55 protein-coding genes (2 of these 55 only partly in view) are annotated in these 56344 nt (G+C 69.3%); 35 read left to right on the top strand and 20 right to left on the bottom strand.

Features of this window, described 5'->3' with window-relative positions:
- From AB0L64_RS00530 to AB0L64_RS00520, 3 genes are all read right to left on the bottom strand, one after another.
- On the bottom strand, positions 1-441 hold the beginning of the coding sequence (locus AB0L64_RS00530) for a trypsin-like peptidase domain-containing protein (protein WP_363706241.1). The gene continues 963 nt to the left of window position 1, outside the view; only the first 441 of its 1404 coding nucleotides appear in the window; its start codon is at positions 439-441; its stop codon lies beyond the left edge, outside the window.
- A gap of 99 nt (positions 442-540) precedes the next feature.
- On the bottom strand, positions 541-2028 hold the full coding sequence (locus AB0L64_RS00525) for a HAMP domain-containing sensor histidine kinase (RefSeq protein ID WP_363706239.1): 1488 nt from the start codon (positions 2026-2028) through the stop codon (positions 541-543).
- 89 nt (positions 2029-2117) lie between these two features.
- Positions 2118-2810, bottom strand: coding sequence for a response regulator transcription factor (locus AB0L64_RS00520; RefSeq protein WP_355485247.1), 693 nt, complete (start codon positions 2808-2810; stop codon positions 2118-2120).
- A gap of 99 nt (positions 2811-2909) precedes the next feature.
- Between AB0L64_RS00520 and AB0L64_RS00515 the strand changes: the two genes are divergently transcribed.
- Positions 2910-3182 carry a hypothetical protein gene (locus tag AB0L64_RS00515; RefSeq protein ID WP_363706236.1) on the top strand — a complete coding sequence of 91 codons (273 nt, stop codon included), beginning with the start codon at positions 2910-2912 and terminating at the stop codon, positions 3180-3182.
- Here AB0L64_RS00515 and AB0L64_RS00510 read toward each other — a convergent pair.
- Both AB0L64_RS00510 and AB0L64_RS00505 read right to left on the bottom strand, forming a co-directional pair.
- Complete coding sequence (locus tag AB0L64_RS00510; RefSeq protein ID WP_363706234.1) at positions 3141-4115, bottom strand: TIGR03560 family F420-dependent LLM class oxidoreductase; 975 nt, start codon at positions 4113-4115, stop codon at positions 3141-3143. The genes AB0L64_RS00515 and AB0L64_RS00510 overlap by 42 nt on opposite strands.
- A complete protein-coding gene (locus AB0L64_RS00505) occupies positions 4112-5005 on the bottom strand; it encodes an EamA family transporter (protein ID WP_363706232.1) in 894 nt (297 codons plus the stop codon). The genes AB0L64_RS00510 and AB0L64_RS00505 overlap by 4 nt, the downstream gene beginning before the upstream one ends.
- Before the next feature lie 87 nt (positions 5006-5092).
- Between AB0L64_RS00505 and AB0L64_RS00500 the strand changes: the two genes are divergently transcribed.
- Together AB0L64_RS00500 and AB0L64_RS00495 are read left to right on the top strand one after the other, a co-directional pair.
- Entirely contained in the window at positions 5093-5557 is a 465-nt protein-coding gene (locus tag AB0L64_RS00500; protein ID WP_363706230.1) for an Lrp/AsnC family transcriptional regulator, read from the top strand.
- Positions 5558-5711: 154 nt separating this feature from the next.
- Positions 5712-6923 (top strand): pyrophosphate--fructose-6-phosphate 1-phosphotransferase, encoded by a 1212-nt coding sequence (locus AB0L64_RS00495; protein WP_363706228.1) that lies wholly within the window; start codon positions 5712-5714, stop codon positions 6921-6923.
- On the opposite strand, the gene AB0L64_RS00490 is transcribed toward AB0L64_RS00495, so the two are convergent.
- A complete protein-coding gene (locus tag AB0L64_RS00490) occupies positions 6914-7336 on the bottom strand; it encodes a low molecular weight protein-tyrosine-phosphatase (protein ID WP_363706227.1) in 423 nt (140 codons plus the stop codon). The genes AB0L64_RS00495 and AB0L64_RS00490 overlap by 10 nt on opposite strands.
- Positions 7336-7722, bottom strand: coding sequence for a phage holin family protein (locus AB0L64_RS00485; RefSeq protein WP_363706226.1), 387 nt, complete (start codon positions 7720-7722; stop codon positions 7336-7338). Before AB0L64_RS00485 ends, AB0L64_RS00490 begins: the two co-directional genes overlap by 1 nt.
- A gap of 103 nt (positions 7723-7825) precedes the next feature.
- Here AB0L64_RS00485 and AB0L64_RS00480 point away from each other — a divergent pair, with 103 nt between their 5' ends.
- Genes AB0L64_RS00480 through AB0L64_RS00445 form a run of 8 tightly spaced genes read left to right on the top strand, consistent with a single transcriptional unit; the run spans position 7826 to position 16655 of the window.
- Positions 7826-8938, top strand: a complete 1113-nt coding sequence (locus AB0L64_RS00480) for a DUF4185 domain-containing protein (protein ID WP_363706225.1) — start codon at positions 7826-7828, stop codon at positions 8936-8938.
- Positions 8935-9642, top strand: a complete 708-nt coding sequence (locus AB0L64_RS00475) for an FCD domain-containing protein (protein ID WP_363706224.1) — start codon at positions 8935-8937, stop codon at positions 9640-9642. The genes AB0L64_RS00480 and AB0L64_RS00475 overlap by 4 nt, the downstream gene beginning before the upstream one ends.
- An 18-nt stretch (positions 9643-9660) precedes the next feature.
- Positions 9661-10935, top strand: coding sequence for an extracellular solute-binding protein (locus tag AB0L64_RS00470; protein ID WP_363706223.1), 1275 nt, complete (start codon positions 9661-9663; stop codon positions 10933-10935).
- A complete protein-coding gene (locus tag AB0L64_RS00465) occupies positions 10932-11858 on the top strand; it encodes a sugar ABC transporter permease (RefSeq protein WP_363706221.1) in 927 nt (308 codons plus the stop codon). The genes AB0L64_RS00470 and AB0L64_RS00465 overlap by 4 nt, the downstream gene beginning before the upstream one ends.
- Complete coding sequence (locus AB0L64_RS00460) at positions 11845-12654, top strand: carbohydrate ABC transporter permease (RefSeq protein ID WP_363706219.1); 810 nt, start codon at positions 11845-11847, stop codon at positions 12652-12654. Before AB0L64_RS00465 ends, AB0L64_RS00460 begins: the two co-directional genes overlap by 14 nt.
- 16 nt (positions 12655-12670) lie before the next feature.
- Positions 12671-13417, top strand: a complete 747-nt coding sequence (locus tag AB0L64_RS00455) for an SDR family oxidoreductase (protein WP_363706217.1) — start codon at positions 12671-12673, stop codon at positions 13415-13417.
- On the top strand, positions 13414-14628 hold the full coding sequence (locus tag AB0L64_RS00450; protein ID WP_363706215.1) for an enolase C-terminal domain-like protein: 1215 nt from the start codon (positions 13414-13416) through the stop codon (positions 14626-14628). Before AB0L64_RS00455 ends, AB0L64_RS00450 begins: the two co-directional genes overlap by 4 nt.
- A complete protein-coding gene (locus tag AB0L64_RS00445) occupies positions 14625-16655 on the top strand; it encodes a hypothetical protein (RefSeq protein ID WP_363706213.1) in 2031 nt (676 codons plus the stop codon). Before AB0L64_RS00450 ends, AB0L64_RS00445 begins: the two co-directional genes overlap by 4 nt.
- Before the next feature lie 3 nt (positions 16656-16658).
- Here the strand turns inward: AB0L64_RS00445 and AB0L64_RS00440 are convergent, their stop codons facing one another.
- Entirely contained in the window at positions 16659-17327 is a 669-nt protein-coding gene (locus AB0L64_RS00440; RefSeq protein ID WP_363706211.1) for a GntR family transcriptional regulator, read from the bottom strand.
- Positions 17328-17500: 173 nt separating this feature from the next.
- On the opposite strand from AB0L64_RS00440, the gene AB0L64_RS00435 reads away from it, so the two are divergent.
- Entirely contained in the window at positions 17501-19153 is a 1653-nt protein-coding gene (locus tag AB0L64_RS00435; protein WP_363706209.1) for a phage tail tip lysozyme, read from the top strand.
- A 19-nt stretch (positions 19154-19172) separates the two neighbouring features.
- Positions 19173-19790 carry an S-layer protein gene (locus tag AB0L64_RS00430; RefSeq protein WP_363706207.1) on the top strand — a complete coding sequence of 206 codons (618 nt, stop codon included), beginning with the start codon at positions 19173-19175 and terminating at the stop codon, positions 19788-19790.
- A gap of 11 nt (positions 19791-19801) precedes the next feature.
- On the opposite strand, the gene AB0L64_RS00425 is transcribed toward AB0L64_RS00430, so the two are convergent.
- Entirely contained in the window at positions 19802-20674 is an 873-nt protein-coding gene (locus AB0L64_RS00425) for an arginine deiminase family protein (protein ID WP_363706205.1), read from the bottom strand.
- A gap of 156 nt (positions 20675-20830) precedes the next feature.
- Between AB0L64_RS00425 and hisC the strand changes: the two genes are divergently transcribed.
- Together hisC and AB0L64_RS00415 are read left to right on the top strand one after the other, a co-directional pair.
- Positions 20831-21910: a histidinol-phosphate transaminase gene (hisC, locus tag AB0L64_RS00420; protein ID WP_359935815.1), complete on the top strand. Its 1080-nt coding sequence runs from the start codon at positions 20831-20833 to the stop codon at positions 21908-21910.
- 3 nt (positions 21911-21913) lie between these two features.
- A complete protein-coding gene (locus AB0L64_RS00415; protein WP_363706202.1) occupies positions 21914-22624 on the top strand; it encodes an SDR family NAD(P)-dependent oxidoreductase in 711 nt (236 codons plus the stop codon).
- Positions 22625-22751: 127 nt separating this feature from the next.
- On the opposite strand, the gene AB0L64_RS00410 is transcribed toward AB0L64_RS00415, so the two are convergent.
- Complete coding sequence (locus tag AB0L64_RS00410) at positions 22752-23345, bottom strand: hypothetical protein (protein WP_363706200.1); 594 nt, start codon at positions 23343-23345, stop codon at positions 22752-22754.
- Positions 23346-23822: 477 nt separating this feature from the next.
- Entirely contained in the window at positions 23823-24761 is a 939-nt protein-coding gene (locus AB0L64_RS00405; RefSeq protein ID WP_363706198.1) for an EamA family transporter, read from the bottom strand.
- Between the two features lie 553 nt (positions 24762-25314).
- Here AB0L64_RS00405 and pdhA point away from each other — a divergent pair.
- The 3 genes from pdhA to AB0L64_RS00390 are packed head-to-tail and all read left to right on the top strand — an operon-like array spanning position 25315 to position 28823.
- Positions 25315-26376 carry a pyruvate dehydrogenase (acetyl-transferring) E1 component subunit alpha gene (gene pdhA, locus AB0L64_RS00400; RefSeq protein WP_363708067.1) on the top strand — a complete coding sequence of 354 codons (1062 nt, stop codon included), beginning with the start codon at positions 25315-25317 and terminating at the stop codon, positions 26374-26376.
- A 3-nt stretch (positions 26377-26379) separates the two neighbouring features.
- The gene (locus tag AB0L64_RS00395; RefSeq protein WP_363706196.1) at positions 26380-27357 is read left to right on the top strand and encodes an alpha-ketoacid dehydrogenase subunit beta; all 978 of its coding nucleotides are present in this window, start codon (positions 26380-26382) and stop codon (positions 27355-27357) included.
- Positions 27357-28823 (top strand): dihydrolipoamide acetyltransferase family protein, encoded by a 1467-nt coding sequence (locus tag AB0L64_RS00390; RefSeq protein ID WP_363706194.1) that lies wholly within the window; start codon positions 27357-27359, stop codon positions 28821-28823. The genes AB0L64_RS00395 and AB0L64_RS00390 overlap by 1 nt, the downstream gene beginning before the upstream one ends.
- Positions 28824-28889: 66 nt before the next feature.
- Here AB0L64_RS00390 and AB0L64_RS00385 read toward each other — a convergent pair whose 3' ends face one another.
- Entirely contained in the window at positions 28890-29723 is an 834-nt protein-coding gene (locus tag AB0L64_RS00385) for an SDR family NAD(P)-dependent oxidoreductase (protein WP_363706192.1), read from the bottom strand.
- A 150-nt stretch (positions 29724-29873) separates the two neighbouring features.
- Between AB0L64_RS00385 and AB0L64_RS00380 the strand changes: the two genes are divergently transcribed.
- Both AB0L64_RS00380 and AB0L64_RS00375 read left to right on the top strand, forming a co-directional pair.
- A complete protein-coding gene (locus AB0L64_RS00380; protein ID WP_363706190.1) occupies positions 29874-30302 on the top strand; it encodes a MerR family transcriptional regulator in 429 nt (142 codons plus the stop codon).
- Positions 30299-31255, top strand: a complete 957-nt coding sequence (locus tag AB0L64_RS00375) for an NAD-dependent epimerase/dehydratase family protein (protein WP_363706188.1) — start codon at positions 30299-30301, stop codon at positions 31253-31255. Before AB0L64_RS00380 ends, AB0L64_RS00375 begins: the two co-directional genes overlap by 4 nt.
- Here AB0L64_RS00375 and AB0L64_RS00370 read toward each other — a convergent pair.
- Complete coding sequence (locus AB0L64_RS00370) at positions 31197-32075, bottom strand: hypothetical protein (RefSeq protein WP_363706186.1); 879 nt, start codon at positions 32073-32075, stop codon at positions 31197-31199. The two genes, AB0L64_RS00375 and AB0L64_RS00370, sit on opposite strands and share 59 nt — an antisense overlap.
- Before the next feature lie 197 nt (positions 32076-32272).
- Between AB0L64_RS00370 and AB0L64_RS00365 the strand changes: the two genes are divergently transcribed.
- On the top strand, positions 32273-33103 hold the full coding sequence (locus tag AB0L64_RS00365) for a DMT family transporter (RefSeq protein ID WP_363706184.1): 831 nt from the start codon (positions 32273-32275) through the stop codon (positions 33101-33103).
- Positions 33104-33363: 260 nt separating this feature from the next.
- On the opposite strand, the gene AB0L64_RS00360 is transcribed toward AB0L64_RS00365, so the two are convergent.
- On the bottom strand, positions 33364-34767 hold the full coding sequence (locus AB0L64_RS00360) for a S8 family serine peptidase (RefSeq protein ID WP_363706182.1): 1404 nt from the start codon (positions 34765-34767) through the stop codon (positions 33364-33366).
- 255 nt (positions 34768-35022) lie between these two features.
- Between AB0L64_RS00360 and AB0L64_RS00355 the strand changes: the two genes are divergently transcribed.
- The 5 genes from AB0L64_RS00355 to AB0L64_RS00335 all read left to right on the top strand — a co-directional run bounded on the left by AB0L64_RS00355 (position 35023) and on the right by AB0L64_RS00335 (position 39430).
- Positions 35023-35754 (top strand): GntR family transcriptional regulator, encoded by a 732-nt coding sequence (locus AB0L64_RS00355; protein ID WP_363706180.1) that lies wholly within the window; start codon positions 35023-35025, stop codon positions 35752-35754.
- Positions 35751-37067 (top strand): MFS transporter, encoded by a 1317-nt coding sequence (locus tag AB0L64_RS00350; RefSeq protein ID WP_363706178.1) that lies wholly within the window; start codon positions 35751-35753, stop codon positions 37065-37067. Before AB0L64_RS00355 ends, AB0L64_RS00350 begins: the two co-directional genes overlap by 4 nt.
- 88 nt (positions 37068-37155) lie before the next feature.
- The gene (locus AB0L64_RS00345) at positions 37156-38136 is read left to right on the top strand and encodes an ATP-binding cassette domain-containing protein (RefSeq protein ID WP_363706176.1); all 981 of its coding nucleotides are present in this window, start codon (positions 37156-37158) and stop codon (positions 38134-38136) included.
- Positions 38133-38945 carry an ABC transporter permease gene (locus AB0L64_RS00340; protein ID WP_363706174.1) on the top strand — a complete coding sequence of 271 codons (813 nt, stop codon included), beginning with the start codon at positions 38133-38135 and terminating at the stop codon, positions 38943-38945. Before AB0L64_RS00345 ends, AB0L64_RS00340 begins: the two co-directional genes overlap by 4 nt.
- 41 nt (positions 38946-38986) lie before the next feature.
- Complete coding sequence (locus AB0L64_RS00335) at positions 38987-39430, top strand: VOC family protein (protein WP_363706172.1); 444 nt, start codon at positions 38987-38989, stop codon at positions 39428-39430.
- On the opposite strand, the gene AB0L64_RS00330 is transcribed toward AB0L64_RS00335, so the two are convergent.
- The gene (locus AB0L64_RS00330) at positions 39427-40779 is read right to left on the bottom strand and encodes a serine hydrolase domain-containing protein (RefSeq protein ID WP_363706170.1); all 1353 of its coding nucleotides are present in this window, start codon (positions 40777-40779) and stop codon (positions 39427-39429) included. The two genes, AB0L64_RS00335 and AB0L64_RS00330, sit on opposite strands and share 4 nt — an antisense overlap.
- 85 nt (positions 40780-40864) lie before the next feature.
- Here AB0L64_RS00330 and AB0L64_RS00325 point away from each other — a divergent pair, with 85 nt between their 5' ends.
- A complete protein-coding gene (locus tag AB0L64_RS00325) occupies positions 40865-44110 on the top strand; it encodes a BTAD domain-containing putative transcriptional regulator (RefSeq protein ID WP_363706168.1) in 3246 nt (1081 codons plus the stop codon).
- A gap of 26 nt (positions 44111-44136) precedes the next feature.
- On the opposite strand, the gene AB0L64_RS00320 is transcribed toward AB0L64_RS00325, so the two are convergent.
- The 5 genes from AB0L64_RS00320 to paaI form a co-directional block, all read right to left on the bottom strand.
- Entirely contained in the window at positions 44137-44763 is a 627-nt protein-coding gene (locus AB0L64_RS00320) for a TetR/AcrR family transcriptional regulator (protein WP_363706166.1), read from the bottom strand.
- Positions 44764-44839: 76 nt separating this feature from the next.
- Positions 44840-45361 carry a DinB family protein gene (locus AB0L64_RS00315; protein ID WP_363706164.1) on the bottom strand — a complete coding sequence of 174 codons (522 nt, stop codon included), beginning with the start codon at positions 45359-45361 and terminating at the stop codon, positions 44840-44842.
- A gap of 113 nt (positions 45362-45474) precedes the next feature.
- A complete protein-coding gene (paaK, locus tag AB0L64_RS00310) occupies positions 45475-46773 on the bottom strand; it encodes a phenylacetate--CoA ligase PaaK (RefSeq protein WP_363706162.1) in 1299 nt (432 codons plus the stop codon).
- 9 nt (positions 46774-46782) lie between these two features.
- Positions 46783-47985, bottom strand: coding sequence for a 3-oxoadipyl-CoA thiolase (gene pcaF / locus AB0L64_RS00305; protein WP_363706159.1), 1203 nt, complete (start codon positions 47983-47985; stop codon positions 46783-46785).
- Positions 47975-48406 carry a hydroxyphenylacetyl-CoA thioesterase PaaI gene (paaI, locus tag AB0L64_RS00300; protein WP_363706157.1) on the bottom strand — a complete coding sequence of 144 codons (432 nt, stop codon included), beginning with the start codon at positions 48404-48406 and terminating at the stop codon, positions 47975-47977. Before paaI ends, pcaF begins: the two co-directional genes overlap by 11 nt.
- A 71-nt stretch (positions 48407-48477) precedes the next feature.
- On the opposite strand from paaI, the gene paaN reads away from it, so the two are divergent.
- The 8 genes from paaN to AB0L64_RS00260 all read left to right on the top strand — a co-directional run.
- Positions 48478-50151, top strand: a complete 1674-nt coding sequence (gene paaN / locus AB0L64_RS00295; RefSeq protein WP_363706155.1) for a phenylacetic acid degradation protein PaaN — start codon at positions 48478-48480, stop codon at positions 50149-50151.
- A gap of 120 nt (positions 50152-50271) precedes the next feature.
- The gene (locus AB0L64_RS00290; protein WP_363706153.1) at positions 50272-51642 is read left to right on the top strand and encodes a serine hydrolase domain-containing protein; all 1371 of its coding nucleotides are present in this window, start codon (positions 50272-50274) and stop codon (positions 51640-51642) included.
- On the top strand, positions 51639-52157 hold the full coding sequence (locus AB0L64_RS00285; RefSeq protein WP_363706151.1) for a flavin reductase family protein: 519 nt from the start codon (positions 51639-51641) through the stop codon (positions 52155-52157). Before AB0L64_RS00290 ends, AB0L64_RS00285 begins: the two co-directional genes overlap by 4 nt.
- Positions 52158-52199: 42 nt before the next feature.
- Positions 52200-52763 (top strand): WHG domain-containing protein, encoded by a 564-nt coding sequence (locus tag AB0L64_RS00280; protein WP_363706149.1) that lies wholly within the window; start codon positions 52200-52202, stop codon positions 52761-52763.
- On the top strand, positions 52760-53314 hold the full coding sequence (locus tag AB0L64_RS00275) for a hypothetical protein (RefSeq protein ID WP_363706147.1): 555 nt from the start codon (positions 52760-52762) through the stop codon (positions 53312-53314). Before AB0L64_RS00280 ends, AB0L64_RS00275 begins: the two co-directional genes overlap by 4 nt.
- Before the next feature lie 15 nt (positions 53315-53329).
- Positions 53330-54361, top strand: a complete 1032-nt coding sequence (locus tag AB0L64_RS00270) for a zinc-dependent alcohol dehydrogenase family protein (protein ID WP_359935755.1) — start codon at positions 53330-53332, stop codon at positions 54359-54361.
- Between the two features lie 202 nt (positions 54362-54563).
- On the top strand, positions 54564-55844 hold the full coding sequence (locus AB0L64_RS00265; protein ID WP_363706144.1) for an ABC transporter substrate-binding protein: 1281 nt from the start codon (positions 54564-54566) through the stop codon (positions 55842-55844).
- A 43-nt stretch (positions 55845-55887) separates the two neighbouring features.
- Positions 55888-56344 carry the 5' portion of a sugar ABC transporter permease gene (locus tag AB0L64_RS00260; RefSeq protein ID WP_363706142.1) on the top strand. Its footprint extends 446 nt past the window's final position, so 457 of the gene's 903 nt are visible here — the first part of the coding sequence; its start codon is at positions 55888-55890; its stop codon lies off the right edge, out of view.

The raw sequence follows: 56344 nt of genomic DNA, 5'->3' as shown, positions 1-56344 counted from the left end.
GCCGTTCAGCGGGGCGGTCACGGACGGGGTGTTCGCGGTGTGGTCGGTGGTGGCCGAGTAGACGGCCGCGCCGCCGACACCGCCTGCGGTGCCGACCAGCAGCGCGGTCAGCGCCACCACGGCCAGACCGGCCCGGCGCTTCGGCTTCGGCGCGGTGGCCGTGGCCTGCTGCGGGCCGAGGGGCCAGTTCGGGCCCGGAGACGCCCCCTGATGCGTCCCCGGTGCGCCGAACTGCGGATACGCACTCCCACCTGTGGAGTACTGTCCCGGCCGCTGCCCCTGCGGCCCCGAGTCCAGCCGCGGCTGCCCGCCCTGCGGCGCGAACTGCTGCTGCTGATGCTGCCCGTACATCGGCAGCTGCTGCGTCCGCTCCGGCCCCTGCGGTCCCTGTACGTCGTGGCCGGGCTGGTTCTGCGGCTGCTGCGGCTGGTTCTCGGTCATGGCAATACTGTCCCGGCCGGACCTGAGAGGGCCCTGAAGATCAGCTCGGAGTGACCGAAGAACTCCATGAAGATCCTCTGAAGGATCTGTCAGGAACTCTCAGCGGGTCTGGGTCGCCGCGTGCGGCAGCCACAGCGTGAACTGGGCGCCGGCCCCCGGCACGTTCCGCGCGTAGATCATCCCGCCGTGCTGCTCGGCCGCGTGTTTCACGATCGCCAGGCCCAGCCCGGACCCGGGGCGGCCGCGCGCCTCGCTGGACCGGTAGAACCGGTCGAACACGTGCGGCAGGTCCGCCTCGGCGATCCCCGGCCCGGAGTCGGTGACTGTCAGTACGCCGTCCACGAGCCGGACCGTGACGTGCCCGACGGGCTGCCCGTCGCTGTGCTGCGCCGCGCCTTCGGGAACGCTGTACTTCGCGGCGTTGTCGAGCAGGTTCGTGACCGCGCGCCCGAGCAGCCGCTCGTCACCCCACACCGGGAACGGCGTGAGCTGGACGTCCCACTCCAGTCCGGGCGCACGCCGTCGGACCTTGATGACCGCGTCCTCGACCACGTTGGACAGCTCGATCAGCTCCGCGTTCCGCACCTGCGGGGTGTCCCGGGCCAGCTCGGTCAGGTCGCCGATCAGCGTGGTCAGCTCGTCCATCTGGGCGCGGACGTCGTCCAGCAGCTGCTGCCGGTCCTCGGGCCGGAGGCCGCCGCGCTTGTCGGCCTGCGCGAGCAGGTCCAGGTTCGTCCGGACGCTGGTCAGCGGCGTACGCAGCTCGTGGCCCGCGTCGCCGACCAGCCGGCGCTGCCGGTCGCGGGACTGTGCGAGCGCGCCGAGCATCGCGTTGAACGCCATCGCCAGCCGGGAGATCTCGTCGGTCCCGGCGACCGGGATCGGTTTCAGGTCCTCGGTGCGCGCGACGTGCTCCGCCGCGCCCGTCAGCCGCGCCAGCGGCCGCAGACCGGATCGCGCCACCGCGTTGCCCGCGAGCGCGGCGCCGATGACGCCGATCAGCCCGAACGCCCACAGCACGATGCCCAGGTTGTGCAGTGTCTGATCGATCGCGCCCAGCGACTGCGCGACGACCAGGGCGCCCGGCTGGTACAGGCCGGGCTCCTCGTCGCAGGGTGCGTTGGCGGGACAGTAGCGGGCCGGCACGGCAACCACCCGGAAGTGGGAGCCGCCGTTGCGTAGACCGACAGTGCGCAGACTGGCCTCGTTGCCCTGGTTCTGGGCGATCTGCAGCTCGTCCGGCCCCATCGGCGGGAGCGGACTGTTCCGTGGCGCCCACTTCTGGCCGTCGGCGCTCAGGACGCCGACCCGGATGTCGCTCAGGCCCAAGGCGTCGGCCGAGGCGTTCTGCAGGTTGTAGAGGTTGGTCAGGACGCCCTTCTGGGAGGCCTGGCTGGCGCGCTGGATCAGGCTGTCGTCCAGGTTCTGGTACATCTGCTGACGCACGGTGACGTACGCAGCGACGCTGACGATCGCCACCGCCAGGCCGACCGCGACCGCCGCGAGCAGCGTCACGCGGGCGTGCAGGGTCAGCTTGTGGAGCGTCTCGTTCCACCAGCTCTGGGTGCGGGCGGCTGTCGCCGCCACACGGTTTCCATTGCTCTTGGCAACAGGTGGTGCGGGTTGCGGTTGCGGCCGGTCGGTGTACGACGGAAAGCCCTCGGGGTGTTGCTGGCTCACGGCGGGGTGTCCCTCAGCACATACCCGATACCGCGGACGGTGTGGATCAGGCGGGGCAGGCCCTCGACCTCGGTCTTGCGCCGCAGATAGCCGATGTAGACCTCGAGGGAGTTCGCCGTGGTGGGGAAGTCGTAGCCCCAGACCGCGTCCAGGATGACCGCGCGCTCCAGCACCCGGCGCGGGTTGCGGATCAGCAGCTCGAGCAGCGAGAACTCGGTGCGGGTGAGCTGGATCGGCACGTCGCCGCGGTGCACCTCGTGCGCGTCGACGTCGACCACGAGATCGGCGTACTGCAGCACCTCGCCGCGCTGGCCGCCCTCGCCCGGCGTGGTGCTGCGGCGCAGCAGCGCGCGCAGCCGGGCCAGCAACTCCTCCAACGCGAACGGCTTGGTCAGGTAGTCGTCGCCGCCGGCGTCCAGGCCGTCCACCCGGTCCGCGACCGCGTCCCGCGCGGTGAGCACCAGGATCGGCACGTTGTTGCCCGCGGCCCGCAGGGCCTTGGTGGTCTCCAGCCCGTCCAGCCGCGGCATCATCACGTCCATCACGACGACGTCCGGCTCGACGTTGCCGATCACCGCGAGCGCCTCGGCGCCGTCGGACGCGGTCACCACCTCGAAGTCGTTGAACTCCAGCGAACGGCGCAGCGAGTCCCGGACCGCCCGGTCGTCGTCCACCACCAGTACCCGCATCGTCTGCCCCGCTCCACTCGAAGTTCCGTGACCGAGAGTAGGTCGCTTCTGTGAGAATCGCCTGAGAACCCGCTGATCCTCACCAATAGGTTGCCAGACGTGGGCATTGTCGAATTCACGCCTGAGCCCGCCGACTTCGCCTGGACCTTCGGCGGGGTGCCTCCGGTACGCCGGGCGCGGCCCGGTACCGCCCTGCGCGTGTGGACCGAGGACACGTTCGCGGGCAGCCTCCGCAGTACGACGGACCTCCGGCGGGAACATGGACACGCCGGAGTTGCGCTCCGGGACGACCGGCCGCAGGCCACGGCGTACGACGGGATCCACCGGCGGCTAGCTGAACTGCGGAACGACCTCCTCGGCGAAGCGCTGTAGCGGCTCGTGGTCGTAGGCGACGCCGGGGATGTACGAGATCACGTAGTCGATACCGGCCTCCGCCAGCCGCTCGACGTGCACGCTGAGCTGCTTCGTCGTGACCACCTCCGCCAGCACATGTGACGTCCCGCCGGAGCCGATCTCCAGGAACTCGTCCAGGCTGTACCGCCCACGGGCCCTGGCCGTCGCGGCCACCGGGTCGGCGCCCGCCTCGACCGGGAACACGTTCAGGCTGGTCGACTTGATGATCTCGTCGTAGTCGCGGCCGACCTCGTCGCAGTGCTTGCGGAGGATCGCCAGCTTCTGCTCGATGACGTCGACGCGTCCGGTTCCGAAGTTGCAGGCATCGCCGTACTTCGCCACCAGCCGCAGCGTGACCCGCTCGCCGCCGCCGCCGATCCAGAGCCTGGGGCGGCGCCGCGGGACGACGTACGGCTTGTCGACGGAGTGGTACTGCCCCTGGAACACCACGTCGTCCTCGGTCCACAGCCGGTGCAGCAGCTCGACCGACTCGGTGAACGAGCCCATCCGCTCCTTCTGGCTCGTCCAGGGGTAGCCGTACGCCCGCCACTCGTGCTCCGACCAGCCGGCGCCGATCCCGGCGTACATCCGCCCATGACTGGCCACGTCCACCGTGGCCGCCATCTTGGCGAGCAGAGCGGGATTGCGGTACCCGTTGCAGCCGACCAGCTGACCCAGGTTCACCCGTGTCGTGTCACGCGCCAGGGCGGCTGTGGTTGTCCACATCTCGAAGACGGTCTCGCGGGCGGGCTCCGGGACGGTGTGGAAGTGGTCGAAGAGCCAAATCGAGTCCCAGGGACCCCCGTCGGCCGCCTTGGCCACAGCGGTCATGGCCTCCCACTGCTCGACCGGGTCCGCCAGCTCGGCCAGATCCATCCGCCAGCCCTGCGGAACGAACACACCGAACTTCATGCTGGCCTCCTGGAGATGGCCACGCCGGCCAGGCACAGTGCGCCGCCGCTGAGAGCCAGTGCGGTGGGAGCCTCGCCCAGCGACAGCCAGGCCAGGACGATCGCGACAACCGGTACGGCGTAGACAGTGACGCCCATGCGTCCAGCACTCGTACGGCGGAGCGCGAAGGCCCACGTGGTGAAGCCGAGTGCGGTCGGGAACGCTGCCAGGTACACGACCCACCAGAGGGTCGCCGCGTCGGCGACGCGCAGCTCGTCGACCAGGGTCGGTGCGAACGGCAGGCAGACGAGCGCACCGATCGTGCAGGCGAGCCAGGTGACCTCAGCGGCGGGCAGACGGCTGAGCAGCGGCTTCTGCGTCACCACGCCGACGGCGTACGAGATGGCGGCGACCACGCAGAGCACCACGCCCCACGTCTCGGCGCGGCCGCTGGACGTCGACGTACCGATCACGACGATGCCGGCGAAGGCGACCAGGCCGCCGATCACCAACTGCCGCGGGAACCCCTCACCCAGACCCAGCCCGGCGAGTACTGCGATCAGCAGCGGCGCGATGTGGACGAGCATGGCCGCCGTACCGGCGTCGAGCCGGCGCTCGGCCGCGTTGAGAGCCAGGTTGTAGACGCCGAACCACAGCACACCGCACGCGATCAGCGGCAACCAGTCGCGCCGGACCGGCCAGCGCCGTACGGCGGGCTGCTGCCGCTTGACCAGCAAGGCCCCGAGGAAGACGCTGCCCAGGCCGAGCCGGGCCAGCGAGAGCGGGCCGGCGGAGATCTGGGCGCCGACGTGCCGGATGGCGACGAACGACGAGGCCCACAGCACGACCGTGGCAGCAGCAGCACCGGCTGCGAGGCCGATCCGCGGCCGGGCTTCGGTAAGTGTTGTCACGCTCATTACAGTAGAAACGAAGTCTGCGGTGATCCATGGCGATTCGGAGCCCAGGAGGCGGTCTTGCTTACCGAAACGAGAAGTCAGATGCTGGATGAGCTCAATACCCGAATCCTGGACGAGCTGACCGCCGATCCCCGGCTGCGGACCACCGAGCTCGCCCGCCGGCTGGGGGTGTCGACGCCGACGGTGCGTGAGCGGGTGGCCCGGCTGGAGGAGTCCGGCGTGATCCGCGGGTACCGCCTCGACATCGACCCGGCCGCGCTCGGCCGGCCGGTCGCCGCTTGGGTGCGGCTGCGCCCCGGCCCGAACCAGATCCCGAAGATCATCGAGCTCGCCGGCCGCGTCCCGGAGGTCGTCGAGTGCCACCGGATCTCCGGCGAGGACTGCTTCCTGATGCGCGTCCAGGTCGCCGAGATCGCCGCGCTGGAGGAGGTGCTGGACAAGTTCCTGCCGCACGGGCAGACGACCAGTTCGTTCATCGTCTCCACCCCGGTGCCGCCGAGGTCGGTCCCGCTCCGCGGACCTGAGACACTCACCAACCCCGCCTAGCGCCGCAGCTCACGGCGCAGCTCAGCGTGGGACGAGCCTGTCGGAGCGACTTGGTGAGTGATGGAGGTCCGCATCACGGCCCGACCACTTCCCACAGTGGTCCACATCACTAGTCTGGTGGCGACTTCAGCGACTTCCGGAAGGACCCTGACCCATGGCTGCCGACAAGTCTGTCCGCAGAGTTGCCCTGCTCACCGCCGGCGGGCTCGCGCCCTGCCTGTCGTCCGCCGTCGGCGGGCTGATCGAGCGCTACACCGAGGTGGCGCCCGACGTGGAGATCATCGCCTATCTGAACGGGTATCACGGCCTGCTCAGCGGCCAGTTCCTCGAGGTCACGCCGGAGGTCCGGGAGAAGGCGGCGCTGCTGCACAAGTTCGGCGGCAGCCCGATCGGCAACAGCCGGGTGAAGCTGACCAACACCGCGGACCTGGTGAAGCGCGGCCTGATCCAGGACGGGCAGAACGCGCTGCAAGTCGCGGCCGAGCGGCTCGTCGCGGACGGCGTCGACGTCCTGCACACCATCGGCGGTGACGACACCAACACCACCGCCGCCGACCTCGCGGCGTACCTGCAGGAGCACGACTACAACCTGACCGTGGTCGGGCTGCCGAAGACCATCGACAACGACGTGGTCCCGATCCGGCAGAGCCTGGGCGCGTGGACCGCCGCCGAGCAGGGCGCGCTGTTCGCCCGCAACATCATCGCCGAGCACAGCTCGAACCCGCGGATGCTGATCGTCCACGAGGTGATGGGGCGCAACTGCGGGTGGCTGACCGCGGCCACGGCGCAGGCCTACCAGGCGTGGGTCGACGAGCAGGAGTGGAACCCGGGCATCGGCCTGCGCAAGGGTGGCTGGGACGTCGACGCCGTGTACGTGCCGGAGGCAACGATCGACCTGGACGCCGAGGCCGACCGGCTGCGCAAGGTGATGGACGAAGAGGACTGCGTCAACATCTTCCTGTCCGAGGGCGCCGGCGTGGAGTCGATCGTGGCCGAGATGGAGGCGCGCGGCGAGAAGGTCGGCCGGGACCCGTTCGGGCACGTGAAGCTGGACACCATCAACCCGGGCGCCTGGTTCGCGAAGCAGTTCGCGGAGCGGATCGGCGCGGAGAAGACGATGGTGCAGAAGAGCGGGTACTTCAGCCGCTCGGCCGCGGCCAACGACCGCGACCTGGCGCTGATCAAGGAGTGCACCGACTACGCCGTCGACGCCGCGCTGCGTGGTGAGTCCGGCGTCGTCGGCCACGACGAGGAGCGCGGCGACGAGCTGCGCGCGATCGAGTTCCCGCGGATCGCCGGCGGCAAGGCGTTCGACCCGGCCGCTGACTGGTTCGTGACTCTGAAGGCGGGCATCGGTCAGAGCTGACCGCGGAGGCGGTCGACCCACTGGTCGGCCGCCTTCTCGATCTGGGCGAGGACCTCGTCGAAACCGTCGTCCTCGCCGTAGTACGGATCCGGTACGTCGTCGTGCGCGAACAGCTGCGCCGCGGCGCCGTACCGGGTGAGGGTGTCGAGGTGGCCCGCGTCCATCGCGAGGATCAGGTCGGGTGTCCACGACCGGTCGAACTGGCGGGCCCGGTGCGCGCTGCCGTCGTACCCGCGACGCCGGAGCGCGGCCGCCGCCCGCGGGTCCATCCGGTCGCCGACGTGCCAGCCGCCGGTGCCTGAGCTGGTCACCTCGACGCCGTCGAGACCGGCCTCGGCGAGCTTGGCGCGCAGCACCACCTCGCCCATCGGCGACCGGCAGATGTTCCCGGTGCAGACGATCTCGACGCGCACTAGCGGACTTCGGCCTTGTCCGGCAGCACGACGTTGATGAGCATGCCGACGATGCTGATGATCAGAGCGCCCCACAGCGCGGCCCAGAACCCGTCGACGTGGAACTGGACGTCGAGCTTCCCGGTGATCCAGGACGTCAGCCACAGCATCACGGCGTTGATCACGAAGGTCAGCAGGCCGAGAGTGAGGATCAGCAGCGGTAGCGACAGCAGCTTCACCACTGGCTTCACGATCGCGTTCACGACGCCGAAGATCGCGGCCACGATCAGCAGTGTGAGCACCCGCCGGCCGGTGGTCGCGCCCTCGAGCGTGATCCCGGACACGAGCCAGGTCGCCACACCCAGCGCGATCGCGTTGGCGAGCAGCCTGATGATCAAGTTCTTCATGCCGTCGATCCTCCCACCCGCGCGGTAGCACCACTCCCGGTACACGCCCTGATCCGTCCCTGACTCTTGACAGCGAAAATGACCAAGTGATCTGATCATTTTCATGTCCCGTCCCCTGACCGCGGTAGTCGCGTTGTCACTCACGACAGCGGGCCTCGCTGTCCCCGCTGTCCCCGCCGCCGCCGACCCGTCGAGTTGCAGCGCCGTCAGCACCACCTGGACCGCTCAGTCATCGGCGCATGCGGCGCCCGAAGGCCTCCTCAACGCCTACAGCGACACCGGGAAGGGCTGGACGGGTGCCGACAGCACCTACTCCGTGCCGCTGCCCGGCGGACGGACGGCGTGGGTCTTCTCCGACACCTTCCTCGGCCCGGTGAACCCGGACGGCAGCCGTCCGACGACCGCGCCGTTCATCAACAACTCGTTCGTGATTCAGCAGGGCACGAAACTGAAGACGGTCACCGGCGGTACGGCGAGCAGCCCCACCGCGCTCGTCCCGCCGCCGGCCAACGGCTGGTACTGGTTCGGCGCCGCGCAGACCAGCCACGCCGGCCGTGACCTCGACGTGGTCGCGCTGCGCTTCGAGAAGACCGGGACCGGGCAGTGGGACTGGCGCTGGGCCAGCAACTACCTGGCCCGGTTCGACAGCACGACGTCCAAGCTGAAGAGCCTCACGCCGATCCCGTCCGGTGCGAACGTGCAGTGGTCCGGCTGGCTGCTCCGCGACAGCGGCTACACCTACGTGTACGGCGTCGAGGACCTGGGCGCCTCGAAGTACCAACACGTCGCCCGGGTCCGCGGCGACGACCTGACCGCGAAGCCGTGGGAGTACTGGACCGGGTCGGGCTGGTCGGCCGACGAGACCGCCTCGGCCCGAGTGCTGCAGGGCGTCGCGAACGAGCACAGTGTGACCCGTTGGAGCGATGGCTATCTGCTGGTCACGCACGACACCAACGAGCTCTTCAGCAAGCGCGTCCTCGGGTACTTCTCCTGCTCGCCGACCGGCCCGTGGGTGAAGCCGGTCGAGCTGTACCAGACCCCCGAGACGGGCGGGAACATCATCACGTACAACTCCCACGACCACCCCGACCTGCGTCGCGGTACGTCGCTGCTGGTGAGCTACAACGTCAACAGCCTGGTGAGCGACGAGCTGTACGGCGACGTGAGCATTTACCGCCCGCGCTTCGTCTCGGTCACGCTGGCGGCGGCCGGATGAGCGCCACCGGAGGCGTCGTACGGCGCAGTCTGCTGGACGACCTGGCCACGTCGATGCTCGCCCTGATCGCGGAGCGGAAGCTGGCGCCGGGTGACCAGTTCGAGGCGGTGCGGTCGCTGGCAGAGCGGTTCAAGGTCGCCGTACCGACGGTCCGCGAGGCGCTACGCCGGCTGGAGGCGACCGGAGCTGTAGAGCTCCGGCACGGCTCCGGCGTGTACGTCGGCCCGAACGTTGGCCGCCTGGTTCTGGCGAACCCGCTGGCGCTGGCGCCGAGTCCGGACCGGCTGGTGGAGCTGCTACAGGCCCGTGCCCTCATCGAGCCACCTGTTGCCGCGCTGGCTGCACAGACCCGTGGTGAGGCCGCGCTGGAGCAGATGGCCAAGGACCTGGAGAGTGCGGCCGAGCTGATCGCTTCCGGCGACCACGCGCAGTTGGCCGAGGTGAACATGGACTTCCACCGCTCACTGGCACAGGCCTCCGGGAACTCGACCCTGGCCGAAGTGGTCGAGTCGGTCACGGTCGTGAACGCCCGGGAGCAGCTGGAGATCCTGCACATCCACGGTGACCGCCAGGCCGACCTCGACGAGCACCGCGCGATCTACGACGCGGTCCGCTCCGGTGACGCCGACCTGGCCGAACTCCTCACCCGAGAGCACCTCGACGGCGTACTGGCCGTCATCAACGAACGACTTCAGCATCCCTGAGCTGGAAGGACGCATCACATGCAACGCAACAACCGCAAGGCGCTGGCGGCTCTGGTGATCGCCGGCGCGCTCGCGCTGTCCGCCTGTGGAGGCGGCGGCGCCGCTGCCCCGAAGAAGGGCGAGGACAAGCCGGTCGACTCGCTCAAGTTCTACAACGACAAGGGCGGGTGGAAGGACGCGTTCATCCAGGTCGGCGCGGCGAGCAAGAAGGACGTCGGCGTCGGGATGGAGCCGGTCGGGTACTCCGACTCGAACACCTACACCGCGTTCATCCGGTCCTCGTTCCGGACCAAGGAGAAGGCGGACCTGTTCACCTGGCACACCGGCAAGGAGCTCCAGGACCTGGTGGACCAGAAGCTCGTCGCCGAGACCACCGACCAGTGGACCAAGGCGATTGCCGACGGCAACATCCCAGAGCAGCTCAAGCAGTACTTCACGTTCGGCGACAAGCAGTACTGCGTCCCGCTGAACGCCGGCTACTGGGTGATGTACTACAACAAGGCCGTCTTCAAGAAGGCCGGGATCACCCAGACTCCGAAGACCTGGGCCGAGCTGACGCAGGTGGCCGACAAGGTCAAGGCCGCCGGGGTGAAGCCGTTCTACCAGACCAACATCCTGTTCTCGTTCGTGTGGTTCGAGACGCTGCTGGCCGGCAAGGACCCGGACCTGTACGACGCGCTCGCCGCCGGCAAGGCGAAGTACACCGACCCGGGTGTGGTCGAGGTGATGAACGAGTGGAAGAAGATGATCGACGCCGGGTACTTCAGTGACCCGGGCGCGAAGACCGAGCCGCAGGCGCAGCTGAAGAACGGCGACGTCGCGATGATCAACTTCGGCACCTGGTTCAGCGGCAACCTGAACACGCTGAAGATGAAGGCCGGGACCGACTACGACTTCTTCGTGATCCCGAACGTGAACCCCGACCTGCCGAAGACCTCGATGATCTTCGAGACCGGCCCGGTCTGCTCGGCCGCGGCGTCGGACCACGCGTCGACCGTCAAGAAGTGGACCGACTGGTGGGTCACGCCGCAGGCGCAGACCGCCTGGGCGAACTCCCGCGGCGACCTGTCGTTCAACCCGAAGGCCGAGGTCAAGGACCCGGGTCTGGCACAGCTGAACAAGGACGTCAACGGCTACCGCCTGATCAACCGGTGGTTCGAGGCGACACCGGTCCCGGTCGCGAACAAGGCGCTCGAGGTGTTCGGCGCCTTCGTGACCAAGCCGGGTGACCCGATGCCGGGCCTGCAGAAGATCCAGGCCGAGGCGGACGCGTACTGGGCCAAGCAGAAGTGACTGCTGTCACCGAGCGGCCGGTGGAGACCCGCCGGCTGAGCGCCACCCGCGCCGCGCGGACCGGAGCCCGGATGGCACCGCTGTTCGGGCTCCCGGCCGCGGGCGTGGTCGCGCTGCTGCTCTACCTGCCGTTCCTCTGGACGACGTACGTCAGCTTCACCGACTACGACGGTCTGGCCTCGCCGGTGTGGTCCGGGCTGGCCAACTACAAGGCGATGTTCAGTGACCCCGATCTGATCGGGGCACTGGTCAACACGCTGCTGTGGGTCGCGGGCATGATCACCCTGCCGGTCGTACTCGGGCTGCTTGTGGCTGTACTCACCTACGGCCACAGGTGGGGCACCTGGCTGCGGCTGCCGTTCCTGCTGCCGTACGCGATCTCCGGTGTGGCCGTCGGCGTCATCTGGGGCTTCGTACTGCAGCCCGACGGCGCACTCGGCCAGGCACTCGGGTTCTTCGGGCTCCCGGGTGCCCACACCGGTTGGCTGCAGTCCGGCCCCGGCAACACCCTGATGATGATCGTGGCAACGACTTGGCAGGCCGCAGGCGTCAACGCCCTCCTGTTCGTGGTGGGCCTCCAGTCCATCCCGACCGAGCCGCTGGAGGCTGCCCGCCTGGACGGAGCCGACGGCTTCAAGCTCTTCCGGTATCACCTGTGGCCACAGCTCAGAGCCATCACCACCGTCGTCATCGGACTGTCGATCGTCGGCAGCCTGAAGACCTTCGACGTGGTGTGGGTCATGACCCAGGGCGGCCCGGGTACGTCCTCGGAGACCTTGGCGCTGTCGATGTACAAGGAGACGTTCGTGCTGAACGACTACGGCCAGGGCGCGGCGATCGCGCTGTTCCTGAGCCTGGTCACCTTCGCGGCCTCGGTCCTCTATCTGCGCTACCAGTTGGGGGACGCCCGTGAGCAAGGTTAAGACGGGGTTCCTGGTCCTGCTCGGGCTGATCTGGCTGGCGCCGGTCTACCTGCTGATCGTCAACGCGTCCAAGTCCGTCGACGGGTACGACGCCAAGACCGTGTGGAAACCGGCCGGCTTCTCGCTGTTCGCGAACTTCGGGGACGCGTGGAGCAAGGCGGCGCTCGGCGACACGCTGGTGGCGACCACGATGTACAGCGTGGTCGCGCCCGTCCTCGCGGTGCTGATCGGCGCCGCGGCCGGCTACGCGATCGTCGTCCTGCGGCTGAAGCGCGGCTTCGGTTGGTTCGTGTTCATCTTCGGCGGGACGATCTTCCCGCTGCAGATGATCCTGATGCCGTTGTTCTCCGGGTACGCGAACTCCGGGCTGTACGACACCCGGACCGGGATGATCATCGTGTACACCGCGATCAGCGTGCCGTTCTCGGCGTTCGTGATGCGGAACTTCTTCACCGGCATCGCGCGCAGCGTGTTCGAGGCCGCGGTGGTCGACGGCGGCGGGCTGTTCCGGATCTTCCGCAGCATCTACCTGCCAATGGCCGGGTCGGCGCTGGCCGCGATCTTCATCCTGCAGGCGACCTTCGTCTGGAACGACCTGCTGCTCGGCCTGACCCTGAGCCAGTCGGAGTCGGTGCGGCCGATCATGCCGGCGTTGACCGGCCTGCAGAGCACGTACGGCGGCGCGGCGCTGCCGACCGTGCTGGCCGGCGGCCTGCTCGTCTCGCTGCCCACCGTCATCCTCTTCCTCGCCGCCCAACGCTTCTTCTCCCGGGGCCTCGCCCTCGGTCAGTTCTGATTCTCGGAGGACATATATGAGTAGCCGCACAGTCGTCGTGACCGGCGGCGCCGCCGGCATCGGACGAGGTGCCGTGGAACGGTTCCTGGAGGCCGGTGACCGGGTCGTTGTGCTCGACCGCGACATCTCTTCTGTCGGTGACCAGGTAACCGGCGTGCAGGTGGATGTCTCGGACCGGGCCGCGCTGGCATCCGTCGCGGAGGAGATCGGCGCGATCGACGTGCTGGTGTGTGCAGCGGGCGTCCAACGCTACGGAACCGTCGTCGACACGCCTTTCGAGGTGTACGACGAGGTGATGGCCGTGAACGTCGGCGGCGTGTTCTTCGCCTGCCAGGCGTTCGTGCCGCACCTGCCGCGGGGCGGGAGTGTTGTGGTGGTCGCATCCGTGCAGGCCTACGCGGCGCAGACGAGCGTCGCGGCGTACAGCATGGGAAAGGGCGCCCTGCTCAGCCTGGTCCGGGCGATGGCGGTCGACCACGCCCCCGACGGGATCCGCGTGAACGCGGTCTGCCCGGGCTCGGTCGACACCCCGATGCTGCGGACGTCGGCCGCTCAGTTCGGCGGTGGGCGCAGTACCGACGAGGTGGTGGCGGAGTGGGGGCGGTCGCATCCGCTCGGACGGGTCGCGACTCCGGGAGAAGTTGCCGAGGTCATCTACTTCCTGTCCTCGCCCGCAGCGTCGTTCGTGACGGGTGCCGACGTGAAGGTCGACGGCGGGTTGACCGCCGGCCTGGCCGTCGTATTGCCGGAGGACGCGAAGTGAAGATCGTCGACATCCGCGCGACCACGGTGACGATGCCGCTGGAGGCGCCGCTACGGCACAGCAACGGGGCGCACTGGGGACGCTTCGTCCGGACCGTGGTGGAGGTCGAGGCCGACAACGGCCTGATCGGTCTCGGCGAGATGGGCGGCGGCGGGCAGAGCGCCGAGGCTGCGGTCACCGGGCTGAAGGAGTATCTGGTCGGCCACGACCCGGCCCGCACCGAGGCGTTGCGCTGGATGCTCGCCAACCCGACCGCGAGCCTTTACAACAACCGAACCCAGTTGCTCGCGGCGATCGAGTTCGCCTGTCTGGACCTGCAGGGTCGCGAGCTCGGCGTCCCGGTGCACGCCCTGCTCGGCGGAAAGGTCCGCGAGCGCGTGCCGTTCGCGAGCTACCTGTTCTTCCGGCACGCCGCGGACGACGGCACCGGTGAGATCCGCACGCCGGACCAACTCGTCGCCCATGCCCGCTCGCTGGTCGACGCGCACGGGTTCAGCGTGCACAAGCTGAAGGGCGGGGTGTTCCCGCCGGACTACGAGCGCGAGTGCTTCCGGGCGCTGGCCGAGGCCTTCCCGGGGCACCGGGTGCGGTTCGACCCGAACGGCGCGTTCGGCGTCGAGGAGGCGATCCGGTTCGCCCGCGGCATCGAGGACCTCGACAACGACTACCTCGAGGACCCGACCTGGGGCCTGAACGGGATGCGCCGGGTCCGCGAGAACACACCGATCCCGCTCGCCACCAACACCGTGGTGGTGAACTTCGAGCAGCTGGCCGCCAACGTCCGCGACCCCGCGGTCGACGTGATCCTGCTGGACACCACGTTCTGGGGCGGTATCCGGCCGTGCGTCAAGGCGGCCGGCGTCTGCGAGACGTTCCAGCTCGGGGTCGCGGTGCACTCCTCCGGCGAGCTCGGCATCCAGCTCGCGACGATGCTGCACCTCGGCGCCGTCGTCCCGAACCTGTCGTTCGCCGCGGACGCGCACTACCACCACCTGCGCGACGACATCATTGCCGGCGGCAAGCTCCCGTACGCCGACGGCGCGATCGCGGTCCCGGACGCGCCCGGCCTGGGCGTGGAGCTGGACCGCGACAAGCTGGCCGAGTACGCCGAGCTGTTCCGCGAGCTCGGCCCGTACCCGTACGACCGCGATCCGGCCCGCCCGGACTGGTACCCCCTGCTACCGAACACCGATTGGGCAGACCCGTCATGATCCCTCGCTCAGCCGACCTGGCCAGCGACGTCCTCACCCACACCTACGACGACATGTTCAACCCGCCCGGGCTGACGAACTTCCTCGGCACCGCACAGGTCGACCACGACGTGATGGCGATCCGGAGCGTGAACTTCCCGCCGTACTCGCATGGCGACACCATCACCGGCCAGCTGTACGTCGACGGCCGGCTGGCCCGCTCGTACGGCGGCACAGTCGAGGTGGTGTGGCGCCCGGACTGCGTTGTGCGCTCCACCTCGGTCGACGGCCTCGACCTGCGCACCACGACCGCCTGCGCCCCCGGCCGGCCAGCTGTCGTCGTACAGCTGGACGTGTCCGGGCAACCAGGGCGGTCCGTGCGGCTGGGGCTTGCCCTGGCCAGCAGCGCGACTCGCTCGTCCGCCGGCTGGCTGCGCCCGGAGCCGCCGTCCGAGCCGAACGTCCTGCGGGTTGTCGACAATCAGGTTGTCGGCACCGGTGAGTCCGCCTCAGCCGTCAGTGTGCAAGGTCTTGATGTGCCCGGCACCGTGGACAGGTCCGTGCTCGAGGCAACTGTCGTGCTGGACGAGCGTGGGCGCGGCCGGCTGTCGTACGTGCATGTGCTGGCCGGGTCGCTGGAGGAGGCGACGGAGCACTTCGACGTGTGCGTGGCCGACGTACCTGCCGTGATCTCGGTGGCGGAGAGCATGTGGGACGTGGCGATCGCGGACGCCTTCGACCCGGCCAGCGACGGGTTCAGCGGCTCGCTGCCGGTGCTGGAGACGTCGAACGAGGCGCTGCGGAAGCTGTACTGGTGGGGTGTGCTCGGAGTCATCTGGTTCCGGCGGGACAACCCGGCCAGTGTGCTCGGCCGGACGTACGACACCTTGATGCCGCGGTACTGGCAGACGACGACGTTCATCTGGGACTACAGCCTGTCCTCGCTCACGCATGCCCTGCTCGACCCGGAGCCGATGCGGAAGCACATCGAGCACTGGATCGACCTGGACACGCACAAGCACTTCGGTACCGAGTGGCTGACCGGAGGACCGGTCGGCTACTGGTACTCGGTCAACGACTTCGCCATGACCCGGCTGGTGCGCGACTACGTGCGCTTCACCGGGGACGATGCGTTCCTCGACGCGACCGTCGGGCCGAAGGCGGTCGGCGATCATGTGCACGACTGGGCGACCGCTTGGCGCGGGCTGCGCGGCGACCATGCATTGGCCGACTACGGCGGCATTGACAACCTGCTGGAGTGTGTCAGCAGCTACGTGCACGAGGTGGCGAGCTTCAACGCGGCCAACGTCTGGTGCATGCGGGTGGCGGCCGAGATCGCGGACCGCTCCGGTGACGCGGACCGTGCCGCGCTCCTCCGCAAGGAGGCCTCGGCACAGGCCGGCCATGTCAACGACTTGTACGTCGAGGGCAAGGGCTTCTGGCACGCGCGGCAGCCCGACGGGTCGCTCGTCCCGGTCCGGCACTGCTACGACTTCAACATCGTCGGTACGACGATCCCCGACGACTTGTCCGAGTCGCAGTGCGCCGAGATGGTCTCGTTCTTCCAGCGGGAGCTCCAGACGCCAACCTGGATGCGCGCGCTGTCGCCGTACGACGCGGATGCCGCGTTCAGCGTCCGACCGGACCACCAGTGGAACGGCGCGTACCCGGCCTGGCCGGCAGACGCGGGGCGCGCGTTGTTCGCGCTCGGGCGGGGCGACGTACTGCTGGACTGGCTGCCAGGCCTTGCCCGGACGGCGAACCAGGGGCCGTGCGGGCAGGCGCACTTCGTCGAGGAGGCGCAGCTGGCGATGGCCGGCGGGGCGCGGAAGTCGCCGCCGCAGTTCCCGTACCTGATCGACTGGTCCTGCTCGTCGTCCGGCGCCTGGGTCAGCCTGGTGCTGGAGGGTATCTTCGGCATCGAGGTAGCCCTGGACGGCACCGTGACCGCCAGCCCGCAGGTCGCGGCACTCGACCCGGACGCCCGCCTGACCGGCCTCCGAGTCGGCTCGACGACGTACGACGTGACGGCCGACGGACTGGTCTGAGGGTCAGCCCGGGGGCATCGCGATGGCCTCGAGGAGGGACTCCTCGGCGCCGGCGAGGTGATGGCGGAGCTCCTCGACGCACTCGTCGAGCTCCCCGCGCTCGAGCAGCCGGATCAGCTTGCGGTGGGACGCGACCTGCTGGCGCGCGTCCTGCCGCAGCGCGTCCACCCGGGCCAGCGCGAGCCTGGCCTCACCGGTGATCGAGTCGGCGGTCGCGATCAGCCGCTCGCTGCCGGTCAGCGCGACCAGGCTGCGGTGGATGGCCAGGTGGGTCTCGGTCATCGCCTCCGGGTCCGCGCCGTCCTTGGCGGTCGCGGCGAACACCCGCATCGCCTCCCGGACCCGCTCCCGGGCCGCCTCGTCGGCGTCGTACCAGGCCCGGATCCCGGCGGACTCGAGCACGAACCGGGCACGGCAGATGTCGGCCACCGCCGCGGGGTGCAGGATCGCGACGCTGACCCCCTTGTTCGGCTCCCGGACCGCGAGTCCCTCGGTGACCAGCATGGTCATCGCCTCGCGAATGGTGCTCCGGGCAACCCCGAGCGCCTCGGCGAGCGGCTGTTCGCGCAGCGGCGTCCCCGGCTGCAGGTCACCGGCGAACAGGGCGCCCCGCAGCGCGTCGACCACCCGGTCCACCGTGGTCGAGCGGTCCACCCGCAGCCGTTCGTACATACCGCGATTCTCGTCCAGACCCGGTCCGTTGTCGCGCCCGACCCGGCCCCGGACACCTGCCTGTGGATAACTTCCGACCTCATGACCCGGTTTTCGGGCAGCATTTCCCTCTAGTGGCCGCCCCTTCCCGCGGACCGGCGCGGGGAGTCACTCGGAGCAGCGAGGAGCAGAGCGTGGGAAAGATCAGTCCGGCTCAGCTCCTCGGCGCGATCGGGCTGGTGCTGCTGCTGCCGTTGGTCATCGTGCTGCTGATGCTGCTCAGCGTTCTGGGCGGGCTGGACTCGGCCGAGGCGCAGTGCGCGCAGCACGCTCAGGACGAACCCATGATGGGCTGGCCGACCGATCGGCACCAGATCGACGGCGAGTGGAGCTTCTTCCACCAGGGCTACGACTTCAAGGTCGACGAGGACGCCAAGGTCTACGCGTCGCACGACGGCAACGTCGTCGCCGCCTCGGCGCACGAGGTCCGGATCCGGATGGCCTCGAAGAACGGGGACACGGTCACCCTCGAGAGCGTCGAGACGCGGTACAAGTACCTGAAGACCGTGAGCGTCGCCAACGGCGCGCAGGTCAAGCGCGGCGACGTGATCGGCACGGCCGGCGTCGGCAACGAGGGCACCGACGGCCAGGGGGCTCCGGTCGGGCTCGCCGGCGTGCACCTGCATTGGGAGATGTGGGCCGACCAGGAGAACAACAACAAGTGGTCGATCGTCCCGAAGCCGGAAGAGAACCTGTTCGAGGTCGACACCTCGAAGGGCGGCGGCTGCAGCTGCGTCGACGGCAACCTCTCCGGGGCCAACAACCAGCAGAAGGCGTTCAACTTCTTCGTCCAGAACGGCTACTCCAAGGAGCAGGCCGCGGGCATCGTCGGCAACATGATCAGCGAGTCGAGCGTCGAGCCGGGCCGCCTGCAGGGCACGAGCCCGGGCACCGTCAGCATGCCGAACGCGGTGGTCAACTCCTCGCTCGGCTGGGGCATCGTGCAGTGGACACCGGCCGGCAAGATGATCAACCCGTCCCGGGACGCGGGTGTCCCGGACGAGAAGATCGCCTCGCTGGGCTACCAGCTGGAGTTCTTGGTCAAACAGCTCAACGGCGACCCGCCGCTCGCGGAAGCGGCCGCCGGGCGGGCGATCAAGGGAGCGACGTCTGTCGAGGACGCCGCGTACCAGTTCGGGCACATGTTCGAGCGGTTCGCCGGCAGTGAGAACCCGAACCACGAGCGGTACGCCGAGCGCAAGGCGAACGCACGGCACGTGTTCGACCAGTTCGCCGGCTCGGCGCCCGCCGGCGGCGGAGACGCGGCAGCCAGCACCGGGGGCGGTTGCGGCGCCGGCAGCGGCAACATCGCCGAGGTCGCCAAGAACCTCGCCTGGCCGGAGGACGGCCACAACGGAGTCGCCGCGAGCATCGCGAAGAAGGAGTACGTCGACGCGATGGAGAAGTACAACGACGGCTCCAGCGGCGAGGACCCGTACAGTGACTGCGGCCGCTTCGTCGCGACCGTGATGCACATGAGCGGCGCCGACAAGGACTACCCGAATGTCGGAACCGACGTCCAGCGGACGTATCTGCAAGGCTCCGGGAAGTACGACTGGTGGCACGGGGATCCCCCGGGCGGCATGAAGCCCGGCGACATCCTGAACGGGCCCGGCCACACCTACCTGTTCGTCGGTCCGTGGGGCAAGGAGGGCGGCGGCTACAACGCCGCATCGGCCTCGCTGCACGGTCACGTGCCGCAGGCGGGTTACCTGTACGACGTCGGCGGAGGCGAGGGCAACTTCACGGTCTACCGGCTGAAGAACGCGCCACAACCGGCGAGCTGAGCAAGGACAGGAGTATCGGATGCTGGAGGAGAACCGGCGGCCCTTCATGATCGGCGTCGTGGCGCTGGCCGTCGTGCTGATCGTGATCGGCGGTGTCGTGCTGTTCCGCGGCGGCGGATCGAAGACGACGCTGAGCGTGACGTCGATCCCGAACGACCTGACCCTGACGCTCGACGGTCACCAGATCCCGGCGAACGGCGAGGTCAAGATCAAGGAAGGCCAGCACACCCTGGTGGGCTCGCGGCGCGGCTTCCAGAGCTACACCGAGACGTTCACGTCCGGCAGCGACCCGCTCACCTACAAGATGTACCTGTACGCCAACAGCGCCGAGGGCCGGGAGTGGACGAAGAACAACCCCGAGCAGGAGCGCGAACTCGAGGCCGAAGCCGGCCGCAAGTACGACCAGATCCAGCAGCGGCTCAAGGAGAAGTACCCGATCCTCGGCCAGCTGCCGTACATCGGCCCCGGCTTCCAGGCGACGTACACCCAGTCCAAGTCCGACCCGAAGAACCCCGAAGCCATCTCGATCGTCATCGAGACCTGGACCCCCGAGGCCAAGACCAAGGCCCTCCAATGGATCAAGGGCTACGGCTGGGACCCGAACACCCTCGACATCATCTGGAAGGCCGACAAGTAACCCAGCCCGACTCAGGCGGGGAGGATGAGTTCGCCGCCTGGGGTGGTGATGGGGGTGAGCGGGAAGTCGAGCGGGTTGGTGAGGCAGCGGGCCGAGCCGCCGCCCTTGTGGAACTCGGACAGGTCCAGGACGACGACGCGCAACCCGAGCCCGGTGAAGATCTCGTGCAGCCGCGGTGAGCAGGCCGGCATGATGATCGTCTCGCCGACCACGATCGAGTTCCCGCTGAACGCGAACGCCTCCTCGTCGGTGAGCACGATCGGGTCCGGGACGATCCCGGACAGCTCGGCCTGACTCGCGGCGTCGAACGCCGGCGGGTAGACCATCGCGTGGGTGCTGTCGACCGGGCAGAACGGCAGGTCGAGGTGGTACATCCCCTCGTGTGCGATCCGCAGCCCGCGCACCCGGATGTTCCACTCGGTCGCCAGTTGCTTGAGCGCCTCGACCTCGGTCCGCGGCCCGTACCCGACGACCAAGCTGTCGCCGAACACGAACGCGTCGCCGGACTCGAAGTGCGCCCCGACGCCCTCACCGCCGGTCCGCTCGAGCCGGAAGCCTTTCCCGGTGAACCAGTCGGCCGCGCTCAGCGACTCCTTCCGGCGCGGCTCGAACCGCATGTGCGAGAGCATCGCGCGCCCGTCCGCAGTGGCCAGCCCGAGGTTCATCGCGTACACCATGTCCGGCGAGTCCTCGCGCTGGTCGAGCACCTCGACCGTGCCGCCGGCGTCCACGATCGCCTGGCGCAGCGACTCCCACTGCTTGAGCGCCAGCGCCGGGTCCGGCTGGTCGTGGGTGGACATGTACGGGTTGATCACGTAGTCGATCCGGAAGTGGTCCGGCCGAACCATCAGATACCGACGACCCCACTCCAGCGGCTGCGCCATGAACACCCTCCCACGACCGTTGAGACCTGATCGCCAGATCCCCTGATTGTCCGACAATCAGTCAGTTTGAGGCTCGACGTACCCGGAGTCAAACCCTCGCGGCAGGTCACTCGGGACAGGGTGGTTCTGGGAATCGGTAAGGACTAACCTGCGGGCATGACCCCTGACAACGAGGTTCGCTTTCGCGCCTGTCTGGACGATGTCGCGGCTTACAAGCCCGGCCGTCCGCCGGAGCGCTCCGACGGCCGCCCGACGTACAAGCTGTCCAGCAACGAGAACCCGTACCCGCCGCTGCCCGGGGTGCTCGCCGCCGCGACCGAGGCCGCGGCGCACATGAACCGGTACCCGGACATGGGCGCGGTCGAGCTGCTCGAGGCGCTGTCCGCCCGGTTCGGCGTACCGGTGAGCGATCTCGCGGTCGGGACCGGCTCGGTCGCGCTGCTGTACCACCTGCTGCAGGCGACGGTCGCCGACGGTGACGAGGTGATCTACGCCTGGCGCTCGTTCGAGGCGTACCCGATCGCGGTGCAGCTGACCGGCGCGACGTCGGTCAAGGTCCCGCTGACCGCCGAGGCCCGCCACGACTTCAAGGCGATGGAGGCCGCGATCACCGACCGTACCAAGGTCGTGCTGGTCTGTACGCCGAACAACCCGACCGGCCCGGTGGTACGCCGCGACGAGCTGGTCGCGTTCCTCGACGCCGTGCCGTCGAACGTACTGGTCGTGATCGACGAGGCGTACCGCGAATTCGTCCGGGAGACCGACGTCGTGGACGGCGTCGAGCTGTACCGCGACCGGCCGAACGTGCTCGTCCTGCGGACGTTCTCGAAGGCGTACGGGCTGGCCGGGTTCCGGGTCGGGTACGCGATCGGTCACCCGGACGTCGTCGCCGCGATCCGGAAGTGCGCGCTGCCGTTCGGCGTCAGCTACGTGGCCCAGGCCGCCGCGATCGCGTCCCTGGGTGTCGAGGACGAGTTGCTGGAGCGCGTCGACGCCCTGGTCGAGGAGCGGCAGCGGGTCATGGCCGCGCTCCGGGCCGCCGGCTGGGACGTGCCGGAGTCGGAGACGAACTTCGTCTGGCTCGACCTGGGTGAGGACACGGTCCGGTTCGCCGAGGCGGTCCAGGCGGAGGGAGTCTCGGTCCGCCCGTTCCCCGGCGAAGGCGTCCGCGTCACGATCGGCGAACGCGAGGCCAACGATCTGTTCCTGCAGGTCGCCCGCGCCTGGCGCCAGTGACCGTTGAGTAGTCTCGTCTGGATTTCCGGGGCCTCTGCCGGGATCGGTGCCGCGCTGGTCGCTGCGGTGCCTTTCCCGGACGCCCGGATCATCGACGTCTCCCGTGGCGGGGGCGCGGCCGAACACTTCAAGGCCGACCTCGCGGATCCCGCGGACTGGTCGCGGGTCGCGGCGCAGTTCGCCGACGAGCTGGCGGCGTACGACGGTGAGCGCGTGGTCTTCATCCACAACGCCGGCACGATCACGCCCATCGGCCCGGCGGCCGAGGCGGATCCGGACGCCTACAACCGGGCCGTCCTGCTGAACTCGGCCGCGCCGCAGGTCCTCGGCGCCGCGTTCCTCCGCGCGTCGGCGCACCTCACCTGCGAGCGGCACCTGATCATGCTCTCCTCCGGCGCCGCGACAACGGCGTACGCCGGTTGGTCGTCGTACAACGCAGGTAAAGCAGCAGTGGAGCACTGGGTCCGGACCGTCGGTCAGGAACAACCCGCCGACGGCTGCCGAGTCATCGCGGTGGCGCCAGGCGTGGTCGACACCGCCATGCAGTCCGAGATCCGCGCGACCGACGAGACCGCCTTCCCGGCCGTGAGCCGCTTCCTCGAGCTCGAACGCACCGGTGCCCTGACCACGCCCGAGGCGGCGGCCGCCGGCATCTGGTCCCTGCTCACCCGGGATCTCCCCAACGGCTCCTGCGTCGACGTCCGCAAACTCTGAGCGCGGCCAGACACGAAGAAGCGGCGCCGGGAGGAGTGAGGCTTGCTCCCGGCGCCGCGGTGTTGCTCCGAATCAGTCACCCCACCGAGGTGGCTCTTTCGGGTCCTGCATCACTGACCAGGGAGGGTCAGTTGTTCTGCTCGTTGCTCTGCTCGCAGGTCTTGAGCGAGTCGACGGAGTTGCCGTCGTTGTCCAGGCCCAGGATGCCGGTCGGGTTCGACAGCGGGACAGTGCCGCCGATGCCCGTGATGTCGACCTGGTTGTGGCAGACCTGCCACGGGCCGACCTTGTTGTCGGACACGGAGACGACACCGTTGCCGTCAGCCTTGTACCACTTGCGGTTCTGCTCGTTCTCCTGCTCGCAGGTCTTGACGGCGGTCACGCTGTTGCCGTCGTTGCCCCAGCCCACGATGCCGGTGATGTCGTTGGCCGGCACGGTGCCGCCGATGCCGGTGCCGGCACCGAGGTTGTGGCAGGCCTGGAACGCGCCGAGGTCGTTGCGGTCGATGGCGACCAGCGAGCCGTCCTTGTGCATGCCCCACCAGCGAGCGTGGCCCTCGTCGTAGCCCTTGCTGGCCGAGGAGACCGCGTCGGCCAGGCCCGTGACCTGAGCCTTCTGCTGCGCGTCGTCGAGAACGTTGGCGCTCACGACGGTGGCCAGGCCGAGGGTGGCAACGGTCGCCACTGCCGCGGCGGCGACGATCTTACGAGTTACCTGCATTATGCCAGGTTTCCTTTCGGGTTTTGACGGATTCGTCTTAGTGGTAACGACACCCGGCACCCCCGGTTACAAACTTTTTTGTCAACTATTCCAGCGGCGCCGGAGTGCATAGCAGCGCGGTGATGACTTCCCTGACAGGACAACGAAACCCGCCGCTGACCAGGCAACTTGCTGGTAATGGAGCGGCCGGGAGAGTGAGTGGAAGTTGAGATGAAAAGAACCGTAACCGCGATCCGGGTACGTCGTTGAGTCAGCGCGGGTGACGGACGCCCGATGAATCGGAAAGATTGTTTCGGTGGGCTCGGTGGCTGCCGAATTGGCAATAGCACGATTCGTCGGAATATGTTGGAAGCATTGCCGGAGTATCGTGCCGTGTTTTTTCGGGGCAGGGCGCGACCGGCGGCCAGACCCGCTGCCGCGCGCATCGGCAGCGGTGGGAGACCCGGGTCCCTTGGGCCCGGGTCTTTCCTTTGCCGGTTACCGGCGCCGGCGCTCCGCGGTGACGACGAGTGCGACGCCGACGATGATCACCGCGCCGCCGAGCAGGATCTGCCAGGTCAGGCTCTCGCTCAGGATCAGCCAGCCGAGGAACACCGCGACCGCCGGGTTCACGTACGCATAGGTGCCGACCAGCGAGATCGGCGCGTTCGCCAGCAGGTACGAGTACGCCGTGTAGGCGAGCAGCGACCCGAACACCACCAGGTACGCGAGCGCGATCCATCCGCTCCCGTGGATCCGGTCGAGGTGCAGCCGCCCCGGCTCGCCCCGCAGTGCGGCGAGCAGCACCATCGCCGTACCGCCGAAGATCATCTCGTAGAGCGCCGTCACCAGCGGGTCTCGCGGCAGCCCGAGTCGCGGCGCGTACCGCGAGCCGATCGCCCAGCAGATCGTGCCGCCGACCAGGATCGCCACCGACAGCGGCTTCGCGCTCGTGTTGCCACCTGATAACGCGAGCAGGGCCGCCCCGCCGAACCCGATCAGTACGCCGACCCACGTCATCGCCCGTGGGCGCTCACCGCCGCCGACCCGCAGCAGCATCAGCCACAACGGGATCGCCGCGACCAGCAACGCCGCGAGCCCGGACGGCACCGTCTGCTCCGCGACCGCCACCGCGCCGTTGCCCAGGGCAAGCAGGAGGACACCGACCGTGGCCGCTCCGACGGCCTCCCGGCGGGTGATCCGCAGCCGCTGCCAACCGGATTTCAGGGCCAGCCCTGTCGCCAGCAGCAGCGCCGCGGTCAGGAATCGGGCGGCCATCCCCAGCATCGGCGGGATCTCGGCCTCGACCACCACGCGGATCGCCAGGTAGGTCGAGCCCCAGACGACGTAGACGACCGCGAGCGCGGTCCAGATCATCGCGCCCGAGGTCGTCCGGGAACCGGTCTCGGCCACTCTGGCCGGAGCGGAGGTGGCCATCGTGCGACTCCTCGAAGTGTCAGGGGCGTTCTGCAATAACGATGCTTACGCTACGACCGGGGTGCGACCCCCGCAAGGTGATATCCGGTCAGTAGTCAGCGGTATCCCGCCACGCGGGGGAGGCCCGCAATCAAGTTGTGACACTTCTCGTCGAGATGCTCGATCACTGTCATATGAGCGTGCCGATCGGACCAGTGGATGGACTGGTGTCTCACCGCGAGACCGATTTCGGTACCGCCGTACCCGCCGGAGTCCAGACAGTTAGCGGATCAGGCAACTGGTCGGTACGGTGTCCGCAAGATGGGAGTGAGACCAGTGAGGAGGTCCACTGCCAGCAGTGCATCAACCCTGGATCCACGCGGACCTGCCGTAGCCTCACCCGGCTGAAGAGGCCGGTCCCCGTGCAACGTTGCGGTCGCGGCGATCCCGCGCTCGAACCCGAGGAGTGCATGTGAGTGAGTCTGTCCCGGGCCCTGCCCCGGAAGTGTTCGCGCCCCACGAGGCGCCGGTCAGTCCGCCCCAGGCCTCCGAAGAGGTCGAGTTCGTCCAGCTCCTGACGCCCGAAGGCGAGCGCGTCGAGCACCCGGACTACTCGTTCGACCTGGACGACCAGGTGATCGAGGGCTTCTACCGGGACATGGTCCTGGTCCGCCGGATCGACGCCGAGGCGACCGCCCTGCAACGCCAGGGTGAGCTCGGGCTGTGGGCGTCGCTGCTCGGCCAGGAGGCCGCCCAGATCGGCTCCGGCCGGGCGTTGAACAAGAAGGACATGGTCTTCCCGACGTACCGCGAGCACGGCGTCGCGTTCTGTCAGGGCGTCAACCCGCTGAACCTGCTCGGCCTGTTCCGCGGCGTCGACCAAGGCGCGTGGGACCCCAAGGACAACAACTTCCACCTGTACACGATCGTGATCGGCGCGCAGACGCTGCACGCGACCGGCTACGCGATGGGCCAGCAGCGCGACCACGCGGTCGGCGACCCGGACTCCGGCGAGGCCACGATCGCGTACTTCGGTGACGGCGCCAGCAGCCAGGGCGACGTGAACGAGGCCTTCATCTGGTCCTCGGTGTTCAACGCGCCGGTGGTGTTCTTCTGCCAGAACAACCAGTGGGCGATCTCGGAGCCGATCGACCGGCAGACCCGGATCCCGCTGTACCAGCGCGCCGCCGGCTTCGGCTTCCCCGGGGTCCGCGTCGACGGCAACGACGTGCTCGCGACGTACGCCGTCACGCAGCAGGCCCTGAAGCGCGCCCGCGAGGGCAGCGGGCCGTCGCTGATCGAGGCGTACACGTACCGGATGGGCGCGCACACCACCTCCGACGACCCGACGAAGTACCGGCTGAACGAGGACCTCGAGCACTGGAAGCTCAAGGACCCGATCGAGCGCGTGCACGCCTACCTGACCCGGCACGCCGGGATCGGCAACGACTTCTTCGACGACGTCGACGCCGAGGCGGACAAGGTCGCCGCCGAACTGCGGGCCGGCTGCCTCGCGCTGCCCGACCCGGTGCTCACCGACTTCTTCCAGAACGTCTACGTCGACGAGACGCCGCAACTGGCCGAGCAGCGCGAGCAGTTCGCCGCGTACGCCGCTTCGTTCGAAGGCGAGGGCTGAGCGATGACCAAAATCACTCTCGGCAAGGCCATCAACGCCGGGCTCCGGGCCTCGATGGAAAAAGACGCCAAGGTCGTCGTGATGGGCGAGGACATCGGCAAGCTCGGCGGCGTGTTCCGGGTCACCGAAGGGCTGCAGAAGGACTTCGGCGAGGACCGGGTGATCGACACCCCGCTGGCCGAGTCCGGCATCATCGGCACCGCGGTCGGTCTGGCGCTGCGCGGCTACCGCCCGGTCTGCGAGATCCAGTTCGACGGGTTCGTGTTCCCGGCGTACGACCAGATCATCAACCAGGTCGCCAAGATGCACTACCGGTCGATGGGCAAGATCAGGATGCCGGTCGTCATCCGGATCCCGTACGGCGGCGGCATCGGAGCGGTCGAGCACCACTCGGAGTCGCCGGAGACGCTGTTCGCGCACGTGCCGGGGCTCAAGGTGATCTCCTGCGGCGACCCGGTCGACGCGTACTGGATGATCCAGCAGGCGATCGAGTCCGACGACCCGGTGGTGTTCTTCGAGCCGAAGCGCCGGTACCACGAGAAGGCCGAGCTGGACGAGTCCGTGCCGCCGGCGCTGCCGCTGCACAAGGCCAAGGTGGTCCGCGAGGGCACCGACGCGACGCTGCTCTGCTACGGGCCGATGGTGAAGACCTGCCTGCAGGCGGCCGAGGCCGCGGTCGAGGACGGCCGCAACCTGGAGGTCATCGACCTGCGGACGATCGCGCCGTTCGACCTGGCGACGATCTTCGCGTCGGTTCGCAAGACTCGTCGTGCGGTCGTGGTGCACGAGGCACCGTACTCGTTCGGGCCGGGGTCGGAGATCGCGGCGCGGGTGACCGAGGAGTGCTTCTACCACCTCGAGGCGCCGGTGCTCCGGGTGACCGGGTACGACACGCCGTACCCGCCGTCGCGGATGGAGGACGACTACCTGCCGGACCTCGACCGGGTGCTGGACGGCGTCGACCGGGTGATGGGGTACTGATGGGCGTCCAGCAGTTCCGTCTCCCCGACGTCGGCGAAGGACTCGTCGAGGCCGAGATCGTCAGCTGGAAGGTCAAGCCCGGCGACACGGTCAAGCTCAACGACACCATCGTCGAGATCGAGACCGCGAAGTCGCTGGTCGAGCTGCCGGTCCCCTTCGCGGGCGTCGTCACCGAGCTCCTCGTACCGGAAGGCGAAACGGTCCCGGTCGGTACGCCGATCATCTCCGTGCAGACCGACTCCGCCGAAGCCGCCGAAGCCCTCGCCGACGACCTGGTCCCGTCGGTCCCGGAACCGGAGGAATCCGGCGGCCGTACGGCGGTCCTGGTCGGCTACGGCCCCAAGACCACCGAAGCCAAACGCCGAGCCCGCAAACCCGCGGCCTCCGCCGGCTCGGCGCCGGCTCCGGCTGCGGGCGGGACGACCGCAGCTGCAACAGCACCCGCCGCGGACGCCGGTACCGCCGTCCCCGCACCGCAGGCCCCGGCCGCCCAGCCGGCACCTGCCGCCGCCGCGGCGGCGCCGTCCACGGGCGCGGCCTCCCTCCCCACCCCGGCGCCGCGGGCGCCGGTTGCTGAGGGCAACGGGTCTGTGCATGTGCTGGCGAAGCCGCCGGTGCGGAAGCTCGCCAAGGATCTGGGGATCGACCTGGCCGCGGTTGCCCCGACCGGGCCGGGTGGTGTGATCACCCGCGCGGACGTGGAGGCCTACGCCGCGGCTCCGGTCGAGGCGCCGGCTGCTGCGACGTACGAACCTGTGGTCAGCGGGCGCGAGGACACGCGCGTACCGGTCAAGGGCGTGCAGAAGGTGATGGCGCAGGCGATGGTCGCCAGCGCGTTCACCGCGCCGCACGTGACCGAGTGGATCACCGTCGACGTCAGCGCCACCATGGAGCTGGTCGAGCGGCTGAAGTCGGACCGGGCGTTCAAGGATCTGCGCGTCTCGCCGTTGCTGATCGTCGCGAAGGCTGTCACGCTGGCGGCCCGCCGTACGCCGATCGTCAACGCGGCCTGGGACGAGCAGGCCCAGGAGATCGTCTACAAGGGCGCGGTCAACCTCGGCATCGCCGCGGCCACCCCGCGCGGCCTGATCGTCCCGAACATCAAGGGTGCCGACGCGCTCACCCTGCCGGACCTGTGCCGGGCGCTGAACGATCTGGTCGCGACCGCCCGCGAGGGCAAGACCCAACCGGCCGACCAGGCCGGCGGCTCGTTCACGATCACCAACGTCGGCGTGTTCGGCGTCGACGCCGGGACGCCGATCATCAACCCGGGCGAGGCCGCGATCCTCGCCTTCGGCGCGGTCCGCAAGCAGCCGTGGGTGGTGGACGACGAGATCGTCCCGCGCTGGATCACCACGCTCGCGCTGTCGTTCGACCATCGCCTGATCGACGGCGAGAAGGGCTCCACCTTCCTCGCCGACGTCGCCGGCATCCTCGAGGATCCGGCCCGCGCACTGATGTTCTGAGCCCGGCGTCAGCTGGGGAGGATTTCTGCCGGGAATCCTCCCCAGGCCAGGCCGGCACCGCCGAATTCAGCGGGCGTGGGCGCGGGCAGAGAAGTCCTGCCAGTCCGACCACGTCCTCAGCCGGTCGGCGTACGCCTGCTCGATCATCGGGTAGAAGCCCTGCCCGAACAGCACCCGCAGCGGCGGGTTGTCGCTGTCGACGAGCTCGAGCAGTGCCTGAGCCGCCGCAGCCGGGTCCCCGGCCGGCTGCTTCCCCACGAGCTGACCGAGGCGCCGGCGGAGCCCGTCGTACGCCGGGTTGGGCTCGGCCACGTGCCCGTTGTCGAGCGGGTTCGGGTTCTTGCCGTCGCGGGTCGCGTACCCGGCCGGCTCGATGACGGTGACCTTCACACCGAAGTCCGCGACCTCGCCCGCCAGGGCTTCGTTGAGTCCCTCCAGCGCCCACTTGGACGCGTGGTACGCGCCGCCGAGCGGCATCGCGACGATCCCGGCCGCCGAGGACAACTGGACGATGTGGCCCGCACCCTGAGCGCGGAGGTGCGGCAGCACGGCCTGAACGACCCAGACCGCACCGAACAGATTGGTCTCCAATTGGTCGCGGAGATCCTGCTCGGTCAGCTCCTCGATCGCGCCGATCTGTGCGTACCCGGCGTTGTTCACGACGACATCGATCCGCCCGAAGTGTTCGACAGCCCGCCGAACGCCGTCGACCACCGCCTCCTTGTCGGTCACGTCCAGCGCCAGCGGGAGCACCGCGTCGCCGAAAGCGACGACCAGGTTCTCGAGGCCTTCGATGTTCCGGGCTGTCGCGGCCACCTTGTCGCCTCGGGACAGCGCAGCCTCGACGAAGTTGCGCCCCAAGCCACGCGACGAACCGGTGACGAACCAGACCTTGCTCATGATGTCCTTCCGTTCTCTTGATCCTTCCTTCGACCACGAGGTGCCGGCCACCCGATTCCTGTGACAGCCCAGGGACGTGACGCCGGGCACAGGGGACGCGGGACCAGGACTGTTGACCTCAAGCGCTTTAAGTGTGTGAACGTGGTGGGCATGACGAGCTTCACCATTCAAGAGGTCGCGCGCCGGAGCGGGCTGAGCGAGCCGACGCTGCGGTACTACGAGGACGTCGGGCTGGTCGGCCCGATCGGCCGGGACGAGAGCAGTGGGCATCGGCGCTACCGCAGTACGGACGTCGACACGCTCGAAGCACTGGCCTGTCTGCGCGCGGCCGGCGTCAGCATCGAGGACATGCGGACATACCTCGCCAACCGCTCGCGGGGACGGGAGGCCGCGGCCGAGCAGCGCGATCTGCTGCTGCGGCACGCTGAGCGGATCGAGGCCGAGATCGCGGCCCAGCGCGTCCGGCTCGCGTACCTGCGCGGGAAGGCCGAGCTCTGGGACGCCCGCGATCGCGGCGACGAAACAGCTGAGGCCGAGGCGATCCGCCGGCTCGTGCCCGTGGTGGGTGAGCTGCGATGATCCTGGTCACCGGCGGTTCCGGCTATTTGGCGACCCATCTGATCGCGCGGCTCCTGCGTGACGGGCACTCCGTCCGTACGACGGTGCGCTCGGCCGCACGTGGCGCCGCGGTGCGCGCCGCCGTACGCCGTGGTGGTGCCGACGACGCGCGCCTCGAGTTCGTCGAGGCGGACCTGATGTCGGACGACGGGTGGAAGGCCGCGGTCGACGGCTGTGCGGAGATCCACCACGTCGCCTCGCCGATCCCGATCGCACAGCCCGAGGATCCGGACGAGCTGATCGTCCCGGCGCGTGAGGGGACGCTGCGAGTCCTGCGGGCGGCACGAGACGCCGGCGCGCGCCGCGTCGTACTGACGTCGTCGTTCGCCGCGGTCGGCTACACGCCGAAGCCCGGGGCCGAGTTCACCGAGGCGGACTGGACGGATCCCGAGACGCCGGGGCTCGCGCCGTACCCGCGCTCGAAGGCGATCGCCGAGCGCGCCGCGTGGCACCTGATGCGTGACGGTTCCACCGAACTGGTCGTCGTCAACCCGACCGGCATCTTCGGACCGACGCTCACCGCCGACCTGCGCTCGTCGACCCAGCTGATCAAGATGATGCTCGACGGGTCACTGGACGTCGTCCCGCGCGCCCGCTTCGGCGTGGTCGACGTCCGCGACGTCGCCGACCTGCACGTCCGCGCGATGGCCGCCCCCGACGCCGCAGGTAACCGCTACCTCGCCGTCGCCAACGGTCCGACGGTCAGCTTCCTCGAGCTCGCCCGGATCCTGCACCGCCGCCTCGGCGTCGCGACTCCTGTGGAAGAAGCGCCAGGCCCGGATCTGCCGCGCCCGATCATCCACAACGACCGCGCCCGCGCCCTCGGCTGGCAGCCCCGCGACGTCGAAACCACCATCACCGAAACCGCCGAGAGCCTTCGCGACCTGGGGCTGTGGTCACCAGGCGTCCTCTGAACGCCAACGCCGGCCGGCCATCGACGGGCGGCCGCGGCGACCGGCCACCATCGAATGGAACGTTGCCCGCCAGCGTCCGGGCGGCTGCCGAAGAGTACGCAATATCTCGTCGGCAAGCCGCTCCGGCTCCTTGATCGGGAAGCGGAGGAAGACCTGGAACTTCGAGCACCAGCCGCGAGGCGGTGTCCACCGGGCGCTGCCAGCTCCGGTCGGAGCCGATCCGAGCGATCTCGGCGTCGTACGCCGGCGCCTCGAAGGTGACGCCATGGCCTAGCGGTACGTCGACGGACCAGTCCCAATGGATGATGCCGTCGTCGCGCGTGATCGTCGCTTCGGTCGACCCGCAGCCCGATTCGCCGCAGGTGCAGCGTGCGACGATCACGCGGCGCGGCTCGCTGGTCGCGACGAGCTGGTTGGCGGGTACGAACAGGTCGAACGGGTGCATGCCCATACCGGCGCCGGCTTCGGTGATCTCAAGCCCGTTGACGTGGATCAGGACCTCTTCACCGGTCCTGATCTCGAGCCGGAGCCTGTCGGTGGGGAGGCGTGCGTACGACGTACCGCTGACCCGGTGGCCAGGCGACGTGCCGTCGGGATTCGGGATGCCGAGCTCTTCCAGGGCGTCGAGGAGGAGGCGACGGAGCGGCCCGGGTCGGGCGGACCATGGTTCGCCGGCGAGCTCCCGCAGGGCGGGTGAGTCGAGTCCGTCCACAAGCGCCTGGGCGGCGGCTTCGATCGGACGTGCGGGGTCGGCCCAGCGCGGATCCGCGGGGCAACGCGCCGCCGCGTCATACAGACGATGCTCGGCCGAGGTCTCCACCCAGCCATGATGAAGGGTTGCCCTTGGGCTGCTGTCATCGGTACCGACGGACAGGTAGTGCTCGGTCGGCCTCTAGCGCACCTGAGCGTGAGGGCTGGTTGTGTGTACGGCGTCTTCGAGTGCACTACCTGTCGTTCGGTACCGCGCAGGGCCTAATCCACCTGACCTCGTCCGCCGGCCGGTGAGAAGGTGGGGCGGTGCTGGTGATCCTGGTGGTGCTCGGGGCGGCGGTTCTGCATGCGACGTGGAACGCGATGGCTCACGGGGCGCCGGATCGGGTCGCCGGGCTGGCGTTGTTCGAGCTCGCGGCCGGGGTGATCGGGCTCGTCGCGGTCCTGGTGATGGGATTGCCGCCGGCCGGGACTTGGGGATACATCATCGCGTCGGCGTTGTTGCACGTCGCGTACCTGGGTGGGCTGCTGGCGTCGTACCAGCTGGGGCAGTTCAGCCAGATGTACCCGTTGGCCCGTGGTACGTCGCCGTGGGTCGTGGCTGTCGTGTCGATCATCGTACTGCACCAGACACTGGCTGCGCTGGAGCTGGCCGGAGTACTGCTCGTCTCGGCCGGCCTCATCGCGCTCGTCTTCATCGGCAGGCCCGGCCGCAGTCAGGTCCCGGCGCTGTTCGCGGCGATCGGGACTGGGCTGATGATCGCGTCGTACACAGTTGTCGACGGGGTCGCCGTCCACAAGATGCCGGTGGCGACCTACATGGGCTGGGTCTTCATGCTGCAAGGCTTCGCGATCCCGCTCGCGGTCCTGGCCTGGCGCGGCCCGCGCACCTTCGACCTACCCCGCCCCGCGGTCCTCTCCGGCCTCGCCGGCGGCGTTGTCTCGATGGCGGCCTACGGCCTCGTCCTCTGGGCCCAAACCCGAGGCACCCTCGCCGCCATCGCCGCCCTCCGCGAAACCAGCATCATCTTCGGCGCCATCATCGGCGCCCTCTTCTTCCACGAACGCTTCGGCCCCAAACGAGCCGCCGCCGCAGCAGTAGTCGTCGCCGGCATCATCCTGATCACCACCGGCTAGGGAAGTACTGAAGCCACGCGCTACCGCGCGAGCGACCGCCCCGCATCCCGCGCCGCGCCCGCCGTCGAAGCGGAGCCAGATCCCCCGGTCGCGCGGCGCACCGCCCGTGTTGCGCGTTCCGTCACGCGGGAGCATTCTCGACACCGAGCAGAAGGCGGACGTAGACGACGCGTGGGGCTGACCAGCAGTCTGCTGGGCAGCCCCACTTATCAAGTGGTCCTGGTGGAGCGGGGGTCCCGGGCGGGGGACCCCCGCTCGGATCAGGGGGTTACGGCGTCCAGGGCGTCGGCGATGCCTTCGCCGTAGAAGGCGTTGTTGGTGGTGGTGCCGGTGCAGCGGGGGTCGGGGGTGGTGGGGCAGGCGGTGTCGTCTGCTTCCTGGTGGAGGGCGCGTTCGATGTCACGTGGGCCCCACCACGGGTGGGTGGACTTCATCAGGGCGGCTACGCCGGTGACGTGCGGCGAGGCCATCGACGTACCGCTGGCGAGGCCGTAGCGGTTGCCGGGGAGGGTGGAGAGGATCGAGCTGCCGGGGGCGGCGACGTCGATCTTGTTGAGACCGAAGTTGGAGAAGCTGCTCTTCGCGCGGGCCTGGGTGGTGCTGGCGACGGTGATGACACCGGGCAGCTCGGTCGGCATGTCGAGGCAGTCGTTGTTGATCGTTCGGGTGACGGGGTTCGTGTCGTTCGGGCTGTTGCTGTCCGTGGTCTTGTTGGACAGGTCGTAGTTCGAGTTGCCGGCGGCCGCGACCGAGAGCGTGCCTTCGTCGGTCGCCCACGCGTACGCGCGTCGGACGGCTTCCTGCACCGCGCCCTGGTCGCCGTTGTCCTTGCACCAGAACTCGAACGGGTCGATGAAGTAGCTGTGGTTCGTCACGGCCATGTTGTGCTGCGCGGCCCACACGATCCCGCAGATCGAGTACTCCGGGTAGATGAAGCCGTCGTCGTTCACGACCTTGACGGATGCGATCCGTACGCCGGGCGCGACGCCGACGATGCCGACCCCGTTGCGGGCCGCCGCGACCGTGCCGGCGACGTGGGTGCCGTGCGAGCTGGTCGTCGGCCGCCAGGCGCCTGTGGTGGTGTCCGGTACGCCGTTGTTCACGCAGCTGACCGAGTCGGCGGCGTCGAGGTTCGGCGCGAGGTCGGGGTGGGTGTCGTCGACGCCGCTGTCGTTGATGCCGACCAGGACGCTCCGGGAGCCGTCGGTGATGGCGTGCGCCTGGTCCGCCTTGATCTGGACCATGTCCCACTGCTCGCCCTCGCGCGGGTCGAGGACCGGTGTCGCCTCGGCGTCGTCGATGCCGTTCAGCCCGCCGGGGCCTTCGCTGACCGCGGCCGTCCGGGTGGCGCCGACGGACTGCACCTCGCGCCCGTTGTGCGTCGCGCGGATGTCGGTCCGGAAGTTGGGGTTGGTCGATTGCGCGACGACCACACCGAATTGCCGGTACGACGTGAGCACGGTGCCGCCGGCGTCCTTGACCGCGTCTTCGGCCTTGCGGACGTGACCCGGCGTGGCCTTCGTGTTGACCACGTAATTCATCAGCGGACCGGAGGCGTCGGGCGTGGCGGCGCTGGCTTCGGTCGCGGCGGCGAGGGACACGCACGCCAGCGCGGCGGCGGACAGGCCGGCCGCCAGCCGGCGGGGACGGGACGTTCGGGACAAGGTGCCTCCTCAGGGCAGCGCCCAGGCGGACGGGCCCAGGCCGGTAACCCGAGACTCTAGGGCGAATCGCCGACCGGCGGAGTCGTTCATCCACAACGCTAGGGAAACCCTGCATGACGCTCCGTTGCCCACATCCTGTGGATCTGCCTGTGGATAACTCGTGGACAAGCTGGGGAATATCGGCCGCCCGCAGTGGATTACCTGTGTGTGTAAGATAGATACAACACAGATACGAGTCGTATGGGTGGGAGTTCAGTGGCAAGCGGGGAGCCGGTGCAGGCGCCGGACGCGTTGATGTTGGGTGACGAGACCGCGGAGATCGCCCGCGTGGTCGTCGAGGCGGCGCCGGGGGTGGAGAAGATCCCCGCGGCCGAGCGCGTGTATGCGTACGTGAAAGCCGCGATCCTGGACCGGGCGTATCCCGGGGGCGAGCTGCTCACCGAGGGTGAGCTCGCGACGGCGGTCGGCGTCTCCCGTACGCCGGTGCGCGAGGCGCTGCTGCGCTTGGAGGAGTCCGGCCTGGTCAAGCTGTACCCGAAGAAGGGCGCGCTGGTCCTCCCGGTGCTGCCGCAGGAGATCGAGGACGTCCTCGAGGCCCGCGAGCTGATCGAGACGCACGCCGCCGCCAAGGTGTGGCCGCGCCGCAAGCAGCTGATCGAGACCCTGACGCAGCGCGTCGACGAGATGCGCGCTTGTCGCAAGACGGGGGACGCGAAGAGCTTCCTGGAGGCGGACCGCGCGTTCCACGAGGCCATCGTCGGTGCTGCCGGCAACCAGATCCTCGCCAAGCTCTACAACAGCCTGCGGGACCGGCAGGTCCGGATGGGCGTGCCCGGTATCGAGGTGCAGCCGGCCCGGATGGACAAGTCGATCACCGCGCACCAGGAGATGATCGACGCGCTCGGCGGCAACAGCGTCAAACGCTTCCGCGAGCTCGTCGTCGCTCATATCGCCGAGGCCGCGACAGATCTGCGGGGCACTCGGTGACCGAACTTCTCTTCCCCCTGGGCGGACGGCGAGCCTGGGCGGTGTGGGCCACTGCTGTCCTGACGTACCTCGTGACGGTGCTGCACCGCGGCTCGATGAGCGTCGCCGGGCTGCAGGCCGCCGAGCGCTTCGACATCTCCGCATCCGCCCTGGCCAGCTTCACGGTCGTCCAGCTCACGGTGTACGCCGCGATGCAGGTGCCGGTCGGCGTCCTGCTCGATCGGTACGGCTCCAAGCGCCTTCTGATCGCTGCCTCCGGTCTGCTCTTCGTAGCGCAGTCAGCCTTCAGCCTGGTCGATTCGTACCCCGCCGCGCTCGCAGCACGCGCCGTACTGGGTGTCGGTGACGCACTGGTCTTCATCAGCGTGCTGCGTGTGGTCATGTCGTGGTTCCCCGCGCTACGCCAGCCGGTGATGTCACAGGCGACCGGAATGCTCGGTGGTCTCGGAGCGATCATGTCGACCGTGCCGATGGCTGCTGCCTTCCATGCCTTCGGCTGGACGCCGACATTCGCTGCTGCGAGCCTGCTGAGCGTGGTGACCGGACTGCTCGTCCTGTTCCTCGTCAAGAACACCCCGTATGACGAGCCGCTCCGCCGCGCCAAGCAGCCGCTGCACGAGGTGAAGCGCAACCTGCGCCGCGCCTGGAAGGAGCCGGGCACGCGGCTCGGCCTGTGGACGCACTTCACCACCAGCTTCTCCGGCAGCACGTTCGGCCTGCTGTGGGGCTTCCCGTTCCTGGTGCAGGGTCAAGGACTCGCTCCGACGACCGCTGCGGCCATGCTGATCATTCCAGTGCTGGCCGGCCTCTGCTACGGACCCCTGGTCGGGCGGTACGCCGCCAAGTTCCCGTTCTACCGGTCGTGGATCGTGCTGGCCGTGATCGCCGGCTCCGTGGTCATGTGGACCGTCGTACTGCTCTGGCCGGGGCGTGCTCCGCTGCCCGTGCTCCTGCTGCTGATCGTCGTACAGGCTGCCGGCGGACCGGGCTCGATGCTCGGGCTGGACTACGCCCGGACCTTCAACCCGACGACACGGTTCGGCGCGGCCAACGGGATGGTCAACACCGGCGGCTTCATCGCCACACTGATCTGCGTCGGCATGGTCGGCGTCCTGCTCGACGCGTCGTCCGGCGGCGCCCCGCAGTCGATCGACGACTTCAAGTTCGCGCTCGCGTTCCAGTATGTGCTGTGGGCGATCGGCACCCGGCAGATCCTCAAGTACCGGCGGAAGGCCCGCGGTCACCTGGCGCGCTACAACCCGGAGGCGTACCAGGCGCTCCTCGCCAACCAGATCGTCCCGCTGAAAGGCTGAGACAGCGGCCTGACAGCGGAGTGCCAGGCCGGTGCCAGAGCACCGCGGCACGGTGATCCCAGTGAAGTGAGTCAACTGGGAGGAACCGATGACCACAACGAACCAGGTCGCCATCGAGGCGGTCGGCTTGGTCAAGAAATATGGCACTACGACCGCGCTTGCCGGCGTCGACCTGAGCGTGCCGACCGGCACCGTTCTCGGGGTCCTCGGCCCGAACGGCGCCGGCAAGACGACCGCGGTCCGCATTCTCGGCACGCTGCTCCGGCCGGACGGCGGTCATGCCACGGTCGGCGGGTACGACGTCGTCCGGGACGCCGGCAAGGTCCGCAGCATCATCGGCCTGACCGGGCAGTACGCCTCGGTCGACGAGGACATGTCCGGCCGCCGGAACCTGATCATGATCGGCCGGCTGCTCGGGTACTCGCGGCCGCAGGCCCGCGCCAAGGCGGACGAGCTGCTGGAGCGGTTCGAGCTGACCGACGCCGGTGACCGGATCGCGAAGACGTACTCCGGCGGTATGCGCCGCCGGCTCGACCTGGCCGCGAGCCTGGTCGGCAACCCGAGCATCCTGTACCTCGACGAGCCCACGACCGGTCTGGACCCGCACGCCCGCAACGGCGTCTGGGAGACGGTGCGCAACCTGGTCCTCGACGGGACCACGGTCCTGCTCACCACGCAGTACCTGGAAGAGGCCGACGCGCTGGCCGACTCGATCGTGGTGTTCGACAAGGGCGCCGTGGTCGCGAACGGGCGGCCGGCCGAGCTGAAGGCGCAGGCGGGCAAACAGTCGCTGGACGTCCGTCCGGCGGAGCCCGCGCACCTCGAGCGGGTCGCGGCCATCGTCGCCGAGTCGGTCGGTACCCGGCCCTCAGTCGACGTCGTCAACGCGCTGGTGAGCGTGCCGGTGACGGACGGCTCGTCGATGCCCGTCGTCGTACGGCGGCTGGACGAGGCGGGGATCGCGGTGACCGAGCTGTCGCTGCGGCTGCCCAGCCTGGACGAGGTGTTCCTGGCGCTGACCGGTCACACCGCCGAAGAGCAGAAGATCCTGGAAGGAGTGGGCCGATGACCACCGCAACACTCGAGCCGGCGCACGTCGCCAGGCGCGCCAATCCGCTGGCGTGGGTGCAGCAGAGCCTGACGCTGGCCTGGCGGAACGTCGTACGGATCCGGCAGAACCCGGAAGCGCTGGCGGACGTGACGTTCCAGCCGATCATCTTCCTGGTGCTGTTCCTGTTCGTGTTCGGCGGGGCGATCGCGCAGGGCGCCGGCTGGCGTGACTACCTGCCGTTCCTGCTACCCGGTCTGCTGGTGCAGACGGTCGTGTTCTCCACGATGGGCACCGGGGTCGCGCTGAACGACGACTTCGCGAAGGGCGTGTTCGACCGGTTCCGGTCGCTGCCGATCGCCCGCGTGGCGCCGCTGGTCGGCGCGGTGCTCGGCGACGCGGTCCGGTACACGTTGTCGATCGTGATCCTGATGGGGACCGGGTTCGCGCTCGGCTTCCGGTTCCAGAACGGCGTCGGGTACGGCGTCCTCGCGCTGGTGGTCGTCCTGGCGTTCGCGCTGTCGATGTGCTGGATCTGGGTCTGGCTCGGGCTGTCGCTGAAGACCGCCCAGGGCGTGCAGGGCGTCGCGTTCCTGGTGATGTTCCCGCTCACCTTCGGCAGCAACGTGTTCGTCCAGACCGACACGCTGCCCGGCTTCCTGCAGGCGTTCGTGAAGGTCAACCCGGTCAAGTACCTGGTCGACACGATGCGCGGCCTGATGCTCGGCGGCCCGATCGAGAAGCCGCTGCTGATCACGCTGGCCTGGATGGTCGGCCTGGTCGCGGTCTTCGCCCCGCTGGCGATCCGCGCCTACCGCCGCCGTACCTGACAGCAGCGAATCTGTCGGTGGTGAGCGCCAGAGTGGTCGGTATGACGACCAACTGGACGCTCACCATCGACTGTGCCGATCCGGCGCTGGTCGCGCGCTTCTGGTGTACGGCGCTCGGCTACACGGAGTCCGATCCGCCGCCGGGCTGGGACACCTGGGAAGCCTGGCTGACCGACCTGGAGGTCCCCGAGGAGGAGTGGGGCGACGGCGCCTCGATCTCCGATCCCGAGGGTGTGCTGCCGTCCATCTCCTTCCTCAAGGTCCCCGAGCCGCGCACGGTCAAGAACCGCCTGCACCTCGACCTCCAGGTGGCCGGCGGCCGCGCGGAACCGCAACACCTCCGCGAGCAACGCATCCGCGCCACCGCCGAAACCCTCACCAAAGCCGGCGCCACCGTGGTCCGGGAAGTCCTGATGGACAACTCCACCGAGCTCGACCACCTGTGGATGGCAGACCCTGAAGGCAACGACTTCTGCGTGGTCTAGACGCCGCTGAGTTCGCCGAAGGACAACGGCTCCCGGGTGCAGAGATAGGTTGCCCAGTGCAACTTTGTGGGATGGCCGGCCGGGTCGCGGGTGATCCGTAGCAGCTCGCCGGTCTCGCGCCCGGAGACGGTGCGGTAGACGTCCTCGGACAGACGCTCGAAGACGGCGGGGGACTGGTACTCGGCGGCGGCCGGGGATTTCGCCTCCAGGACGCCCTGCTTCACCGAGAACACGAACGGCGAGCCCTCGGAGAACCAGGTGCCGAGGACGCCGGACAGTTCGTCGGGGACCGAGGTGCCGGGGATCCAGGCCTCCGGCGGCAGCGGGTCGTCCTCCAGGACCTTGATGACCAGGTCGGTGGCCAGCGCGCTCGGCGCCGGCGACGACGTGGACCCGAAGAGCGCGATTCCCGCCGTACCGGACGAGCGGTCGACGAAGGTCGACGTGATGTGGCCGGGCATCCCGCCGTCGTGGCCGACGAACAGCCGGTCGCCGCGGCGCAGCAGCATGAACCCGAGCCCGAAGGCGAGCTGCCAGCGGTCGACGTCGGCCATGATCTGCACGTGGCACATCTCGTCCAGGGTGTCCTTCGACAGCACCTCGTCGACCGGGTTCGCGACGAACATGGCCCATTTCGCCAGGTCCTCGGCGGTCGACGCGAGCCCGCCGCAGGCGTCCATCGCGCCGATGTCCAGCAACGGCTCGCGGACCGGTACGTCGGACCACGGCGGCACGTAGTACCCGGTCTGCGCCGGCCCGCCGTCCATCCCGACAGTGGTCCGGCGCATCTCCAGCGGGTCCAGGATCCGCGCCTTGACCGCGTCGTACCAGGACCGGCCGTCGAGCCGCGCGACGATCTCGCCGAGCAGCGAGAACACCAGGTTGGAGTAGTGGAAGCGGTGGTGCGGCTTGCCGATCCGCTCCGCCGCGTTCCAGCCCGGCACGAGTTCCTCGCGGGACGGGAACTTCATCAGGTCCCACACGTCGCCGACCGGCTCGCGCTGCATGCCGCTGGCGTGGCTGAGCATCTGCCGCACGGTGATGCCCTCGTGCGTGCTGTCGGGGATCAGCTTCTCGATCGTGTCGTCGAGGCTGAGCTTGCCCTCGTCGCGCAGCGCCATGATCGCCACCGCGGTCAGCGTCTTGCTCTGCGACGCGATCAGGAACTGCGTGTCCGCGGTCGGCGGGACGCCCGGATTGTCCAGGTCGGCCGACCCGGCTCCGGTCGACCAGGCCAGCGTCCCGGCGCGGGCGACGGCGCCCACCACACCGGGCACCCGGCCCTTGGCTTGACGTTCGGCGACGATACGAGAGAGCGCGACCTGGGTCTGCGCGGCGATTTCAGTCACGAACCCCGACCTTAGGCTCCGGGATGACAAAAGGCACGGGTGTTTGGTCGGGAGGATGTGCGAGGCTGGTGGGGTGCGCATAGCGGTGCTTGGGCCTCTCGCGATGTGGGCGGCCGACGGGACTCCGCTCGACATCCGCGGCGTCCGCCTGCGCGGGCTGCTCGCGCGGCTGGCGTTGAGCGCCGGACGGCCGGTGAGCGTCGAGACCCTGGTCGACGGGCTGTGGGGCAGTGAGGCCCCGAGCGCGAACGCGCTGCAGTCCCTCGTGTCGCGCCTGCGGGCGAGTCTGCCGGCCACCGAGTCGAGCGTCTCCGTCCAGTCCGGCCCGGCCGGCTACACCCTGACGCTGGGGCCGGACTGCGTCGACGCCCTCCAGTTCGAAGAGCTGGTACGGCGAGGGCGCGCGCTGCTCACGTCCGACCCGGAGCAGGCGCACGCGCTCCTCACCCAGGCCGGGAAGCTGTGGCGCGGCGAGGCCTTGACCGACCTGCGCGACCTGCCGTTCGCCGCGGTCGAGGCGGACCGGCTCGCGGAGCTGCGCCTGGCCGCGTCGGAGGACCTGGCCGAGGCTGCGGTGAGCTCCGGCCATGCCCGCGACCTGACCAGCGACCTGGAGCATCTGGCTGTCACCCATCCACTCCGCGAGCGCATCCACGAGCTTCTGATCCGCGCCTTGTACGCCGACGGTCGCCAGGCGGAGGCCCTCGCGGCGTACGAACGTATTCGCACCACGCTGGCCGACGAGCTGGGCGCTGACCCCGGCACCCGTCTGCGCGACCTCCACGTCTCTGTGCTGCGTGGCGACGCAGTAGACCCGGCTGCGAAGACCGCCGCCGTGCCAGCGCCAGTAGCGCCCCGCAGCAACCTGCGTGCTCCGTTGACCAGCTTTGTCGGCCGCCGGGAGGACGTGGCCGAGCTGACGCGCCTGCTGAGCAACGGGACCCGCTTGGTGACCATGGTCGGACCGGGTGGCGCCGGAAAGACCCGACTGGCCACCGAGACCGGGCGCTCGCTGGTGGGCCAGTCCGGCGACGGCATCTGGTTCGTAGAGCTCGCGCCGCTCGGCGACGCGGCCGATGTAGCGCCCACCGTCCTGTCCACGCTGGGTGCCAGCGAGTACGTCGACATTGCACCGGCGCGCCTTGCGCCCAAGCACATCCCGACCAGCCGCGCAGCGACCCTGCGACTCGTCGAGGTCATCGGTGACCGGCGCATCCTGCTTGTCTTCGACAACTGCGAGCACCTGGTCCAAGAGGTCGCCGGACTTGTCGACTCGCTCCTCGCGTCCTGCCCGCGGCTGCGGGTGCTGACCACGAGCCGTGAGCCGCTGAGCATCCCCGGCGAGCACCTGCATCCGGTCGGTCCCCTCGGGATGCCCCCGGAGCACGCGGCCACCGACGCGTACCCGGCCGTGCAGCTCTTCGTCGACCGCGCCCGCGCCGTACGTCCTGACTTCCAGCTGACCGACGCCAACCGGGAGGCGGTCGCGGAGATCTGCCGACGGCTGGACGGTATGCCGCTGGCGATCGAGCTCGCGGCGGCCCGGCTGCGGGCGCTGACCCCGCCGCAGATCGTGGACCGGCTCGCGGACCGGTTCCGGCTGTTGACCAGTGGCTCTCGGACCGCGCTGCCGCGCCACCAGACCCTGCGCGCGGTGGTGGAGTGGAGCTGGGACCTGCTGGACCCGGACGAGCAGGCGGTCGCCCGGCGACTCTCACTGTTCTCGGGTGGGGCGACGCTCGAGGCCGCGGAGCAGATCTGCAGCGACGAGAGCATCCCCTCCGAGTCCGTGCTCGGGGTTCTCGCGTCCCTGGTGGACAAGTCACTGGTCGAGGCGGCCGCGGACGAGCGGTCCGTGCGCTATCGGATGCTGGAGACGGTCCGTGCGTACGGCGCCGAGCAGCTGAGGGCCTCCGGCGAGTACGAGCGTTTCCGGCAAGCGCACCGGACCTACTTCAGCCGCATGCTGCGCAAGGCGCGACCGAAGCTGCGCACCGGTGAGCAGATCGAGTGGATCGCCCGCCTGACCGCCGACAACGAGAACCTGCTCGACGCCCTGCGGACGGCGATCGACGCCGGGTCGGCACGGGTCGCCGTCCAGATGGTCGCCGTGCTCGGTGAGTACTGGACGATGAGCGGTCGCCCCGCCGAAGCGGTGAGCTGGATGCAGGCCGCCCTCGCTGTCCCCGGCCCCACCGTTCCGCTGGACAAGGCCGAGGCGCTGTACCTGCTCGCGCTCGGCCGGATGTCCACCGAGGAGGACCCGGCCGCGTCCTTCCAGCAGATGATCCGCGGACTCGCGACGGTCCGCTGGATGACGCGCCGGCACCGGATGCTCGTCGACTCCGGGATCGGCCTGTTCACGAATGCGGTGTGGGCGGCGATCCGGCGCGACAAGGCGACCTGCTTCGCCGAGCTCGAGGCCGCCGGCCGGCACCCGGATCCCTGGATCCGGAACATGGGCGTGATGTGCGGCGCGATGTTCCGTGAGAACGAAGGCGAGATCGAGGAGATGGCGGTCAACCTGACCGTCGCGCTCGACGGCTTCCGCGAGCTCGGCGACCGGTTCGGTATGTCGATGGCGCTGCGCGGCCTCGCGGGCTACCAGGCCGGCCACGGGGAGCACGCCGAGGCGCTGGAGTCGCTGACCGAGGCGCTGCGGCTCGTCGAGGAGCTCGGTACGACGGAAGGCGTTGCCCAACTGCTCGGCAGTAGCGCAATGAGCCGGATCGAGCTGAGCGACCACGACGGCGCCCGGGCCGATCTGGAGCGCGCGATGCGGCTGTCCGAGGAGACCGGCTCGCGCGGCAGCCAGGCGATGGCGCTGATGGGACTCGCGCGACTCGCGCACCGCACCGGCCGCTTCGACGAGGCGAAGGAGCTCGCGGAGCGCGGCTACTCGATGCTCGACGCCGCGGCAGAGCGGATCGCACCGCACGGTCAGGCCGCTCTGCTCTCGCAGCTGAGCCGGATCTACGCGTCGACCGGCGACGTCGAGCAGGCGCAACGCTGCGCCCGTGAGGCGGTCCAGCTCGCGCTCGGCACGGAGGACATGCCGGTCGCGGCCGCCGTTGTCGAGACGTCGGTCGACTCGTTGGTGCTGGCCGCCGGGACGCGGGCCGCCGAGCTGGCGGCCGCCGCGCGCACGCTCGGTCTCGCGGCCGCGATCAAGGGCACCCGGGCGATCCCCGACGCCGACGTCCAGCGTCTCATCGACGGCCTGCGTGATGCCCTGGGCAACGAAGCGTACGAGACGGCGTACGACGAAGGCGCCGCGCTGACCCGCGTCGACGCGGTCGCCGAACTCCGCAAGCGCTACGCCACGGATTAGGCCCTGTCTGGACAACCAGACAGGACCTAGGCCGTAATCAGCTCCACAGCCAGGTCGCGAAGGGAGTTCTGGACCTTCTGCTCCGGCGGCCGGGGCTCGGTGAGCATCCAGTCGTGGACGACCGCGTTGACCGCGCCGAAGAACGCCAATGCGAGGAACCGGAAATCCTTGCGCTTGATCTCGCCGCGCTCGACCGCGGTGTCGCCGAGGTCCCGGACGTTCCTGATCAGCAGGTCGCGGAACGCGATCCGCTGCTCCTCGACCGCGGGGCTGGCGCCGACCACCTCGACGAACGAGATCCGGGCCCGCCGGAGGTCGGTCATGATGGTCCGCAGGTACGAGTCGACGGCCGCGGTGATCCGCTCCCGGACCGGCCGGTCGGCTGTCCGGCGGAGCGCGTCGCCGGTGCTCCGGACCGCCAGCTCGATCACCTGCGCGTGCACCGCGAGCAGCACGGCTTCCTTGTTCTGGAACTCGTGGTAGAAGTGCCGGGTGGACACTTTCGCCTGTGTACACAGGCGTTCCACGGATGTCGCCGGATATCCTTCGGTCCCGAAGAGTTCGAGCGCGGCGGCCAGTAGCCGTTCCCGGCGCGCGGCCTTCCACTCCTCGACTGACCGCCCGGAATAACGGCGTACGGAGGGTTCCCTCATCACACCTCTTGTCGCTACCCCGTGCCAGATGCCGGACATCCTATCCACCCCTCGGCGCGGCCGTAACCGGGTTGCGTCACTCCGGTTCGGTGTAGCCCTTCACGCCGTCGATCAGCTCCCGGATGATGTCCAGGTGGCCGACGTGCCGCGCGGTTTCCTCGATCATGTGGCACAGCGCGAACCGCAGCGAGGCGGCCTCCTCCGCGGGGCGCCCGCGCTCGACGACGTCGAGGGAGAGGTCGGCGATGGTGGCGTTCGAGCGACGGCACTCCTCGTCGTACTCGTCCAGCAACTGCGCGATCGGCACGTCGTCGACGAACATCTCCGCGTCGACGTGTCCGTCCTCGGTCCACGGCGTCTGGCCGGTGTCCGGGACGCCGGCGATCCCCATCTGGAACCAGGTGTACTCGACCCAGCGCAGGTGCGCGACGAGTCCGGCCGGTGTCATCAGCGGCGAGGACGGCAGGACCTTGCGGTGGGCATCTTCCTCGCTGAGCCCGGTGCATTTCATCCGGACGAAGGACCGTTGCAGGTCGAGCCATCCGATCAGCTGTGTGCGCTCGTCCGCGGTCAGCGGCGGCCGTTGTACTTGTGTCATATGCGCGCACCGTACCGCTGGACTTTGTGCACCGACCAACCATTTACGGCGGCCCGGAATGGTCGGTGGGGGCTCAAGGTCGGCTTGCGGGGGCATGCTCGGCCGACCAGCTGCTAGCGGCGGTCGTCCCGGATGCGTTTTGCCTTGCCCAGGGAGCGTTCGAGGGCGTGGGGGGCGACGACCTCGACGGTGGCGGAGATGCCTACTCGGTCCTTGATGCGGCGGGACAGGGTTGCGGCGGCGGTGGTGTGGTCGGTGAGGTCGGGGGCCGCTTCCACCTGGACCGTCAGTTCGTCGAGGCGGTGCGGGCGGGTCAGGACGCAGAGGTAGTGCGGGGTGAGGCCTTCGACCAGGAGGATCTGTTCCTCGATCTGGGTGGGGAAGACGTTCACGCCGCGGACGATCATCATGTCGTCGGTACGGCCGGTGATCTTCTCCATCCGGCGCAGCCCGGGGCGCGCGGTGCCGGGGAGCAGCCGGGTGAGGTCGCGGGTGCGGTATCGCAGGACCGGGAAGGCCTCCTTGGTGAGCGTGGTGAAGACCAGTTCGCCCTCGGAGCCGTCCGGGAGCACCTCGCCGGTGACCGGGTCGATGATCTCCGGGTAGAAGTGGTCCTCCCAGATGTGCAGGCCGTCCTTGGTCTCGACGCATTCCTGCGCGACCCCCGGCCCCATCACCTCGGACAGGCCGTAGATGTCGACCGCGTGAATCCCGGTGCGCTCCTCGACCTCCTGCCGCATCTGCTCGGTCCACGGCTCCGCGCCGAAGATCCCGATCCGCAGCGACGTGTCGCGCGGATCGAGGCCGCGCTCGGTCATCTCGTCGACGATCGAGAGGAAGTACGACGGCGTGACCATGATGATCCGCGCCCCGAAGTCCCGGATCAGGTCGACCTGCCGCTCGGTCATCCCGCCGGAGACCGGTACGACAGTGCAGCCGAGTCGCTCGGCCCCGTAGTGCGCGCCCAGCCCACCGGTGAACAGCCCGTACCCGTAGGCGACGTGACAGACATCCCCCGCGCGCCCGCCGGCGGCGCGAATCGAGCGCGCCATCAGATCGGCCCAGTTGTCCAGGTCCCGCCGCGTGTACCCGACCACCGTCGGCCGCCCGGTCGTGCCCGACGACGCATGGACCCGGACCACCTCGGTCCGGGGCACCGCGAACATTCCGAACGGGTAGTTGTCCCGCAGGTCGTTCTTCGCGGTGAACGGCAGGCGCGACAGATCCTCCAAGGACTGCAGGTCACCGGGTTTGAAGCCGACCGAGTCCAACGCCGCGCGATAGTGCGGGACGTTCTCGTACGCCCGCCGTACGGTTGCCTGCAGCAACGACAACTGGCGGGACCGCAGTTCGTCGACCGACAACCGTTCGCCGGCGTCGCGCAACTCCATCGGGCAGGCATCACCCAGCATGACGACTCCTCAGGGACGGGCGAGCAGGGTCGCGATGCCCTGACCGACGCCGATGCACATGGTGGCCAGGGCGTACCGGGCGTCGCGGTGGCGAAGCTCCAGGGCCGCGGTGAGGGCGAGGCGGGCCCCGGACATCCCGAGCGGGTGGCCCAGGGCGATGGCGCCGCCGTTCGGGTTGACGTGGTCGGCGTCGTCGGGAAGGCCGAGCTCCCGCAGTACGGCGAGCGACTGCGACGCGAAGGCCTCGTTCAGCTCGATCACCTCGACATCGGACAGCGCGACGCCGGTGCGGTCGAGCACCTTCCGCGTCGCGGGCGCCGGCCCGATCCCCATGATCCGAGGCGGTACGCCGGCCGCCGCCGTTCCCACCACGCGGGCAATCGGCGTGACGCCGTGCTCCTCCACGGCCTCCTCGCTCATCACCAGCAAAGCCGCCGCCCCGTCGTTCACCCCGGAGGCGTTCCCGGCCGTCACAGTCCCAGGCGATCGGAAAGGAGTCTTCAGACCAGCCAGGGCTTCGAGCGACGTCTCCCGCGGATGCTCATCGACATCGACAACAGTCACCGCACCCCGCTTCCCCGGCACGTCAACCGCGACGATCTCCTCGGCGAGCCGCCCGTTGGCCTGCGCCTTGGCGGCCCGCTGCTGCGAGCGCAGCGCGAAGAGATCCTGATCCTCACGACTGATCCCGAACTCGGCCGCGACGTTCTCGGCCGTCTCCGGCATCGAGTCGATCCCGTACTGCGCCTTGAGTGCCGGGTTCACGAACCGCCACCCGATCGTGGTGTCGAACACCTCGGCCTGCCGCGAGAACGCGGTCGTCGCCTTCGGCATCACGAACGGCGCCCGCGACATCGACTCCACGCCGCCGGCCACCACGATGTCGTTGTCCCCGGCAATGATCGACCGGGCCGCGTACGCGACCGCGTCCAGGCCCGATCCGCAGAGCCGGTTGATCGTCGTGCCCGGGACCGAGTCCGGCAGCCCGGCGAGCAGCACCGCCATCCGCGCGACGTTGCGGTTGTCCTCGCCGGCCTGGTTCGCACAGCCGAGGATCACGTCGTCGATCAGCGCCGGGTCCAGCGCGGTCCGGTTCAGCAGCGACGAGATCACGTGCGCCGCCAGGTCGTCGGGGCGGACCGCCGACAGCGCACCGCCGTACCGTCCGATCGGCGTCCGGACGCCGTCGACGAGAAAGGCCTCATGACTCATCTGCTTCCTCCGAAAGGATCGTTCCGGACAGTTGGCGGCTGCGGCCGCGGAACTCGGCGATCACCTCGTCGCCGCGGGTAACGGTGATGTCGTAGATCCCGTTCCGGCCGAACGCGGTGCGCTCCCGGGCGTCGGCGACGAGCAGGTCGCCGCGGCGGGCCGGGGCCACGAACACGATGTCGCAGGCCTGCGCGACCGTCACCCGGTTGCGGGAGTTGCAGGCGAACGCGAACGCCGAGTCGGCCAGCGTGAACACGAATCCACCATGCGCGATCCCGTGCCCGTTGACCATGTCCTCGCGGACGGTCATCTCGAGCCGCGCGGTGCCCTCGCCGACCGCGACCAGGCGCATCCCCAACCCGGCGCTGGCCGTGTCCTCCGCCCACATCGCCGCGGCCACGCGCGCCGCCAAGTCGTCCATACGCCGCCCAATCGAGAAGAGCCTTGTGACACCGGTGTCCGAATCGCGTCAACGACTGTAACATCGCAGCCATGACCACCGACCTGCTCTCTTCCCACCGCGATCGCCTGAACGGCGCGCTGAAGGCGATCCACGACCGCGGGTACCACTCCGCGTTCCCGGAGTCGCCCAGCCCCCGCGTGTACGGCGAGACCGCGGCGGCCGACGGCAAGGCGGCCTTCGAGGCCCACCTGGGGACGACGTACGCGCTCGACATCCCTGGCGCGCGCGGCACGGTCGTGACCGAGCAGTCGCCGTACGGCATCAGCATGGACGTCTCGTACCCCCGGATGGTCGAGGACGGCCTGGACGAGCTGCTGACCGCGGCGCGGCAGGGTCTCGCGGATTGGCGCCGGGCCGGGATCGACGGGCGGACCGGGGTCACGCTGGAGATTCTCGACCGGCTGCACAAGCGGGTGTTCGAGCTGGCCAACGCGGTGCAGCACACCAGTGGTCAGGCGTTCGTGATGGCGTTCCAGGCCGGCGGCGCGCACGCGCTTGACCGCGCGCTGGAGGCGGTCGCGTATGCGTACGAGGAGATGAGCCGCTACCCGGCCACCGCGACCTGGGAGAAGCCGGCCAAGGGTAACCCGATCCGGATGGAGAAGACGTTCACGGTCACCGGCCGCGGTGTCGCGCTGGTGATCGGTTGCAACACGTTCCCGACCTGGAACTCGTGGCCGGGTCTGTTCGCGTCCCTCGTCACCGGCAACGCGGTCGTCGTGAAGCCGCACCCGCTGGCCGTGTTGCCGCTGGCGATCACCGTCGACGTGTGCCGCGAGGTGCTGGCCGAGGCCGGCTTCGACCCGAACCTGGTCACCCTGGCCGCCGAGCGAGCCGGTGACGGCCTGGCCAAGCCGCTGGCGACCCGGTCCGAGGTGAAGCTGATCGACTTCACCGGCGGCAGCGAGTTCGGCGAATGGCTGGAGCAGAACGCGACCCAGGCGACGGTGTTCACCGAGAAGGCCGGTGTGAACGCGGTCGTCATCGACTCCACCGACTCCTTCAAGGCGCTCTGCAACAACCTCGCCTTCACCCTGAGCCTGTACTCCGGCCAGATGTGCACCACCACCCAGAACCTGTTCGTCCCGGCCGGCGGGATCGAGACCGACGAGGGCCACAAGTCCTTCGAGGAGGTCGGCGCCGGCATCGCGACGGCGATCTCCAAGCTGCTCGGCGACGACGCCCGCGCGGTCGAGATCCTCGGCGGCATCGTGAACCAGGCCGTGATCAGCCGCCTCGAGCTCGCCGACGAGTACGGCGACGTCGTGCTGGCGTCCCGCACGATCGAGCACCCGGCCTTCCCGGACGCGGTCGTCCGGACGCCGCTGCTCGTCGCGATCGACGCCAAGGACGCCGAGGTGTACTCCCGCGAGTGCTTCGGCCCGGTGTCCTTCCTGGTCAAGACCGCCGACACCGCGCAGTCGATCGACGTGTTCCGCTCGACCGTCACCGAGGACGGCGCGATGACGGCCGGGATCTACTCGACCGACGAGAAGGTGCTCGAGGAGGCCCGCGAGGCCGCGCTCGACGCCGGTGTCGCCCTCTCGGAGAACCTCACCGGCCAGGTCTTCGTGAACCAGTCGGCCGCCTTCAGCGACTTCCACGGCACCGGCGCGAACCCGGCCGCGAACGCGACCTACACCGACGGCGCCTACGTCGCGGGACGGTTCCGCGTCATTCAGTCACGCCGCCACGTTGGGTGAGCGCATCTCGGGACTCGCGGTCAAGTTGCTGCTGAAGCGTCTTTGAGCTGACCCTGAGGCGGAAGGTATGACTGAACTGCCGTTCCGATCTCCATCCGCCGATCCGTCCAGGAGACCGCCGTGACCCAGAGCTTGACCGAGGTACTCGCCTACTACGACAGCTGGCTGGCGTTCAACCAGCACTACCAGCGGGTCCCCGGGGTCCAGGTCGCGGTGTACGCCGGAGACGCCGTCGCGTTCTCCGGCGCGTACGGTCTCGCCGACGTGGAGAACGACGTACCGCTGACCGAGCACCACCTGTTCCGGATCGCGTCGCACTCCAAGACGTTCACCGGGACGGCCGTGCTGCAACTGGTCGAGCAAGGCCGGCTGCGGCTGGACGACAAGGCGGAGCAGCACGTGACCGAGATCGTCGGTACGCCGCTCGGCCAGCGGACGGTCCGGGAACTGCTCGCGCACGCGGGCGGTGTCACGCGCGACGGCCTGGACGCAGACTGGTGGCAGCTGTCCCGGAGCTTCCCGGACCGCGACCAGTTGCTCGACGTACTGCGGCAGGCGTCGTCGGCCGTGATCCCGGAGAACGACCGCTTCAAGTACTCCAACATCGGCTACGGCCTGCTCGGGCTGGTGATCGAGGCCGCGAGCGGTACGTCGTACAACTCGTATGTCCAGACCGCGATCGTCGACAAGCTCGGGCTGGCGGGCCTCGGCCCGGAGCTGGACCCGTCCCGGCTGGCCGAGTACGCCGCCGGGTACAGCGCGCTGTCGTACGCCGACAAGCGCGTCCCGATCGAGCACGTCGACACCCGGGCGCTGGCCTCGGCGACCGGGTTCTTCGGCAACGCGCGGGACCTGGTGACCTATTTCTCCGCGCACCTGCCCGGCGACGACCGGCTGCTGTCGGACAAGTCGAAGCGTGAGATGCAGCACCCGTTGTGGACGACGGGATCCGACGAGAAGGCGCGGTACGGCCTCGGTCTGTCGGTGACGAAGGTCGGCGAGCGGCAGGTGTTCGGTCACGGCGGCGGGTACCCGGGCCACATCACCAGGACTCTCGTCGACCCCGAGCAGCGGATCGTGGTGTCGGTGCTGACGAACGCGATCGACGGGCCCGCGGCGCAGCTGGCGGAGGGCCTCTTCCGGCTTCTCGACCTCGCCGACTCCAAGGACCGCGGCGACGCTGCCGACCTGCAGCGCTTCACCGGCCGCTTCGCGAACCTGTGGGGCGTCACCGACTTCGTGCTGATCGGCGGCAGGCTCTACGCGACCGACCCGTCCGAGGCGAACCCGGCCGACGACCCGCAGCCGCTCGAGGCCGACGGCGACGCGCTCCGCGTCACCGGCGGCAACGGCTACGGCTCGTACGGCGAGTCCTACCGCTTCGAGTTCGACGACAACGGCACGGTCCGAACCGTCCACGGATCCAGCGGCCTCAGCCTGCACCCGATCGACCGGTTCGGCCTGGGAGAACGCGTTACCGTGGCTCCGTGACGATCCACGGTGACCACCCGTTCCTGCCGCCCGAGTCGGAGCGGAGTCCGGTACGGCGGTTGCGGGGGCGGCTGGCGTCGCCGGTCGGCCTGTGGACGACGGCGTACGACGGGAAGCGCGCCGGGCTCACCGTGTCGTCGATGCTGGTCGCGGACGGCGAGCCCGGGTACGTGATCGGGCTGCTCGACCCGGACTCCGACCTGTGGGAAACGTTGCGCGAGGCAAGGACCGCGGTGGTGTCGCTGCTCGGCGAACCGCACCGCCAGCTGGCCGACGCCTTCGGGTTCGTGGCCCCCGCGCCGGGCGGGCCGTTCCGGCTGGCCGACTGGACGGACACCGCCTGGGGGCCCGCGCCGGTCGGCGTCACCACCTGGGCCGGCTGCACGCTGGTGCACCAGGACCCGCCCGAGGTGGGCTGGGGTCTGCAGGTGCAGCTCGAGATCGCCCACGTGGAGTTCGCCGCGGACGACGTACCCGCCCTGGTCCACCGCCGCGGACGGTACGTGACGATCTGACCCTGTTGACGACGGCTGGCTAATGGCATTAGCCTATGGGCTATGGTCATAAAAGGGTCGTTGACGCCTGCTGCCGTGGTCGAGGTGGCGCTGGGCGTCGTCGACGAGCACGGGCCGGAGGGCCTCACGCTCGCCGCCGTCGCGCAGGGCTGCGGGGTCGCCACACCGTCGCTGTACAAGCACGTGGCGAGCCTCGGTGAGCTGAAGACGCTCGTCGGAGTGCGGGTGCTGGAGGACATGACCGACCAGTTCACGGCCGCTGTCCTGGGCAGGGGCGGTGACGAGGCGGTCACCGCACTGATGCACGCCTATCGCGCCTACGTCGCCGCGCATCCGAAGCGGTACGCCGCGATGCCGATGGACCCGCTGCACGATCCGGTGCAGGAGGCTGCGGGCACGAAGCTGGTCGGCGTCATGTACGCCACGCTGCGCGGCTACGGGCTCGAGGGCCCGGCCGCGGTCCATGCGACCCGGCGGCTGCGGGTGCTCGTCCACGGCTTTGCGTCCGTCGAGTCGGCAGGCGGCTTCGGCCTGCCCGAGGAACTCGACGAGACCTACGACCAAATCGTCCGGATGTATCTCGCCAGTCTGAGGAACGAATCATGAGGATCCCACTGTCCGTTGCAGGCGTTCTGTTCCTGCTCTACCCCGCCCTTCGCCCATGGGAGGACGAGACGACCACGTCCGGCGCCGCGGCCGCGATGGGCTCCACCGCCTGGGTCGTCGCGCACCTGTGCGCGATGCTCGGGTTCATCCTGGTCGCGGTCGCGTTGCTGCAGCTCGACCGCACGGCGGCGATCGTGTTCTGGATCGGCGCCGGTCTGACGCTGCCGTACTACGGGGCGGAGGACTTCGGCCTGCACGCGATGGCCAACCAGCCGAACATCCTCGACCTGGCCGAGTCCGTGCGCTACAACCCCGTCGCCATGACGATGTTCGGCGCCGGACTGCTGACCATGGCGGCGGGCGCGATCGTGGTCGCGGTGCGTCTGAAGACGGTGCCGGCGATCCTGTTCGCGGCCGGGTTCGGGCTGTTCCTGCCGCAGTTCTTCGGACCGCCCGCGCTGCGGATCGGTCACGGCGTACTGCTCGCGGCTGCCTGCGTCTGGCTGGCCTGGAGTGCCAAGCGGGTCGAGAAGGTCCCCGTTCCGGCCTGATCTACTGTGGGCTCCATGCGAGCCACGGTGATTCACGGAGCATTCGACGTACGGCTGGAAGATCGCCCGGATCCGAAGATCGACGGGCCGGGCGATGCCGTCGTCAAGGTTGTTGCCTCGTGCATCTGCGGGTCCGACCTGTGGCCGTACCGCGGGGAGAACCCGGTCAAGGAGCCGCGGCCGATCGGGCACGAGTTCGTCGGCATCGTCGAGGAGATCGGGTCCGAGGTCCGCACGGTCAAGCCGGGCGACTTCGTGGTGGCGCCGTTCGTGGTCAGCGACGGCACCTGTCCGCACTGCCTGGCCGGCTACCAGACCGCCTGCCAGAACCTGGTCGGTTACGGCAGCGCCAAGGCCGACGGCGGCCAGGGCGAGTACGTGAAGCTCCCGTACGCCGACGGCACGCTGGTCGCGACGCCCGAGGTGCCCGACGACTCGCTGGTTCCGTCGCTGCTGACGCTGTCCGACGTGATGGGCACCGGATGGCACGCGGCCCGGTCGGCGCGGGTGAAGGCTGGTGACACGGTCGTGGTCGTGGGCGACGGCGCGGTCGGGCTCTGCGGGGTCCTCGCGGCCTCGCGGATGGGCGCGGAGCGGGTCGTTGCCCTGTCGCGGCATGAGCCGCGCCAGAAGTTGGCGAAGGAATTCGGTGCCACGGACATCATTTCCGAGCGCGGCGACGCGGCCCGGGACGCCGTCCTCGAGCTGACGAAGGGCGTCGGCGCCGACGCCGTCCTGGAATGTGTCGGCACGAAGCAGTCGATGACGACCGCCTTCGACGTCGCGCGAGCCGGGGCCACGGTCGGTTTCGTCGGCGTACCGCACGGCGTCGAGGTGCCGATCGGGACGATGTTCAGTCGCAACGTCGGCCTGAACGGCGGCGCCGCGCCGTGCCGGGCGTACCTGCCGGACCTGATGGCCGACGTACTCGCCGGTGAGATCGACCCCGGGAAGGTGTTCGACTCCCAGATCCCGCTGAGCGACGTCGTCGACGGGTACGCCGCGATGCACGAGCGGCGCGCGATCAAGGTGCTGCTCCGGCCCTGACCTTTTGCGCACCGCGGCTGCGCGCAGTACCCACTCGGGCCAGCGATGTGCGCGCTCTCACACTGTCAAGGTGCACGGGGTCACGGCTGCGCAACGCGCCTGCGCGGAACGTTGACACCCGGGCTGCCGCGTGACCACAGTTGGGCCGTCAAGGGGGCATCGTTGTCACAGGCGGCTCCATCAACTGATCGGAGAGTGAATCATGCGTGGTGGTCTGAGCAAGACCCTGGCGCTGGTGGGCGCGGCGGGTCTTCTCGCGGTGAGCGCCTGCGGGAACAGCGACAACAGCAGCGGTGACAGCAACTCGTCGGCGAACAAGGACGTCACCGTCTTCACCTGGTGGGCCGACGGTGGTGAGAAGGCCGGTCTGGACGGCCTGGTCTCGGTGTTCAACACCGAGTGCAAGGACTACAAGTTCGTGAACTCGGCGGTGGCCGGTGGCGCCGGTGCGAACGCGAAGCAGGTGCTGGCGAACGATCTGCAGGCAGGCAAGCCGCCGTCGACGTTCCAGGCGCACGCCGGTGCGGAGCTGAAGGACTACATCAACGCCGGACAGGTCGACGACGTCAGCCAGTTGTACAAGGACTTCGGGCTCGACAAGGCGTTCCCGCAGAACCTGCTCGACAACCTGACCGTGGACGGCAAGATCTACTCGATCCCGGCGAACATCCACCGGGCGAACGTGGTCTGGGCCAACCCGACGGTGCTGAAGAAGGCGAACATCGACGCCACCAAGGCCCCGGCCTCCGTGGACGCGTGGATCGCCGACCTGAACAAGCTGAAGGCCGCCGGCGTGAAGGCGCCGCTGGGCCTCTCGAAGGGTTTCGCCCAGGAGATGCTGGTCGAGGCCGTGCTGCTCGCCGAGCTCGGCCCGGACAAGTTCAAGGGCCTGTGGGACGGCAAGACCGACTGGGCCGGTGGCGACGTGACCGCGGCGCTGAACAAGTACAAGACGCTGCTCACCTTCAGCAACAGCGACCGCGAGGCGATCGACTGGGCGGACGCGCTGGGCTACGTGAACAAGGGTCAGGCCGGCTACACGCTGATGGGTGACTGGGTCGCCGCGCAGCAGCTCGCCGACAAGGTCCCGGACACGGCGTACACCTACTGGCCGGCACCGGGCACCGCCGGCAACTTCCAGTTCCTCGCCGACTCCTTCACCCTGCCGACCAACGGGCAGAACCCGGACGGCGCGAAGTGCTGGCTGAAGGTCACCGGCTCGGCCGACGGCCAGAAGGCGTTCAACACCAAGAAGGGCTCGATCCCGGCCCGCTCGGACGCCAACCCGGCCGACTACCCGAAGTACCAGCAGAGCGCGATGGCCGACTGGAAGCAGGACAAGATCGTGCCGTCCTGCGCCCACGGTGCGGCCTGCACGGCGGGACAGAACAACGACATCCTGTCCGCGCTCAGCCAGTTCAGCGGCAGCCCGGACGTCGCCAAGCTGCAGACGGCGCTCGGCAACGCGATGAAGACGAGCTGATGCGGAACGAGTTGCGGACCGGTTCCCGGGCGGTGAGCTGAGCATGCACGGAAGAATTCGCACCTGGGGTCCTGGAGCCCTGGTGCTACTGCCGACGGTGCTGCTGCTCGGGTACTTCGTGTACGGGCTGATCGCGTGGACGTTCAACACCTCGCTGACCGATCGGCACACCGCGCGTAGAGGGGGCTCGGTCGACTACGTCGGGTTCGAGAACTACACGAACCTGTTTCACGAGGACCGGTTCCTCAACTCGCTGAAGAACCTCGGCGTGCTCACGGTGCTGTTCATCGTGGGCACGCTGGTCTTCGGTCTGATCTGGGCGCTGCTGCTGGAGAAGGGTGTCAGCGGCGAGGGAGTGTTCCGGTCGGTCTTCCTGTTCCCGATGGCGATCTCGATGATCGCCTCGGGTGTCGTCTGGGGCTGGTTGCTGAACCCGTCCCAGGGTGACGACGCCCGCGGCCTGAACCGGTTGTTCGAGATCCTCCAGCTGCATTTCCTGG

The organism is Kribbella sp. NPDC051936 (assembly GCF_040680955.1).
Lineage (GTDB): Bacteria > Actinomycetota > Actinomycetes > Propionibacteriales > Kribbellaceae > Kribbella.
This window is presented reverse-complemented; position numbering and strand designations above follow the sequence as displayed.

Excerpts from the sequence above, each read along its gene's own strand:
- AB0L64_RS00520 (WP_355485247.1), bottom strand. The coding sequence starts at position 2,810 with ATGCGGGTACTGGTGGTGGACGACGACCGGGCGGTCCGGGACTCGCTG.
- AB0L64_RS00510 (WP_363706234.1), bottom strand. The coding sequence starts at position 4,115 with ATGAAGTTCGGTGTGTTCGTTCCGCAGGGCTGGCGGATGGATCTGGCC.
- AB0L64_RS00500 (WP_363706230.1), top strand. The coding sequence starts at position 5,093 with ATGCTGGATGAGCTCAATACCCGAATCCTGGACGAGCTGACCGCCGAT.
- AB0L64_RS00495 (WP_363706228.1), top strand. The coding sequence starts at position 5,712 with ATGGCTGCCGACAAGTCTGTCCGCAGAGTTGCCCTGCTCACCGCCGGC.
- AB0L64_RS00485 (WP_363706226.1), bottom strand. The coding sequence starts at position 7,722 with ATGAAGAACTTGATCATCAGGCTGCTCGCCAACGCGATCGCGCTGGGT.
- AB0L64_RS00480 (WP_363706225.1), top strand. The coding sequence starts at position 7,826 with ATGTCCCGTCCCCTGACCGCGGTAGTCGCGTTGTCACTCACGACAGCG.
- AB0L64_RS00475 (WP_363706224.1), top strand. The coding sequence starts at position 8,935 with ATGAGCGCCACCGGAGGCGTCGTACGGCGCAGTCTGCTGGACGACCTG.
- AB0L64_RS00470 (WP_363706223.1), top strand. The coding sequence starts at position 9,661 with ATGCAACGCAACAACCGCAAGGCGCTGGCGGCTCTGGTGATCGCCGGC.
- AB0L64_RS00455 (WP_363706217.1), top strand. The coding sequence starts at position 12,671 with ATGAGTAGCCGCACAGTCGTCGTGACCGGCGGCGCCGCCGGCATCGGA.
- AB0L64_RS00445 (WP_363706213.1), top strand. The coding sequence starts at position 14,625 with ATGATCCCTCGCTCAGCCGACCTGGCCAGCGACGTCCTCACCCACACC.
- AB0L64_RS00440 (WP_363706211.1), bottom strand. The coding sequence starts at position 17,327 with ATGTACGAACGGCTGCGGGTGGACCGCTCGACCACGGTGGACCGGGTG.
- AB0L64_RS00430 (WP_363706207.1), top strand. The coding sequence starts at position 19,173 with ATGCTGGAGGAGAACCGGCGGCCCTTCATGATCGGCGTCGTGGCGCTG.
- AB0L64_RS00425 (WP_363706205.1), bottom strand. The coding sequence starts at position 20,674 with ATGGCGCAGCCGCTGGAGTGGGGTCGTCGGTATCTGATGGTTCGGCCG.
- hisC (WP_359935815.1), top strand. The coding sequence starts at position 20,831 with ATGACCCCTGACAACGAGGTTCGCTTTCGCGCCTGTCTGGACGATGTC.
- AB0L64_RS00410 (WP_363706200.1), bottom strand. The coding sequence starts at position 23,345 with ATGCAGGTAACTCGTAAGATCGTCGCCGCCGCGGCAGTGGCGACCGTT.
- AB0L64_RS00405 (WP_363706198.1), bottom strand. The coding sequence starts at position 24,761 with ATGGCCACCTCCGCTCCGGCCAGAGTGGCCGAGACCGGTTCCCGGACG.
- AB0L64_RS00395 (WP_363706196.1), top strand. The coding sequence starts at position 26,380 with ATGACCAAAATCACTCTCGGCAAGGCCATCAACGCCGGGCTCCGGGCC.
- AB0L64_RS00390 (WP_363706194.1), top strand. The coding sequence starts at position 27,357 with ATGGGCGTCCAGCAGTTCCGTCTCCCCGACGTCGGCGAAGGACTCGTC.
- AB0L64_RS00385 (WP_363706192.1), bottom strand. The coding sequence starts at position 29,723 with ATGAGCAAGGTCTGGTTCGTCACCGGTTCGTCGCGTGGCTTGGGGCGC.
- AB0L64_RS00380 (WP_363706190.1), top strand. The coding sequence starts at position 29,874 with ATGACGAGCTTCACCATTCAAGAGGTCGCGCGCCGGAGCGGGCTGAGC.
- AB0L64_RS00375 (WP_363706188.1), top strand. The coding sequence starts at position 30,299 with ATGATCCTGGTCACCGGCGGTTCCGGCTATTTGGCGACCCATCTGATC.
- AB0L64_RS00345 (WP_363706176.1), top strand. The coding sequence starts at position 37,156 with ATGACCACAACGAACCAGGTCGCCATCGAGGCGGTCGGCTTGGTCAAG.
- AB0L64_RS00340 (WP_363706174.1), top strand. The coding sequence starts at position 38,133 with ATGACCACCGCAACACTCGAGCCGGCGCACGTCGCCAGGCGCGCCAAT.
- AB0L64_RS00335 (WP_363706172.1), top strand. The coding sequence starts at position 38,987 with ATGACGACCAACTGGACGCTCACCATCGACTGTGCCGATCCGGCGCTG.
- AB0L64_RS00320 (WP_363706166.1), bottom strand. The coding sequence starts at position 44,763 with ATGAGGGAACCCTCCGTACGCCGTTATTCCGGGCGGTCAGTCGAGGAG.
- AB0L64_RS00315 (WP_363706164.1), bottom strand. The coding sequence starts at position 45,361 with ATGACACAAGTACAACGGCCGCCGCTGACCGCGGACGAGCGCACACAG.
- paaK (WP_363706162.1), bottom strand. The coding sequence starts at position 46,773 with ATGCTGGGTGATGCCTGCCCGATGGAGTTGCGCGACGCCGGCGAACGG.
- pcaF (WP_363706159.1), bottom strand. The coding sequence starts at position 47,985 with ATGAGTCATGAGGCCTTTCTCGTCGACGGCGTCCGGACGCCGATCGGA.
- paaI (WP_363706157.1), bottom strand. The coding sequence starts at position 48,406 with ATGGACGACTTGGCGGCGCGCGTGGCCGCGGCGATGTGGGCGGAGGAC.
- paaN (WP_363706155.1), top strand. The coding sequence starts at position 48,478 with ATGACCACCGACCTGCTCTCTTCCCACCGCGATCGCCTGAACGGCGCG.
- AB0L64_RS00280 (WP_363706149.1), top strand. The coding sequence starts at position 52,200 with ATGGTCATAAAAGGGTCGTTGACGCCTGCTGCCGTGGTCGAGGTGGCG.
- AB0L64_RS00275 (WP_363706147.1), top strand. The coding sequence starts at position 52,760 with ATGAGGATCCCACTGTCCGTTGCAGGCGTTCTGTTCCTGCTCTACCCC.
- AB0L64_RS00270 (WP_359935755.1), top strand. The coding sequence starts at position 53,330 with ATGCGAGCCACGGTGATTCACGGAGCATTCGACGTACGGCTGGAAGAT.
- AB0L64_RS00265 (WP_363706144.1), top strand. The coding sequence starts at position 54,564 with ATGCGTGGTGGTCTGAGCAAGACCCTGGCGCTGGTGGGCGCGGCGGGT.